This window comes from Peribacillus sp. P4_D6, from assembly GCF_056401795.1.
On record NZ_JBFUIQ010000029.1, the window covers coordinates 1 to 50,417 of the forward strand.

Genomic DNA, 50,417 nt, shown 5'->3' on the forward strand with positions numbered 1-50,417 from the left:
GCGTCTGATTTTCCTTTTGGATCGAAGTCAGATCCKCCTTTCCCGCCGCCGATAGGTTGTCCTGTAAGAGAGTTYTTAAAGATTTGCTCGAAACCAAGGAACTTGATGATGCTAGCATTAACTGTCGGGTGGAAACGTAAACCACCTTTGTATGGTCCAATAGCGCTGTTGAACTGCACGCGGAAACCACGATTCACGTGTATATTCCCAAGGTCATCGATCCAAGGGACACGGAAGGTAATCATTCTTTCCGGTTCCACGAGTCTTTCTAATATCCCATTTTTCATATAGGTTGGATGTTTTGCAAATACTGGAACTAATGAACGGAAAATTTCCTTTACCGCTTGATGGAATTCACTTTCATGAGGATTACGCTCTTTTACTTGTGCGTACACTTTACTTACAAATTCTTTAGCCACTTGTAGATCATCTTTTCGGACTTCTGGTGATGTTATCAATTCTTTTTCACTCCTCTTTTTGTTATATAGGCAGGAAAATCCCCTTGTATTTATATAGACTTGTAAATGATAGTTTCATATAATTTAAAGCCGAAAGAAACAATCTGAATATTAAATAAACATCACATTGAAAAGAAGGCGCTTACATCAGATTCAAGAAAATGAATATTCATTGAAGTTGCATAGCCTAAACATATGACGGAAGCGTGCTCAAGTCTTAAGAGCTTCTTATTTTCTCTTGTTCAGCAACTTCGAATTCTTTTTTGTGAAACATTCCCTCCGATTTGGCTATAACTACTGTAGCCAATGCATTCCCTACCACATTAGTCGCAGTTCGTGCCATATCCATTATGAAATCAACGGCCATAAGTAATGCAATACCTTCCATTGGCAACCCTATCACAACAGAAACACTTGTCAACACAACAATTACTCCTGAAGGAACGGAAGCAACACCCTTTGTGAGTAGCATAAGTAAAAGGATAATGTGAACCTGATCTAATAGCGAGAGTTGAATTTCATAGGCATTAGCTAAAAACAAAATAGCAGGAGCCATGTAGACCATTCCACCATCGAGATTAAATGAATAGCCAAGAGGCAATACAAAAGATACTACTGAATTTTTGACACCGTATCCTTCTAAACGTGCTGTAAGAGGGGCAAATACAGACTCGGAGCTCCGTGTTGTAAAAGCAATTAATAATAAATCTTTTATTTCATTAATTAACTCCCAATACCGAATATTATAGATACGAGCAATTATGGGAAAAATGATTAACAAAACTATAGCTAACCCAGCATAGGTTACTAAAATTAAATCAAGCAAGGTACTTAACTTTTCGAAACCGTAAGTAGCCATACTATAAGCAATAGATCCAAAAACACCAAGTGGAGAGAATTTAATGACATAATCTAAAACTTTAAACATTACTTTAGAAAGGGCCTCAAGAACATCCTCTATAGGTTTGGCTTTTCCCTTTAGGGAACGTAAAGCCAAGCCAAAGAAAACACCAAAGTAGACAATGGCTAATATATTCCCTTCTGAAAAGGCTACAAATATATTAGAAGGTATTATATGAAGAATAAACTCTCTAAAGTCAATTTTATTGGCCTCAAGTCCCTCTAGAGCTTTCATATTTCCCCCTGATAAATCAGCTCCAACTCCAAGGTCCACCATATTAGCAAGCAGTAAGGACATAACGATGATTAAAGTTGTAACAATTTCAAAATAGATAATGGCTTTAAGAGAAAGCCTACCTAGTGATCCGGTTGATTTTATTTGAGCAATCCCTAATATAATTAGGGGGAAAATCAATGGTACAATTGTCATCTTAATCATATGAATAAAAGCATCACCTAAAATTTTTGCTTCTATCCCTATGGTTTTACTTATCGATCCTAAACATAAACCTAATACAAGAGCAATGGAAATCTGGAGCCATAAAGGAATCCTTCTAAGAGCTTGCATTACCTATCCCCTTTCAATAGTAAGGTGTGGTGTGKTTTGACTTACACCACCTTAGTAAGTGCCTTTTCTATGCGTCTTAATGCTTCCTCAAGTTCCCCTTCGGACATAGCACATGAAATTCGAATGTTATGCATATAGCTAGAGCCAAATGCTATTCCTGGAGTAACTGCTACATTAGCTTCATCCAGAAGATAATTGGCAAGTTCAATTGAATTGAAGTTGCGAAATTTGATTTCTGGAAAAACATAAAAAGCGCCTTCAGGATGGGGACATATAACACCCGGAATTTGATTAAGATAAGTCACTACTTGATTAATACGTTTATCATATATCCTGCGCATGTGTTCTACTTCTTCTTTCGCTTCCTTAAGAGCTACGACTCCTGCTTTTTGGATAAATGCTGGAGTGCATGTTGCGAGATGCCCTTGTATATTAGAAGCAGCAGGTACAAGTTCATTTGGCAATGCTAAATAACCTAATCTCCATCCAGTCATGGCATGCCCCTTGGAGAAGCTTTGTACTGTAATAGTACGATTTTCAAGTCTAGGTATACTCGCAAGCGAAGTAAATTGATGTGTTCCATAAACCAACTTTTCATAAACTTCATCAGCAATAATAATTAGGTCTTTCTCTATCACAACATCCCTAAGATTATGAAATTCCTCATTAGTTAATACTCTACCAGTTGGGTTATTTGGGTTATTTACAATAATAGCCTTTGTCCGCTCAGTACAAGCAGCATCCAGTAAATCTTTTGTAAGTTTAAAATGATCATTAGGATTTAAATCTACTGAAACTGCATGTCCACCAACCATAGTTATTAACGGTTCAAAGCTTACCCATGCTGGATTGATAACTAATACTTCGTCACCAGGATTTATTATGCTTTTTAACGCAACATATAACGCCGGTTTCCCCCCAGCCGTTACAATAATTTGGGAAGGGTCATAATTGACTCCATTTTCAGTCTTTAACTTATGAGCGATCTCATTACGTAACTCTGGAATTCCATTACTACTTACATAGTGTGTCATCCCTAATTTCATGGCATTTTCTGCTTCTTCAATAATCATATTTGGCGTATTAAAGTCTGGATCTCCTCCAGCCAAATTAATAATATCGTGACCTTCTTGTTTAAGAAGCGTAACTTTATTTAAAATTGAAAGAGTTTTTGACTCAGGCAATGCTTGTAGCATAGTAGCACTTTGCAAATTCATACATCTCCTCATATTTATCAGGATAAATTTTTATGTGGTATTATCGGTATTGACCTTAATATCACTGCTTTTTAATCTAACTTCTGGCTGACATTCTATTTCAACCTAAGTATGGTTTCGTTTATAAGCATTGCATCCTAATGATCTACTATGAAAATGAAAAATCCTTTGTTATTCTTAGATGGACTTTAACATACCCCCATCAACTAAGAAGGAACTTCCTGTCATATATGTGCTTGCATCTGATACCAAGAATGTCACCACATTGGCAAACTCTTCTGGAGTTCCATAACGCTTCAGCAGGATCGTTTCTTGTGATGCTTTTGCCACTTCTTCACGTGTAGTCCCAAGCTTATCTGCTTTGATTTGATCCAGGAATGCTACTCTGTCTGTTGCAATTCTACCCGGTGCAACCGTGTTAATCAGTATATTAAATGGAGCTAATTCCTCAGCTAGAGTTTTAGTTAATCCTACAATTCCTAACCGAAAGGTATTAGATAGTATAAGTCCCGGTATAGGTTGCCTAATTGATGAAGAAGCTAGGTTGATAATGCGTCCTCCTTGTTTCTTGAGATGAGGTAAAGCTTCACGAATTAAACGGATATAGCTTAACAAATTTAGTTCAAATGCCTTTTCCCAATCTTCATCGGAGAATTGTTCAAACTTACCACTAGGAGGTCCTCCTGCGTTATTAATTAAAATATCGATTCCATCAAATGTCTCTGCCGTTTTCCTAACTAACAATCGGATATCATCTACATTTGTAATATCAGCCTGACAATATTCAACCCTTCCTTTACCCAAAGAGTGAAGTTCACGCTGTAATTCTTTCAATTTTACGCTGTCCCTGCTTGTTAGCATGACATTTACGCCTTCCTTGACTAGTTGTGTTGCAATAGCCTTTCCGAGTCCTTGGCTTGATGCAACAACAAGGGCAACTTTATTTGTAAGATTCAATTCCATGCGTAGTTACCTCCCCTTTAAGTTTTAAATCTTTTACATGATTAACCAGTTTTTCAAACCCATCAATATGACATTCTACGATGTCCCCGTCACGTATTACGACAGCTCCTGGAGTACCAGTAGAGATGATATCACCAGGTAATAATTTCATAACCTTAGAGTGGAAAGATATTAAATGCCAAGGAAGAAAAGACATGTTAGAAACAATGTTTTTCCGGTGAACCTCTCCGTTAATAACGGTAGAAACATTTAAATTTACTACTTCTTCAACTTCTTCAGGTGTAACCAGGTGAGGACCAAAACTAAAAAATGTATCGAAACTTTTCGATCGAGTCAAATATCTAGGATTTCTCTGTAAAATATCTTCTGCTGTCATATCAATTATGGTAGTAAAACCAGCAATTACATTAGGGGCATCTTCTTCAGACACATCCTTACATTCCTTTCCAATAACAATTCCAAGCTCTGCTTCTGCTGTTGTTCTCTCAGATTGCAAAGGAATTTTGATCGTATCATTGGGACCAATAATGGTAGTATCCGGTTTTAGAAAGCTTGCAGGTTCTGTATTCGGTGCATTTTCGTTTAAATCAGCTGCATGCTCTACATAATTCAAACCAATTCCCCAAATTTTTCTTGGATGACGATATAGAGGTGCATACTCTACTTCTTGAAAAGGAATTAGAATGTCTCCTAGTTCTGCAACTTTTTCTTTACCTTCTGAGTAATACCATTGTTTCATCCCATCTAATTGGTTAGAAGTAATCATTTCAAATAAGTCTGTTGACCATTCCTGATTAAATTTAGTATTTAAATCTTCTATCAACAAAATTCCATCATGAACTACAAGCCCCGCCATTTCTTCTCCGTTACGCTGAATTGTTGCTAATTTCATAGAATATTCCTCCTACTTATTTTTGGATAAGTCAGTATAAATTAATATGGTCTGACCATATTAGTTTATCTATTTTCATAATATAAAGACAATTTGAATTTGTAAAGTATTTTATTTTTTATAAATTTCGTAAATCAACGATTATTATTGATAAATTAGAGATTAATTATATATAGCAAGGGCTTTTCTTTCTAAAATGTAGAAGAAAATATTACTTAAAGTAATTTAAAAGACATAAAAAGCAGCCAAGCAGTTTGTTTGCCTTGGCTGATTTTAAAAATAATTTCAATTATGGTGACATACTAAAAAACGTTATAGAACTTCTTGTAAAACAAAACAAGTCTGATGCTTGTTTCTATACGAAATGAAAAATCAAATAATATTTTGTGAAAAAAAGAAAATATAGTGGTCTTACCTTTTTTTTAAGTAAAACCATCGCAAATAATACCTTCTAATATCAATTCAAAAACTTAAAGCTCTTAAAGCTCATTGTTCCAAATTTTAATTTCGTTTTTTTCGAGATGATCAAGCATAGCTAATCGAGCTTCTACTGCATCCCTTTTCTTCAAGGCGTTAAGAATCCGTTCATGTTCTTGGTGTGCCTCTTCTAAATATGATTTTGATAATCGCTTAGATTGATTCTTACTGACTTTTAATGCTTCTAAAAATGTTGGAGAAATCATATCAAATATGGTTTCATAAATAGAGTTTCCAGAGGAAATAATAATTAAAGAATGAAAGCGATAATCTTCTTCTATCCCAATTCCTCCATTACAATTCACTTCAATTAATTCTAAGTGGGCATTTTCAATTGCTTCTAGTTGCTCTCTAGTAGCTCTTTGGGCTGCTAGGGCAGCAGACTCTACTTCAACTCCCCTACGGAACTCAAGAATTTCTTTTAGCGTTTGTTCTTCCATCATAAGCTTCTGGGTGATGGGTTCAACAAAGGTACTACCATTTATCCCTTTCAATATACTGCCAACACCTGAACGCTTTTCTATAATCCCTTTAGCTACAAGAACACTAAGCGCCTCTCTAATAGCTGTTTTACTTACCTGAAATATTTCTACAAATTCATTTTCAGTAGGGAGCTTATCACCCGGTTTCAAATTTTCTTCATGAATATATTGAATAATTTCAGAGATAATCTCTTCATATAAATTTTTTTTCTTAATATTTTTAAGTACCAACCTTGTCACCTCTTTATACCTTCTAAAGTTAATAAGCTTAAACCATTTTAAAGTATCATTTATAACTAATAATTATTATACTATATAATCATATATAATTTACATAACAGCCAAAGAGAAATGGTATATGTAGGGATTTGTTATCAAATAAGGTTTATATAGAACCAACATAAAAACACTCTGTATTTCACCCTATTCAATTGATTACACCTAAACATGTTTAGTCAGCGATTAATGTTTAATATTCATTTTATTGTTAATTATCTACTATCCAGGAGGTTCATTAAGTGAAAAAAGATAGAAACTATAAAGTTCAACAGCCCCCCAAAATGTATCAACAGGTTATAACTCAACTTGTTGAATATATTGAATACGAGCAACTAACTGAGGGGTCCAAAATTCCTACCGAAAGAAATCTAAGTGAATTATTAGGGGTCAGTCGTTCATCAATCAGGGAAGGTATTAGAAGTCTTGAACTTTTAGGATACCTCGATTCAAGACAGGGAGAGGGAACTTTTGTATCTAATCCACCTCCATTTTTGATTCCACCTCAATTATTAAAACAACAGCTAGACCACATATATCTCCAAAATTACTATGAGGTATTTATTATGTGTTCCAAGCAGATTGTCTCACTATCCCTTTCTCTTGATTTATCAAATAAGGAGCTAACATCAATCCTTAAATTCACAGGTGATTTCTGGTCTGATTTTCCAAAATGGATAGAATACATAGCTACCGGTTTGCAAAATCCATTTTTCTTTTCCTTATGGTTAAATAATTATAACGTATTAGAAGAAAATGATTATTTTTGTACCCTTAATTTAAACATACAATTTAATGTCTTTTTAGACTGTTATTTAGAAAGAAATGAGACAAGATTAGAGGAATTATTTCATGAAATATCCAAGTTGAATAAAACGAACCCAATCTAATATCAAGGAAATAAGATTAACCTGTATTTAAGCCAAACAAGGGATCATAAGTCTATAATGCACTTTTCCAAAAAGAAAAGTAACGTACTTTACGAAACGGATCTAGCTAAAATCAAGTGAATTTTATTTATAATTTATTTGGAATGGTTACATATGAACAGATTTCATGAGGAACCTATGTCCCATTTTCAGGTGGATGCAATCTTTACATCAGAACCATTTTATTGGTTATTGGCTATAGAAGACAATCATCTGATATCATACCCCCTCTTCTCATTCTGAAGAAGGGGTATTGCTTCCCTTTAGTTCCATAAAAAAAAAGGCTCCTCAGCAACCTTCCTTATTGAAGGAAAGCACGTGTTAGTTCAAGAAGAAAAGGAACCTTATTAAAAAATCGCTTGTGGAAGATATACTTCCTAAATATATAATATTATTCTTATTATTTATTTAACTTTTTTAATTCTTTATTAATCTTTTTTAACTCATCAGGCAATTGTTGCAGCTTATAATTGGTTTTTATTGTTGGATCATTATCTACAAAAGAAGCACCTTGATTTTCAATGTTAAATAAAAATTTGTCTTTATATTTTTTATCATTGATATCTCTATAAATAATTACACCTTGGCAAGTATAGTTAGAGCTTAACTCATTATACTGATTTATATTCATTAAAGGAAAGTTTACTGAATCTCCGGGTGGAAGTGCAATTCCCTTTATTTCTTCAAAAAAATTTTCCTTGTTAAACAATATAATTTCCTTACTGTAACTTACATCATCTATTACTGCTACTTCGGTTCCAACATTTTCAACTGTTATCTGAATAAAACCGTATTTTTTATAGTTTGGTCTTATTAAAATGTAAGGTCTCTCTTTATCTTTGTTTGCTTTAAGTACCATAGTTGCTACAAGTCCTGAAATTGTTGCTGATAAAACCGAAAAGGCAGAAATAGATAATGTATATTCTTTTATTATTAATGCATATATTCCAAAAGTTATGCTTAATACAATCAATAGTATATTGATTGTAACTAATAAAATAAACAAAAATTAATCCTCCTTGTATTGAATTCTCAAAGTACTGAAAACGCTTATTAGTTTAAATTTCCTAATGTAGTTATTTCATTATTTTAAACTAAATAATATAAACTACCCACTATCAAAAACAGTCTAAATGTAGATGGAAATCTCTTCTTTGAAAATTTTTTGCTTAGTTTTCTTTTTGAAAAAACCTTCGCTTCAACTATGAGTACGTTTTACTTTTATCGTAATATCACCTTGCTTAAATCTGCCAGAAAAAAAATCAACATTCAAATTCCTCTCCCGTATCCCATCTGGCACCACATTTTGTACATTGTTCCCACCATGTTAATCCGAACATAGATCTACCATAGTATCCAGTTAATTGAGCTTCGGGATCCTTACAAAATGGGCATTTTGAAATAACAGTCTCTTCTACTTTCTGAACTACTTCCGATTGAATTTTTGTCAGTCCATCTGTTGTTCCAACTTCCTCAATAACCTTATTTATAAATTCAGCAATGTTAATTGAGTATTTCATTGAAACTTCTTGAGCCTTAACTAGCAGGTTTTCGTGTAATTCACGTTTGTTTCCAGACTTACAAAAATCGTCAGCATTTTCAGTAAGAAAGTAATTTTCTTTATACTGACTATCTTTAAGATAGCTAGTAATACTCAGAAAAATGATTGCATCCCCCATACTTAGCTTATTTACGTCTTTATTATTTTTTTTACCTTTATCACCAAAGAATGGGGCGATTTTCTCTAATGCCATATTAGCTGCTTTAACTTTTGCTCCGTCTGTTGTTTTAATGATGTCTGCTCTGTAATTAAATAAAAATTCTAAGCAGGTTACTTTTCTATATAGATTTCTTAAAAATATCTTTTCTTCTTGATTAATCATCAAATCCAATTCTGCTGAAAAATGCTCTCCTTTATCTTGGGAAAGTGGAGACAAATAATCCTTTAATTGCATTGCTTCCTTGATTTTCACCCGAATATTTTCTTTTTTCCTTTCAATAACTTTTTCGAGGTTATTATAGAATTCGTTAATTACCTGTTCTGGAAGTACCAGTGCTAAATGATTATTACAGATTAGAAGCTCTAACTTTACGAGAAATTCAAAATAATCATCCTTACTCACTAAATACAAAAGTATATTAGTATCTGGGATTAAAGCCCAAACTTTATCTCGAAAAATTCTTCTTTTTGCAAATCCCTTTTTTATCGAAATAACATTTCCATATTGCATTTCAATTTCCCCTTTTATAATTTTTTTCTATTTAGTAAAGCCCAGGCAATAGACATATCTCATCAAAAACGATCGTAAAGTGTTTTATAATTTAAACGAACGTTAATTGATCATTTTATAGAATAAATATCCGTTCGTAAAAGTTGTACATTTAAAATTTTATATGGGAGGAATCGACTTTTTTCCTTCTTCTTATGCAACTTACGCACCCTTTACTTTAAGTGCAATTTTGCCATGAGAATCAAAAAAGTTGCGAATACATCCTAATTAGAAGAGAAAAAACTTAGATAAACTTTAAATTTTAAAGTTAATACTTAATGTTATCCCTAACTCTTAATATCCTTTTAAAATTTAAAAATCGTAATAATGTGTATAATTAAGAAGCTAAGTTTATTGGAACAGCAATCTTTGAATAGCTCTTCGGAGCAACATGGACATTTTTCATCTAGTGGAAGGGAATAGTTTTGTGAGAAACTCTCTTTAAAATATAAATCATATTTGGAACGTCTGTCTGATTCTTCATTTAAATGTATTAAATTTTCTTTAGACATAACATGACGAACTTTTATAAAATTATTAATAGATTTAAAGAGTTCCTCTTCAATTTTTTTATCATCAGAGTACTTTTTACGTAATTCAGAATATATTCGATCTATAGAGATATTATCAAATAGCGAGATATCTAAATATGATATTGGTATCTCATTGGAAGGCGTCTCAATAAAAAAAGAAATAATTTTGTTCTTTAATTCATCTGGTAATCTATATATACCAGTAACGGAAAGCCCTCTTTGCCAATCAATAAAGTCAGTAGGTTGGTATTCCGCGACTGAAAATTCAAAAAAATCTAAATCTACAATTGGAGAAGCTTCAAATTTTAGAGGTTTTTTATATGAAATTTCTCTTCCTAAAGGATTTTGAATATATACTGCAAATATTGCAGGATTAACGTAATCAAAAGAATCATGAACACCTTTTTTTCCGTAATCAACCATCTCCCCATATTGGAGATTTCTAAAAAACTGATGGATATGTCTAATCAGAATGACTCCATCAACATTCTCAAATCTAGAATCTTGATAAAAAGAGTTATCAGTTAATAAGCCACAATTAGGATTAGCTAATGCGCTAAGTGGTTCGTTTATGTAATCATCCCAAATAATAAATAACAAGCGAAAGTCATCTTTAAAATCGATGTTTTGTTTGTATTGTTCAAATTTCTCTTCAGCACTAACTAAATAATCTTTTACTTTCAAGGATCGAGAATTAACTATTTTTCCAGTTTGGCTTAAAAGCTTATAATCTACTTTATTAAGTTGGGAAGTAATTTGTAATCCTGACTGCCGTTCAGTAGTGAAATCAAATGTGCTTGCTGTTTTAACTTCTATAGCAAAAAAAGTATCATCAACTAATGCTCTAAATTCGGGATTTTTCCCATTGTTTGTTGCTGAAGGTTCTAGTGTAATCGATTTTGGAACAGCAATAGAAACTAATTTTCTTAAAACTATAATTTCTCCAAAAATCTGTATAACCTGTTCAAAATGAGTTTTCTCTATAGAAGCAATCCAATTTATAGTCTTTCTAGCGTAGCCAGGAACAGCGTGTTCTATTTCACTTAAAGCGTTCACAAGATTTTCTATAAATGGGTGTAATCGACCTTTTTGGAGAAATGGAAAAACGTGTACAGAAAATTGAAGTACATGTTTATTTATGTTTGTTTCACACGAATAGTCAGGAATTTTAAGTTTCAAATAAATTATTATGTCATTTCTATTCATTTTTCTTCCTCCTATTTGATAAAATTTGATTATACAGGTTCGAATAATTAATTATAGTATTAATTAAAAAGTAAATATTCCAATCAATACCTCAAGGATTCCAATCACAAGCCATTCCATCATTATCACGATCTAAATCATGAGGGTCTTCCACTGGTCCCCCATTTGCCTCGTAAAACAATTGAGCATCTTCTTGTGTATCAAAATAATCACAGTCTTGATCAATAGAAGTATAGGAATAAGGATTATCAGACACTTCTGAATTCACAGGTTCTGAACCACCAATATTGCCAATTAAAAAGAAACCAACAATCGAAGTTATTATAAAACCACTGATTATCCAACTTATTTTCCCTTCGCTTGGCTTTTTTACCTCATCTGAAGAATTATCAGCTTGTTTATTCCGTCTTCTTTTTAAAATGAACCATATCAGACCCGAAAAAATCACCGTTCCTATTAAAATCGTAGCAGGGAGGTACTTTTGAAATGAATAATAGTAAATGTTTTCACCAAAGGTTCCCCCTCCACCCTCAATATAACCAGCAAAATACCCCTTCTTATATCCTTCCAATTCTTTTTCAATTACATCACTGTTGAAATCATTGTAAAGATAATCTTCTTCTGCTGCTATAAACCCCTCATCATAACCATCATCATATAGCGACTCTTGGTCTATATCAGGTAGTTCTTCCTCTGATTCTGCATCTTCACTTGAATCCATAGAAGAGTCATCTGATGACTCATTAGATACTGCTTCCACTTCCTCACTATCAACTTCACTTTCCGCCTGTGCCCATCCATCCACATATCCTTTTTCATATGAAGTAGAGTCATATAGTTCATCCGTTTCAGCATTATATTCATAATCATCTATGTAGTCTGAATATCCTTGATCATAACCTGCTTGATGGCTGTCTTCATAGCAAACCAATAAGCCCTCTTGGTGCCCATCATCTATCCCTTGCTCGTATCCATCTCCAAACTCTTGCGGTCCTTCCCACCATCGCTCATATTCTTCTTCACACTGGGAAGTGGAACTATATGCTAGTTCGTAACCTCGGTCATATCCATCTTCATAATCACTCACAGAAGATGCGGGAGTCGAATCATGATAATGATACTCTCCGTAATTTAATCCCCAATCTTCACAATTGGTTCGACACGTATGCCCCCCGCTCGAATCCRTATTCCCTGGATGGGCAAAAGTAGTATTAGCCGACACCATCCAAAGAATCATAAATATGTAGAATATTCTTTTACTCATTACAGTCGCCCCTATTGTTTGAGTTAATAGTTCTATTTTATCATTGAGGGCCTCTTACCGATAGGGAAAATTTACTAAAAATTTCCGTCTGTTTATTGATAACTTTTTATGTAATTGTTTTTTCGTCAATCAAATTATCACCCGTCATTAGTTTATCTTACTAAATACAATTAGTATTAAAATTGTACTCGTTCTTCAACTATCTTGCCCCGATAGTTGAAGAAAAAAAAGCTGCCTTAAAGGCAGCTTTGATCGTCAGCTAGTCAATTGATCTTAAGCTCTAAATTCTCACTCAAATCGTTCATCCACTTATCACCCAAAACTTAAATTTCGCTTAGACTTTTCTCTTTAAAAAGTCAATCATTTATATAGTCTCCAATCCCTTACTAAATAAGGAATTCAAGCTCTTTTTTAAAGTTAAGATTTTGTTTGACCATCATTATCCACATAAAATGATTAGCTTCATGATCATCTTCACCTAATCCGTTACAAAATATCTTTCCCCTATCATTATACCTTAATTATCACAATCGGCTAGATATGACTTCGTTTTTACCGTATCGATAGTAGAAAGCATGAAATGATTGCTTTACTTTGGTGTAGAGTGAGGTTTTCTGGGAGATAAAAAATTCACCTAAATATTAGCAGTCCTTTAGGTGAAAACTTCACATTTGGGTGAATCGGAGTATATACAAATAGTACAATATTAAATGTGTGGTTCAATACTTTTCACTGTTTAGATGTAGAATTTAAAATTTTTGATATTAATAAAAGAAGCTAATAAATTGAATCTACATTAACCAAATATTTGAAAAGAAACAACAATAACCTTAGTTGGATTGAAACACAGTTAATTATGGACCACAATCCATTTTGAAAAGAGAGTGATCAAAAAGGGTTTCAGTATAAAATTTTCATAAAATAGTTTGATTATTTTTTTATTGATCATTATAGATCTAAATCACCCGTTTTCATTAAGAAAAGCGATTCTTATCAAAGAATCGCACCCGATTATTGAATACGGACTACACCCTTTAAAATAAATTAATTAATAAATTCCTCCTTTTTGGAAGGAAGGATTTTAATAATAGAACTGAAGCGAAAAGCGCAATAACACCATTAAAATAAAAAGATGCTTCAGCACCAAATGACTCCCATAGCCACCCTGTAAGCAAGGAAGCCGGAAATAGCCCAATCCCTGTAACCATCGAATAGAAACCGAGTGCTGTTCCTTTAGCTCCAGAAGTTGCAAGGTCAGCTACTAATGCTTTTTCTACACCTTTCGTTAATGCCGAATAAAGACCGTAAAAGATAAATAGTAACACAAGGCTGGTAGTTGAATTTACTGCCCCAAATCCCAGGTAGACTAATCCATAAATGACGTAACCTGCTGTTAAAATTCCTCTTCGCCCAAACCGGTCAGAAAAGGAACCTGATGCATAAGATAAAAGTGAAGCCGTAAGATGAAAAAGCAAATATAATAAGAGAACATTAGCCGTGGAAACCCCTAATTCTGATGCCCTCAATAAAAGAAATGAATTAGATGAATTTATAATAGTAAAAAGAAAAACAACGATTAATAATTTTTTTACGGTCGGATTTAATAGTTTCCAGCTGAGTTTTGACTGAGAGGAATCCAGTTTTTTCTTTTTCGGTTGCGTTTCCTTTTTCTCCTTTACTGCAAAGAGAATTAACCAGCCAATAATGACAGGAATAAATGAATAAAGAAATACTTCACGTATACTATCTGTTCCATTGAATTGAATTATTAAATAGGCAGCACCAATTCCAAGTGCAGCTCCCATCATATCCATCATTGAATGCAATCCGAATGTTCTACCTTGTCTATTTTTTCCACCTGATTCTGAAATGATTGCATCTCTAGGAGCTGTGCGGATGCCTTTACCTGTTCTATCAATTAACTTCCATATAAAAACTCCTACCCAACTGGTTGCAAAAATCAGGAATATTCTTCCTAATCCTGATAATCCATAACCAGTTATCGCTATTCTTTTTCTCTTTTTGATTCGATCTGAATACCTGCCTGAAGAGAATTTCAGTAAGCTAGCTAAACTTTCAGATAATCCATCAATGATTCCGATGATCATAGGTCCCGATGATGCTAGAATAATAGGAATTAAAGGAGTAACCATATATGTACCCATATCCGTAAAAAAGCTGACCAAACTCATTAACCAAACATTACTCATTCAACGATCACCCTTAATATTTAATCTTTTTCACAAATAATATTATAACTTCCGTTTCTATAAATGCAACAGGTGTTACATTTATACTTTGTGATATAATAAATCCATAAAGTGAAATAAAGGAGAACTGACCCAATGCAAGTAATAGGCTGGATGATTTTTTCGTTTAAAATTCCATCGGAACCTTCTTCTATAAGAGTCCGAGTTTGGAGAAACCTTAAAACAATGGGTGTTCACTATTTACAACAGTCTGTTTGTATTTTTCCAACGAATGAAGAACTGATTAATAGGGTTAAAAAATTACAATTGCATATTCAAGAAAATGGTGGTGAAACCTCTTTACTTAAAATAGATAAATTATCATCTTCTTCGGAAAATGAAGTTATTCAATCACTTAATCAAGAACGCATAGAAGAATATAAGGAGTTTCTTAAAGAATCGAAAAAATTTTTAATGGAAATTGATGAGGAAACTAAAGAGGAGAATTTTTCATTTGGAGAAATTGAGGAAAATGAAGCTGCATTAGAACGATTACAAAAATGGGTATTGAAAATACAAAAACGAGATTTTTTCCAATGTGAATTACAACAACAAGCAGTAACCCGAATAGAAGAATGTAAAAGTTCATTAGATAAATTCATGGAAAAAGTATATATGCTTGAAGGGTTAACAAACAAAAAATAGGTACTCTCAATAAAAACCTGACTTTATTACTCTTTACCTGCCCTTTTAGTTCCATTAGATCAGACGGAAAATTCACAATGAACATTAGAGGGACAAGGAAAAATAAATAAGAACTAAGATAAATGTCTTTTTGCATAGTAAGCCCCTTAAAGAAGTTACGTACATTCTTTGGGATCACTCCCTTCACAAAATAATAAGAACATCAGTATACTTATTAAAGGATATTTCCTCTAAATTTAGTGTAGTACCATAAATCGCTAATAGATATTAAGATCAAAGAACTTTGAGTTTCTTTTAGCCAATGCTACTGCTGAGTTACCATCATCGTGATAAAACAAAAATATTTTATATGTTCTTGTAGCTTAAAACACCGTTCAAATAAGTTTGAACGGTGAAGTTTCTATATGAATATTTCATTTCAAGTTCAAGATATATTTAAACAAATATTCAGCGTCTTCTCCAACTCCTTGAATAAGGGCAGAGCCCCTGCTATACTGCCAAGGTAATCCTAGAAAATATAAACCTTCCACTGGCGTAATACCTCTTTGGTACAATGGTTCTCCCTCTTCATCAAGGATTTCTTCTATATCTATCCAACTATAATCAGTTATGAATCCTGTTGACCATATCACATTGTTAACTTGCACTTTACTATTATTCTCAAAAGTAATAGTGTCATTGTTTATCGATATTGTTCTAGGCTTTAATATTACTTTTCCACTCTTTATTAAAGATTTAAGCTCAAATCCGAAAATTGGGTCATTTTGCTTTTTTATATATTGACCAATCTTAGTATTCGAACTTGCTTTATATAATCCTAACTTATCAAACCACCAAAAGATGTTTTTATTCATTACATCTTGAGGCAGAAATTTAATTTTATGACTAATTGATAAATATGTTTCTTTTTCTTTAGATAATTCAACTGCAATTTGTGCCCCAGAATTCCCTCCACCCACTACTATTACAGGTCCTTCTCTTAACTGTTCTGAATTTTTATATTGTGACGAATGAAGCTGTAAAACATTTTCGGAGAGTTTGTTTGAAAACTTTGGAACAACTGGGTTCTGAAATGGTCCTGTTGCTATCACTACACTTTTAGCTATAAATTGACCTTTATCAGTTAAGATTCGAAACCCACCAGAAGCTTTAAATAAACTTTAAACTTCAGTTTTTAGCTGGAAGGCTAAACATTTTAGCATAGGAAGATAAATAGTCGGCTATTTCATTTTTTGTGGGGTAAATGCTCAGATTACCCTCCAATGCTAGTCCTGGAAGAGAACTGTATGATCGTGGAGTGAATAACTTAAGAGAATCATATCTATTTTTCCAAACCTCGCCAATGCCTTTTCCTTTTTCAAGAATCAGGAAGGATACATTTGTTTTTTGTAAGAAATATCCCATTGAAAGTCCAGCTTGACCTGCACCGATAATTATTACGTCATACTTCATTAGTATCACATCCATTTTTGAATTTTAGCTTCGACATGTTAAGTGATCATAGATTATTAATTTCTAACACAATTGATAACCTAAAAGCTTTTGTGAATATTAAAAAAAGGGCAAGTCCATGAAAAATTGCCCTTTGTGTTATTTATTTTTTTTTACAAGAATCATACAAGTGATTATTAACGTAAACGCTATTAAAGCTAAAAATGGGATAGTCATAAAGCCAAGCCAATTTATATATTGGGCATTACAAGGTACACCATTCACACAAGGCTTTATTTCAGCAAAACCAGGAACTTTCTGTATTAAGTAATGGTAGAAAGAAATAAACCATCCAATAATAGCCATTGGCAATACAAATTTCTTAACAGAAAAGTCCTTTTGAAATGTACTAATGCCCAGTATTAGAGCAAGTGGATACATAAGAATCCGTTGGTACCAACATAGTTCACATGGAGTAAATCCCCGTATTTCACTGAAATAAAGACTACCAAGTGTAGCCACCATCGAGACAAGCCACGCTACATAGAAAAAAAGCGGTTTATTATAGCCGTTCACAACTTCTCTCATTATTGATTACCTTCTAACTCTTGTTCAATATGGGTTTTAATTTTTTCATAATCAAAGGGGTCTTCTAGCATAATGCCATTAATTATAATTGTTGGAGTCTGTTGAACTTTAAACTCTTCTACTAATTCTGTGTCTTTATTTACTGCTTCTAGAACTGATTGTTGTTCAATATCAGTTTTTAATTTATCTACATCGATACCAGGAACACCACTAGCTACTTCAAGAATTTTCTCTTGATTAATCCATAAAGCATCATGATTTTGGCTTGGCTGCTCTTTAAAAAGTCCTTTGTGAAAATCCCAATATGCATCAGGGAAATTTTTCAACACGGATTCTGCTGCTATTGACCCTAACTTTGATTCCTCTCCGTGAAATAATACATTTATATAGGAAAATTTCACCTTCCCAGTGTCAACATACTCCGAAACTAACCGAGGAAATATAGTTTCCCCCCACGCTTTACAAGAAGGACATTTAAAATCACCGAATTCTACAACAGTTACTGGAGCATTGGCTGCACCTAAAATTGGTTGACCTTCAGTAGGAAGCAGTTTTACTTCGCTTTCTACATTTTTTGATTCGGAGTTGATTACGACTAATGCAGTCAGGGCACCCAAAATTATAATTGTGAGTATAACTGCCATTTTCATTCCTGAATTCTTACTCTTCATCATATTTCACCTTGTATCATGTATTTAATAAAATTATATGTTATTGAATGCTTACCATTATTGATAAATAAAAAGCTACTACACATAATACACTCATTGTGAAACCTAAAAGGATAGGTGCTCTTTTTATGTATGACAATATTGTTAATCCCAAGAAGGATAAAGCTAACATTACTAACATTACACTGTTAAATTCAAAACGAAGAACTATTACTAAATCGCGTGTTATATTTCCTTGATATAATAGGTCAAATAATGCAGACGATCCTGTTGATGCTATTGTTGTTTCAATATCATGTGGTGGCTCTTGTTGCCCTAATACAGCAGTAGCAGAGAAAATTAGAAATACAATTAAACTTTCAGCTTTCGTCCAAGGCCTTGGATTAAAATTATCATTATTTTTTATATTTTTTCTTATCAAAATGCTATTAATAAAGACATAAGCCAATAAAGGAATTATGAGCAGATGTTTAATTAAAAGTGCTTGTCCATAAGGTAGAATCCAAGAATTTGCATAGTCTTTATAATCGATCACTACATTCATTAAAAAAAGTCCTGATATAACAGTCATAAAGAAACAAATTAATGCAACGGGCGTAAACCACCTTAAAAATCTAATCCAATTTAAGTGATTTTTTGAGGCCCAACTAACCACGAATAAAATACCTACCCAAATGGTTACAGCAAGAAAATGAATAGTGTGTACAACGAATCCTTTCCATTGCTCAATAGAACTAGCATGACTAGACCAACCTAGTGCAAGAATTAATATGAACGTAATGACAATACCAATGTATGCATATAGTGGATTCTTTCGATAATCAAACCAAACTATATAAATAAATAATAGATTTGAGAGTAAATATGTAAAAATCCAGGCTTTTCCCACTTCAAATGTAAAAAGTACCGATTTTAGTGTTTGCTCAAACCCAATGTCCTGATAAAGATATAAAATCACTTGTAAAACGGGTATAAATGAAAAGATTCCTATACCGGCTGTAGCTATCATTAAAACACCTTTAGGGACGTTAATATCTGGTCTATAGGTATTTGGTACAAGCTGTAGAATGAAACTACCAATTAATAGAGAAAAACAAAGATATAATAACGGCTCACTGATGATTCCGATCATAAACATTTTTTATTTCTTCCTCCTCCATAGCCATAGGAAACTCCCAGCAACTACGACAAATAAAACAACTGAAATGGAAGGGATTATATAAGAAGGCACGTTACTTTGTTGTACTTCCTGCTTTGGTTTTTTTATCTTGTTTTCTTGAATATCTTCTTGTTTTCGTTCTTCTTCTGTTTCACTCTTGCTTTCAACGGTGGCTTTATCATTAGGTACATCTACTGAAAAAGAAAACGTACCTTCTATCGGGTGTCCATCTGCACCAATGATCTCCCAGTCCACTTTATAATTTCCATTCTTTAAAGGTTGAAGGAAATTAGCCCACATCTCCTCCTCCTCGATCACAAAGTTTCCTAGTTTAACATGTTCACCRTTTGAGTTCGAAACACTAATTCTACTGTTCTGTTCAACTTTTGTCGCAAAAATTAAAGTTAACTCCTGAATGGGTTCTGTTATTACTTCACCATCTTTAGGTGTTGAGTCTTCCAGAGAAGTGTGTGCTAGTGCTTGCTTTGAAAATAAAATGAAAAGTAATAATAATAAAGGTACTTTTTTTGTCATTCCAGATACTCCTTTTACAAATTTTTTTCATCAAATTTGACACACATATTAGCCATTGCTAATATGATGATAACAAAACACATTAGTTCTGTCTAATATGTTAGGAGGTAAATATATGCAAAATACGGATATAGATATGAAGGTTAAACTAATTCATGGATTTTCTAATAAAACAAGGATACAAATCCTCGAAAGTATAAAAAGTCAGGAAAAAACTGTGTCTCAAATTGTAGAAGAAATTAAGGGGAACCAGTCTAATATTTCACAACACCTTGCTTGCTTAAAGGGCTGTGGAATTATTGTCGGAAGGAATGAAGGAAAATACTGCTATTACAGTTTACGGAATCAGCATATACGAGATTTATTAGCAATGTTCGATGTAGTACTGGAAGATGTCCAAAATGATGTTTCATGTTGCGAAAATCATATAGATTAGGAGTGCTTATGATGGCTGACAAATACAGTAATTCTAATAATGATGCTGAAGATACAGAGAATAGGACKGATAGTTGTTGCAGCTCCACCAAGTTAGAAATAAAACAAGAAAACACAAGTTGTTGTGCGAGTAACAAAGATTCAGTAAACAGCCTTAACTCAATACCTATTTTTATACAAACAGAAACTAGTTGTTGTAGCAGTAATACATCAAAGGAAACAGATAAAGAATTAGAGAAAATAAACTGTTGCAGCACTTCCCTTACAAGTGAAAAAAAGCAAGAAACCACTAATTGCTGTAGCAGTAATACAACAATTAAAGAAGATGAAACATTAGTGAAAACAAGCTGTTGTATTAGTAATGAACAACAGACAATCTCGAACTCTCTTCCTTCTGGGGAGAAAATGGCTTACAGAGTTCACGGAATGGATTGTCCGGCTTGTGCAAAAACCATTGAAAAAGGTTTAAGTATATTGAAGGATATCGCTGAGGTAAAGGTTAATTACAACACTGCGAAAATGCAAGTGGCTGCAAGCCACCTTGATGCTTTTATCCCGATTGAAAGTGAAATCAAAAAGCTTGGCTATTCTGTTGAGCCTTTAAACCAAAAAGGGAATATAAAAACGTTCGAAATTGCAGGAATGGACTGTGGTAGTTGTGCTAAGAGTATAGAAAACCATTTGAATACCCTCTCAACCGTTAAATATGTCAGTGTAAATTTCTCTACCGGGAAAATGAAAATTGAACATTCAGATAGTGTTGAAAATATTATTTCTGAGGTTTCTAAAATTGGCTTTAAAGCTTCATTACAGTCAAATAAGAAATCGATACAGACTAACAAAAGTAACGAAAATGGCTTAATAATCTTGTCTGGAATACTAATCGCTCTTGGGTTTATCGGCTCATTTAATGGAATTCCTCCATTGATGTCCACAATGCTATATGTAATTGCAATGGTGATAAGTGGTTATAAGCCCGTTAAGAGTGCATTCTACGCAATAAAAAGTCGTTCATTAGATATGAATGTTTTAATGTCTGCTGCAGCTATTGGAGCTGCGCTAATAGGTGAATGGCTTGAAGGTGCTACTGTTGTATGGTTATTTGCAATCGGTAACTTACTACAAACAAAATCAATTGAACGTACAAGGAATTCAATTCGTAACCTTATGGATTTAGCTCCTCCTGAAGCTTGGGTCAGCGTTGGTTCAGAGATAATTAAAAAACCAGTTGAAGAAATAACAGTTGGTGACATTATCATTGTAAAACCCGGCGATAAGATTCCATTAGACGGTGAAATTATTCAAGGAGAATCAAGCGTCAATCAGGCTCCAATCACCGGAGAGTCCATTCCTGTTGATAAGGAAATTGGTGACACAGTATACGCAGGAACTATAAATGAAAATGGTTCTCTTGAGATTAAGGTGACTAAGTTAGTTGAAGATACCACCATATCAAAAATTATTCACTTGGTTGAAGAAGCACAAGAACAAAAAGCACCAACAGAAGCATTTGTAGATAAATTCGCGAGTATTTATACACCTATTGTATTTATTTTAGCATTGGCAATTATGGTACTGCCTCCAATTCTTGGATTTGGCACTTGGGGAGACTGGTTTTATAAGGGACTCGAATTGCTAGTTGTAGCTTGCCCTTGTGCTTTAGTGATTTCGACTCCTGTTGCGATCGTATCAGCCATTGGGAACGCTGCGAAGAATGGTGTCTTAATTAAAGGTGGTACGTTCTTAGAAAAAGCTGGTGCCATTACTGCCATTGCATTTGATAAAACAGGGACTTTGACTGAAGGAAAGCCAAAAGTCACAGAAATCAAGACTTTACACGTAACAGAAGATGAATTACTTTCAATTGCCTTAACATTAGAAGATTATTCAACACATCCTATAGCCAAAGCAATTGTTGGATATGCCAACGAAAAAGGAATTCAGCCTAAAATTGGCGAGCTATTCAGAAATATCGTTGGAAAAGGTGTTCAAGCGACTATTGAAGGAAATATTTATTACGGTGGTAATTTAAAACTATTTGAAGAAATGAATGTTTCCTTAGATGATGTAAAAAATCATGTTCAAGAGATACAAAATAAAGGAAAAACTGTAGTTATAATCGGGACACAGCATCAAGTAATCGGGATAATTGCAGTTTCTGATACCATCCGTGAAACAACAGCTTCTACTTTAAAAGCATTAAAACAAAGTGGAGTTAACCAAACAGTAATGTTGACCGGGGATAATGAAGGATCTGCAAAAATGATTGCTTCAGAAGCTAATCTTACTCGTTATTTTGCAAATTTATTACCAGAGGATAAAGTAGATGCCATAAAGAAATTACAAAATGAAGGACATAAGGTAGCAATGGTTGGAGATGGTATTAATGATGCCCCAGCACTTGCAACAGCAGATTTAGGTATTGCTATGGGCGGTGCAGGGACTGACACCGCAATGGAGACAGCAGATATTGTTTTAATGGCTGATAACCTTGACAAACTTCCTCATACAATGAAGTTAAGCAGAAAAGCTTTAACTATTATAAAACAAAATATTTGGTTCTCCGTAATTATTAAAGTTATTGCATTAGTCTTAATCTTCCCTGGCTGGCTTACACTTTGGATGGCTGTATTAAGTGATACAGGTGCTGCATTAATTGTTATTTTAAATGCTTTAAGATTGTTAAAAATTAAATAATAGATGTTAATGAGATGTTTCTACAGTTGTAACATCTCATTTTTTTATAAAAAAATTTATTTAATAGCTTTGAAATAAAGATTGATAAAAATGTCTCCCGAACCCCCATATTACCCTTAATAAAAAAGAATCACTTTCTTCTGTTAAGTCTTTAATTTTGTTGTAAGCTTTTTCTGCTTTTGCTACAAAGGCACCGCCTTTGTTATAAAAAAACTGTTAATTACCGAGAGCTAACCAGTATTTTTGGTCTTTTTTTACCCCTTTTAAATAGCAGAATAAATCTTTTTTCAGCAGTCAGTTGCATAGGCTCTACAAATAAACCAAAAGCCTTAAGTGATATCAATTCTGGGCTTATTGCTTGCTGATATTCTGTAACACATCGTATGTGTTTAAGCTAAGAGTTAATTTTCAGCCACGAGCTCTTGTTTTCTTTCCTCTTCATACTTTTCAATATTTTCAATAAGACTTGAAACATCTTGTTTTGCTCTAAATTTATCTTTAATTGTCTGATCCAATATTTTTGTAAGGACGGTAATCTATAATCCTCGTCTTGTTCCCTTATTATAAATTGTAAATAATTTCCAATATGATACATGGAAATTTGATTGAGATGATCTAATAAGCAGCGACCTCCAGGATTAGAACGTAAATATTGAGTTGGATGGCAGGAACTAAACATTTTAAACATTGATTCACCCGTTCTCAGCTCGACATCTCCTAGTTAGGTCTTTTTAAATAGATTTATAAATCTTCTTAATCGATATTCAAAGGCCTGTTATCGTAAAAATCCGGTTGCTCTCCATTTATTACTTTCACTAATGTTTCAGCAAATATCAGCTACCACTAGTACATCTAAATACCTCGTCTCGCGAAGAAGACGTTCAACAATGGAGCCTTCTTTTACTTCTTTCCACCTCGACCTAGCTGAATGTCCTATAATTACTTGTGTTGCTTTTTTGTTTTTTAATTGCCCCGTTATTTCTTTTACTACTAAACGTCGATGTGTGGCATGGTATATTTCAAATATCCCTCCTAAACGTTCCGTTAGAACCATGACTCTTTTCAATATGACTTCCTCTTCATTAGACAAGTTTTGATGGTCTTTTACATAAACAACAAACCATTGGGCCTTCAAACGATACGCTATTCGAAATCCCCTTCGTATTAAACGTTCTGAATCTTGACGTAAATTTACACAAACAAAAATGACTTCCTCTTTTCGCCAAGGTCCTCTTACGCCATTTTTCCGTTCAAATGATTCCAACCGATCATCTACATCGTCTGCTAACTCACGTAATGCAAGCTCCCTGAGTGCAATTAGGTTTCCAGTTTTAAAGAAATTGCTTAACGACTGCTCTACTTTATCCATTGTATAAATGTTCCCTTCTCGCATACGTTGTCTTAATGTCTTAGGCGAAATATCTATTAATTCCAGCTCGTCTGCTAAATGTAGGATCCGGTCCGGTACGGTTTCCCTTACTCGGACTCCAGAAATTTGTTCGACACTGTCATTTAAACTCTCTAAATGTTGAATATTCATAGTGGAAATAACAGAAATTCCTGCATTTAGTATTTCTTCTAAATCCTCATACCGTTTAGCATTTTTACTACCCGGAATGTTCGTATGAGCTAACTCATCCACTAGTACTACTTCAGGATTACGCAGAATGATAGTATCAAGGTCCATTTCTTCCAAGGTTACATTTTTATATTGTACTTTTTTTCTAGGGATCATGTCTAAACACCCTATCTGATCCCCCGTACCCTTACGCCCGTGTGTTTCTAGTAAGCCAATGACTACGTCGATTCCATTTTTCTTTAATTGATTGGCTTCCCTTAACATGGTATATGTTTTTCCTACTCCAGGAGCAGCACCAATATATACTTTTAAGGTACCTCTTTTAACTTTTTGTATCTTCTCTTTTAATTCGGTTGAAGACAGCCTGCGATAGGGATTTTCTTTTTTCCTCTGTGTTTGAATAGCAGGTATGATCCGTTCTCCTTCCACTTCAGCTCGGTCTGCAACAACAAATACATCAATATTCTTTGTTATACGTAAAATCCGATTGACGATGGATCCATGAATAATCTCTTCCCAACGAGTTCTTTTAGACTGACCAAGTATAATTCGAGTGACATTATGTAATAAAGCATAGGCAACAATTTCTTCAGCAATGTTTTCCTTACTGATAGATATTTCTTCAAACGCCCCATCTAATTTTTTAATTAATTTCCTCATTGATCGTTTAAATGTGGCTTCTACTTTGGAAAGTGATTTATGATTAGGGGAAAAACAAGTAACTAATAAATCACTACCTAAACGCTTGGCAATTTGATCTCCCCTTCGGATTAAAATGGAACCATTCCAATGATATTGAGCACATACTAAGATTCGCTCTGAAGCACCGGAGGGACCAGATAACCCTTTACGCTCCCGGTATTCGTATAAATCATCCTCTACCTCCCCTGCCAGGAAGCGAAGGGACAATTCCCTAAGTACAGCTAAGTTATGTCTTTTAAAAAGGTGAGCTTGTCCTTTTACTTGCTCATGTTTTTCATCTAACTCTCCTTCCTGTAGACGTTTTAGGATAGCTTCGGGGGTTACGTCCAATAATTTCACTTCATCAGCGTGAGAAAGCGTATCCTCTGGCACAGTATTACTTACATGAATTGGGAGTCCCGTGAGTTGTTCTGCTACCTCTTTAACACCTGCAAGTTCATAAATATTTATGGTTGTAATGACACTGATTTTATTGTCAATTAACTCCTGTACATCTTCTAGTCTTGTAGCGTTTTTGGCGGAAGGTCTGTTTTTATGAGCAAGCAGGTCTACCAACACAACTTCAGGGTTTCTTGCGAATATTTCATCCAAGTCTAAATCATGCTTAGTCTCTCCTTTAACTTCCCATGCGATAGTTGGAATGATTTCAAGACCTCCCACTTGTTCCAAGGTTTTCGGACGATTCGATGCGCTAATAATACCGACAACGACATCAATACCTCGCTTTTTCAAATCGTTTCCTTCAAGAAGCATGTGATAGGTTTTGCCTGAACCACTGACTGCGCCAAGAATAATTTTCAGCCGGCCCTTTTTTATTTTTGATATGGAATTTAATATCTCATCTGGGGTTTTTCTTCGGAATTGTTCTAACATAATACTGACCTCCTAAATCCAGTTTAAGGTTAAAAGGAGAGTGAAAAACTCTCCTTTTCAAAAGTTATTTTAGTTGGTCTAATGCTATGTTTAATTTTAATACATTCACTCGGGGGTCTCCAAATACTCCTAATGACCGTCCTTCAGTATATTTATCAACAAGAGTATATATACTTTTTTCAGATACACCTCGCTCTTTTGCAATGCGTGAAACCTGAATTTTCGCCCCTTGGGGTGAAATATTTGGATCAAGGCCCGAACCAGAGTTTGTCAGTAAATCAGCAGGGATCTCCTCTTGTTTGACAGTAGGGTTCTCTATTAAAAATGTTGCCAAATCTTTTTTTGTGCGCTTGATCATGTCCTCATTGGATGGGGCATAATTGGGTGTACCTGAGCCTGCCGCATCATATTCTATAGAAGAAACACGACCATGAAAGTAACCCGGGTCTTTAAAAGATTGACCAATTAGTTCAGAACCTATGATTTTTCCTGATTCGTTTTTTATTAAACTGCCATCTGCTTTCGCAGGCATAATGACTTGTGCAACACCTGTTATTAGCAATGGATAGGCAATTCCACACATAACAAGTAGCACCAGAACTAAGCGTATATTTTTCAACATGGATTCTCACCTTTACTTTTGATTTTAAGCTAAATGAAACATGACTAGGATTACATCGATAAGTTTGATTCCTATGAAAGGAACGATCACACCACCTAATCCGTATATGAACAAATTCTTGGTTAATAATCTTGAAGCACTCATAGGAACGTATTTCACACCCTTCATTGCCAATGGTATGAGAAGGGGGATAATAACAGCATTAAAAATTAAAGCTGATAAAATGGCACTTTGTGGTGTAGCCAGATTCATAATATTTAGAGCCTTCATCTGCGGAATGGCCAACATAAACATGGCAGGAATGATGGCAAAGTATTTAGCCACATCATTCGCAATACTGAATGTAGTCAAGGCTCCCCTTGTCATGAGTAACTGTTTCCCGATTGCCACTACCTCGATTATTTTTGTAGGGTCAGAATCCAAATCCACCATATTCGCCGCTTCCTTCGCTGCGATGGTTCCTGTATTCATGGCCAATCCTACATCTGCCTGGGCCAATGCAGGGGCATCATTCGTTCCATCTCCCGTCATGGCCACAAGTTTGCCTTGTGCTTGCTCCTGTTTAATGACGGAAATTTTATCTTCGGGCTTTGCTTCAGCAATAAAATCATCTACTCCGGCTTCTTTTGCAATGGTATTAGCTGTCAATGGATTATCACCGGTACACATAACGGTTTTAATTCCCATTTTCCGCAATTCATCAAATCGTTCCCTCATGCCTGGTTTTACTGTATCCTTCAAGTAAATGACACCCAGCACACGGTTTCCTTCTGCAACAACAAGTGGAGTACCGCCTGCAATTGCGACTTCATTAGTAATGCTCTCTAAATCCCCAGGAACTTTTCCACCTTGTTGCTGTATATAGTGTCTTATTGAATCAGCAGCACCTTTTCTGATTTGTCTACCATCAGAAAAGTCTGTACCACTCATCCGGGTTTCAGCCGTGAACTCAATTCCTAGTGTACCGGTTTTATCTAATTCTTTATCAGATAATCCGGCTTTTTTAACAAGTTCGATGACAGATCGGCCTTCAGGCGTTTCATCGTGTAATGATGAATGAACCGCCACTTGATTTAACTCAGCTTGGCTTATCCCCTTAACTGGTAATAAAGCTGAAGCCATGCGGTTCCCATGGGTGATGGTTCCTGTTTTATCAAGGATGATGGTATTAATGTCACCTGCTGCTTCGACAGCCTTTCCCGACATGGCAATTACGTTAAATTGAGTAACCCTATCCATCCCCGCTATCCCAATTGCAGACAATAGGCCCCCAATGGTTGTTGGGATCAAACAGACCAGTAATGCAACTAAGGTCGCGATGGGTAATGTGACTTTAATATAAGAAGCAATTGGTACTAGTGTAGTGCAAACAAGTAAAAAGATAAGGGTCAAACTAATTAGCAGGGTGCTCAGTGCAATTTCGTTAGGTGTTTTTTGTCTTTTAGCTCCTTCTACGAGGTTAATCATTCGATCAAGGAATGATTCACCTGGATCTGAAGTGACGATAATTTTGATGAAGTCACTGTTGACTTTCGTTCCTCCAGTTACAGAACAGAAGTCCCCACCTGATTCTTTGATTACAGGAGCTGATTCACCAGTGATTGCGGACTCATCTACAGCCGCTACTCCTTCGATTACATCTCCATCAGTTGGGATTAAATCATTGGTTTCTACTAAGACAATATCGCCTTTTCGGAGTTCTGTAGCATCGACTATCTTTATGGAACCATCCTTTTGGAATAACTTTGCCTTAGTATCCTGTTTCGTCTTTTTCAGACTATCGGCTTGCGCTTTACCCCGCCCCTCTGCTAATGCTTCCGCAAAGTTAGCAAAGAGTATTGTAACCAGCAATATTACGCTCACGGCAATGTTATAACCTCTATCCGATGTTCCTCCAAAGAAGTTTGGGAATATGGATAGTAAAAGAGTGATAATAAATCCTATTTCAACTACAAACATGACAGGATTACGAGCCATTATTCTTGGATCTAACTTTTTAAAGGCATCTTTTATGGCTTGCCCGACAATTTCCTTATTGAGAGTCCTTATACGCGTTGTACTCATTGAGAATACTCCTTTTCTACATTTATCTAATTGTGAGCCATTCTGCTACTGGTCCGAGTGCAATTACTGGAAAGAATGTCAAAGCCCCAATAACTATTACCGTTGCTAAGAGAATGACCAGGAAAGTGCTATTATTTGTCTTAAACGTTCCAATCGTCTCGGGAACTCGTTTCTTTGTAAGTAAAGAACCTGCGACAGCGATTAGTGCAATCATAGAAAAGTAACGGCCAAATAGCATGACTAAGCCGGTGGATATATTCCAAAATGGAGTGTTATCCCCTAAACCTTCAAATCCGGAACCATTATTAGCTGCCGAAGAGGTAAACTCATAAACAACTTGCGAAATTCCATGAAAACCCGGATTAGAAATAGCTGAAGTGCCCATTTGTGTAGCTAAAGCAATAGCTGACGGAACTAATATGATTAATGGATGTAGAAGAATGGTAATGGCTATTAGTTTCATTTCCCTGCCTTCAATTTTCTTCCCTAAAAACTCCGGCGTTCGTCCAACCATCAACCCGGCAATGAATACTGCCATTATTGCGTACATAAGGATGTTAACCGTCCCTACTCCATCACCACCAAACACACAGTTCAACATCATTTCTGCCAATGGCACTAATCCGCCAAGTGGAGTAAGCGTATCATGCATATTATTAACTGTACCTGTAGTAGCTGCTGTCGTAACGGCTGTAAAAAGGGCACTCTGTGCAATTCCAAACCGCACCTCCTTGCCTTCCATACTTCCATTCTCTTGAGAAATCCCTATTCTCTCTAATGATGGATTTCCATTTTGTTCGCTGAAATACGTAACACCTAAGAAAACAAGGAACATTAATCCCATTGCTGAAAAAAGAATCCAACCTAGTTTCTTGTTTTTTGCCATATACCCAAACGTTAAAGGAAGAGCAGCAGGTATCAGAAACATTGATAAAATCTCTATTATATTGGTGAAACCATTAGGATTCTCAAAGGGATGGGCCGAGTTGACACCAAAAAATCCACCGCCATTTGTCCCTAAATGTTTAATAGACTCTAACGCAGCTACTGGCCCACGTGCAATATTCTGCTTCGCACCTTCCAATGTAGTTGCAATGGCCGTAGGATCAAGGGTTTGCGGAACCCCTTGAGATACTAGGACAAGACCGATTAAGATAGATAACGGCAGTAGTACCCGGGTGATGGAACGAATTAAATCCACATAAAAATTCCCCATACTGCGCTGGCCTGTCAGACCTCTGAAAAAAGCCATACATAACGAAAGACCAGTAGCCGGTGTCGTGAACATCAAAAATATGATGACGACCATTTGCGATAAATAAGAAAGTCCCGATTCCCCGCTGTAGTGCTGTAAATTAGTATTAGTAAGAAAGCTTGCAGCAGTATTGAATGCCAATAATGGATCCATGTTGTCTATCTTACTTGGGTTACCCGGTARAACTCCTTGAAATCGAATGATCATGTACGAAATAATAAACATGACTAAATTACTCAATAGTAGTGCCTTTACATATTGCTTCCAGTTCATATCACCGGTATTAATACCAGATAATTTATAAATGCCCCTTTCTAACCATCCAAACATCCGATCTTGTTTTGTTGTTTCAAGGGAATAAACATTAGCTAAATATTTCGCCAGTGGTATTGCCAGGATAATGACGAGTGCTAATACCAGACCGATTTGTAAAAAATCCATTTGCATTTCCTCCGTTTTGTAGCTATTAATATTTTTCCGGGTAAATTAAAGCATGAATTAAATACAACGAAAGTGCTCCAACAATAAATAATAAAAACATCGTTTCTACTCTCCTTTTTCTTCTATAACTTTGTTACAAAAATGGATAAATCCAAAAAATGATAAGAATGAAAAAGCTGTAAGTGAAACTGATATAAGATCCATTGACGTCTCTCCTTCCAAACTATAAAAATTTCAAACAATTAAAATGTGCTCACCCCCTATGAGTTTCTTAAAGAAACTAGGTTCCACTTGTTAGCAGCCAGTTATAGCTGTAACATTCTGGTTTACTGAAGATGACAAAATCAGCTCCCATTTTTTTATATAGACTAGAATATTGTTGATCATGAGTGACAACAAACAACCTCAAAGATTTGAACTCTGAAAATAATCTCACAAGATTAATTCCATCAAACAGAGAATTAGGGAATAGATAAACACAGTTATCCTGCTCTGAGTTTTGAACCATTATTCCATCACATTCCTTCTGGTTCCTTGTAGGCTTAAACCATTCTTCATCATAGTTTACAGTTTCTACGTTACTTGTATCCGTGTGGGTGGCCCCTATACTTTCCTTTACAGATTTGAATAATTTTCCTTTCCCAACAAGCAATACTTTTCCCATCCAATTCACCCCATTTGTACTTTCTCTTATTAATTTTTCAATCTGCATTCTTTCTGGGCAAGAAAATCCTGCCAGTGGAAAACATAAAAAATAGACCAATGCTTACTCTTTCCCCATGTATGCAGCCATGCAGTAGCTATCCATACTCCAGCGTTAATCAATACGATTCACACATTGGTTATTGGATGCATTGCAAAGCAAACATATAAAATTGGAGAAAAAGTACTCATTGGTCTACTTATCACCCAGCAAGCTTTACAGCGCTCTGTGCGATCTGTCTTCCAAGAAACCTTTTCATTTATAGGCATAATAAAAAGACCTACGGAAATGCCAGGTTGCTATCTTGCTACAAACATAACAAAAAAAGCCTCCTGAATTAAGGTGGTCTTATGACCTCCTTCGCTTTAGCCGACGAAGTTAGCTGACGGGTAGGATGGCGAAAGAGTATCTCATCCCTTCTGCAAATGCAGAATTAACCCCAAAAATAGTGGGTCCTCCGTTCTCAATTTCTTGAGATTTGGCCGATATCAAATTGTTATTTATGTGGATTATTCTACGCTCATCATTAAATGTTTGTAAACCTCATAAAATCACGATATTAATTCAAAATCGACCATATACAGTCATTTTAGTCCAAATTAGTCAGCAAAAACTAAATTTACTTAATAATTCTAGTGATTACAAATTTTTTTATAGGTTTGTAAACTTACATTGACAATAACTAAGGTTGGGTATTATGATAAATCCCATAAATTCCCGAGATAAAATGGAGGCATTATGTTAAATCCCAAAAAGAAACTTGAAGCAGAAATAAGTGCAGCATTTATTAAGTTCCAGCGTGATCTGATAGGCAGAGGACCACAGGAAGCAAAAACATATATAATTAATGACATGTTGATTACTCGTTTTAAAGGTGTCCTGACTGTGGAAGAAAAGCATCTTGTCAGTCACAATTCCGGCAAAAAACTTGTAAAAAAAATGCGCTCGCTTCTTCGTGAAATGTACACCAAGGATTACGAAAAAATAGTTGAAGATCAAACTGGATGTAAAGTTCTTTCCTCCCATAGTGATATTAGCACTAAAACAGGTGAAAGAATTGAAGTTTTTATAATGGATAAAGATTTAGAGAGGTACTTAGAAACCATCAAATAATACTGTTTAAGTTACATGAATTATCATTTTTTTGTTAAATTTATATATATTTTAGATTAATAGATTGTATACAAATTTTTCATTACATTGGGTTTTCCTTGTTAAACTAAACACCCCGTTAGCCACACATGCATCGCAAAATCGGTGCTGCACCACAGAGAATAACAATGTGGTTTCAAAGTACATAATATTTAATAGCTGGCGAAGAAGGTCTTTGAACTATGGTGCCTTTCAGCCCATACGTTAGTCTGACTTCGACACCCACGGTGTACCACCGACTGTCGCTCCCTTTATGGGTAGCCTCATGGGAGATTAATCTTTTTGGTCGTCTCGCTAGCCTCTACTTAATATGCTGGGATTGGAGGTTTTTGTTTAACGATTTACCAAACTCAATCAGATTACTCATAAGACTCAGCCTTTTTTTAAAAAGCGTTTTTACTGGGTCTATTTTTGTTGTGATTTTTTCTGGATTTTGAGCTTTTTTAATTTTCATGGGAGTTCATTAAGAAAGTTTTATTTGGAACTTTTGGGTCTATCCCGTAACAATCTTTTCTTGGCCATCCATCCTCCATTCCTGAGGTACTCGCATTTTATTAATACTTGGATGTTTCTTTTGGTAGTGGTAGGTGTGTGCATAATAATATTTGTTATCATTTATAAATTAAAGAATCCTAAAGAAAATGCCCCTGAAAAATAGTTTTTTAAAAAGTACCACCTAATTAAAATGCATTTATTCAGTTCAGGACGTGCACTTTTCCGAACACTTTATTTTTTATGTCCCTTATTAACAATTATCTAAACTTGATTTGTTTAAAACATAATAAAGAGGTAGGTTATACTACAAATCCTGAATAATGTAAATGATAGTAATAAATTGAAGTTATACTGCCGTTCATGAGTATAACATGCATTATTGAAAGGGAGAATAAGGATGATTACATACTGGATCATTTTACTAGCTATCGCGGTAGGGATTGTTTTTATAGCAGAAAAAATGAACCAACCGTATCCTACATTTCTTGTTATTGTTGGATTAATAATAGGGATTCTACCTATTCCCGGTTTGTCTGAGGTCAAGAGTTATGCTGCAACTGATACTGTTTTCCAGACAACAGTTATTGTAATCTTTTTATCAGCTCTATTAGGAGATGCAGCGCTTAAACTTCCAATTGATGAACTAAATCGGAGTAAGAAACCTATCCTATTATTATCATTTGTTGGAACATTTTTGACATTTTTAATCGTTTCTTTTCTAATGTACTTTCTACTAAACCTTTCTCTACAACAAGCACTAATCTTCGGAGCATTGATGGCTGCCACAGATCCTGTTTCAGTCCTTAGTATTTTCAAGGCTCTCGGCCTGAATAAACGGTTATCCATTATTGTCGAAGGAGAAAGTTTAGCGAATGACGGAGTAGCTGTTGTATTATTTAAAATTGCCCTTGTGACCACTTTTTTAAGTATTACAGGCACTTTTGAGGCTTCTATTGAGTTCGTAAAAGTAGTATGTGGAGGTATCCTTATCGGGGGAGTATGCGGATTTATTGCTTCCCGTATTACGTCCAAAATCGACAATTATTTGGTGGAGATCGGACTATCCATGGTTCTCTTTTATGGTGCTTTTGATCTCGGGGAACATTTTCATGTTTCAGGTGTGATCGCAGTGGTTACAGCTGGTTTAATCCTCGGGACATATGGGAAAAATATCGGGATGTCTGACCTGACACATGAAAAAATGGATTCCTTTTGGGAAATTGTTGCCTTCCTCTCGAATGCACTCATTTTCTTATTGGTAGGGTTAGAAGTCAGTAGTATTAATTTTTTAGATAAAGGATGGTTGATTATTGGGAGTATTCTAATCGTACTCTTGGCTCGGTTTGTTGCCGTTTATTTCAGTCTTGCTTTTGATAAAAACATTCCTACTTCCTGGAAGCATGTAATTGCCTGGGGAGGATTAAAAGGGTCTCTTTCTATTGCTCTTATATTAAGTGTTACACCGGAGTTTGAAGGGCGAGAGCTGCTATTAGCGATGACGTTCAGTAATGTTTTATTTTCTCTATTAGTTCAGGGAACGACACTCAAAAAAGTAGTCGCTTTAGTTGGCGTGAAATAAATATCTTTTTGGATAAAAAGATAATATATAATAAACGTTTAACTAAAGTAATTTGGAAGGAAATGGTCATGTTGTTTCGGGGGTCTATCAATTGGATTAACTCCAAAATTATCTTCTATTGAAATCGTTGACATGTCAAGATTTGTATTTGAAACTTTCTCTGCTTTTGGTACAGTTGGATTAAGCACTGGATTTACTGGGAAAATGATCCTGATCCTATTTTGATTACAATTATGATGTTGGTGGTTAGAAAAATATCTTAATTGGCTATATGTTAAGTCAAAAGAGCATATAATTATGCTCTCTTTCTTTGTAACTCTTCCACTAGCCTGCCCGTTGTTAAAAGTATCCAAGGAGCTGAAGATCAGCTCCTTGGATATACATCCACATGGGATCATTCCATTCGGGATCTGTCCTTTTCCCTAAGGGTTAAAAGATAGATCGCTACCGAAAAAATCATAATATTACTTTTAACAAAGTTCAAAAAGATTAGTTTCAAAGTGTAAAACCTTCTTAAGGTATCCTGCCATAAACAAACATTGGTATTCACGTATGATTGTTTAAAGACTGCGGAGAAATTGTTGTACAGTTCGTGGAAATCAAATTCCCATTCTGTGAAAGACCTTTGATTCAGGTGATGATATTTTGTTTTTAGAAAAACAATTTTAAAAATGGATTCTTTTTTTTATCCGTTATCTTTAACTCATTCATTATTATTTTATCCTCATTGTTTGCTATCCATTTCTTTAGCGCATGTTTATCCTCACATTGAGTTAAGTACGTTTGTCCACCCTTACCGACAGCGTTAATAACAAATCTATAAGATTTTTTCTCCATATTTCCCTGCCCTTTTTTATTTGATTTATTAAAACTCATTAATTAAGAATGTAAAGAAATACGGACCTTTTTTATAAGATAGTAATAATTAAAAACGTTCTTAAAAATTACGCTGAAATTTATCGAACCTATCATAAAGTCTTAACTAGTTTTAGTCAATATGATTTTAATAAGTTCACAAAACCTTAACAATAGTATGACTCGCTAAAAAATAAATTTTTAAAAAGCAAATAACTTCAGGTAATTTTTAGTGACATTGGGTTTACAACTAATACCTGAAGGAGTAAGATACTTTTCATAAACAATAAATCGGCCTAATTTCAAGTAATTGAATACGGAGGACCCAGTCATTTGGGGTTAATTCTGCTTTGATTTGCAGAAGGGATGAGAAAAAAGCTCTTTCGCCATCCTACCCGTCAGCTAACTTCGTCGGCTAAAGCGAAGGAGGTCATAAGACCACCTAAATTCAGTGGGCTTTTTTTGTGCTTTTTTGTGACAAAATAGCAACCTGATGTATACGTAGGTCTTTTTATTATGCGTATAAATATAAATCAATTTATGTAACCACGCGTGTTTCTACTACCAAGGAAAGGGGTAATACCGACTTGTTGTATACATAGGAAAAGTGTCTGCTTTTGTTTACAAGAGGTTAAGTAATGTTCTATTGAGTTATCTACAAGGTGAATGTGAATGAAACAAAGGTGAAATACTAACCAAATGTCAAAGAGTCTCTAGTAGTTTGTATTAGGGCATTTAAATGTAAATATGTTTGTTGTATTTCTTCGTACTTATAATAATTTATTTATAGTTAGGATGATGATTAATTTTGAAAAAAGTAAAAGAATTTTTAGATCCTCCAAAAATTCTTGTAATGGGCTTTGCCGCTTTGATACTTATTGGTTCATATTTGTTAACTCTCCCTATCTCCACTGAAGATGGGAATGGTCTTTCTTTTCTAAATGCTTTATTTACCTCTACCTCCGCTACATGTGTGACAGGGCTTGTCGTAGTTGATACGGAAACGACATTTACCAAGTTTGGAGAGTTAGTAATTTTATCACTCATTCAAGTGGGTGGCCTAGGCTTTATGACATTTGCAACATTTTTCTTCTTCTTATTAGGCAAAAGAATCTCATTAAAAAGCAGATTGTTGTTGCAAGAATCCTTAAATAACTTATCTATGGCAGGTGTAGTTAGGTTAGTAAAAAGGATTTTGATTTTCACTGCAGTCATTGAAATCCTAGGTTCCTTTATATTATCTATTCGTTTTTCTTTCGATATGCCAATTGGTAAAGCAATCTATTATGGCGTTTTTCATTCGATATCTAATTTCAATAATGCGGGTTTTGACTTGATGGGAGAGTTTAGGAGTMTGACACCATATGCAGCAGATCCTATCGTAACCCTTACTGTGGCTGCCCTAATAACATTAGGCGGAATTGGCTTTATCGTTATGAATGAACTATACGAATACCATGATACCCATCGCTTATCCGTTCATACAAAAATTGTATTGATAACTAGCTTAATCCTTACAATAGGAGGGGCCATTTTAATATTTATATTTGAATATGGAAATGACAAAACGTTACAGCCTTTATCCTACGCTGGAAAAGTATTGTCTTCATTGTTTCAATCTGTTACTCCGAGAACAGCAGGATCTAATACATTAAACATTCCGGACTTAACACAACCTACTTTGTTGCTTATCATCTTCTTAATGTTTGTTGGTGCTTCTCCTGGGTCGACTGGTGGCGGGATTAAAACCACTACATTAGCCACCCTAATAGGAACTGTTTGGTCTCAGATTAAAGGGAAAGAAGATGTAGTTTTATTTCGTCGCCGCATTGTTATTGAAACAATATTTAAAGCATTAACAGTTACTGTAATTGGGTTATCTTTAATATTAACGATTACCATGTTATTGACCATCACAGAAAGTGGAAGAGATTTCTTAATGATATTATTTGAAGCTACTTCGGCATTTGCTACCGTTGGCCTTTCAATGGGTTTAACCCCAGAATTATCTCCTATCGGCCGAATACTCATTATTTTCACAATGTTTGCAGGTAGATTGGGGCCTTTGACTATTGCTTTCGCTATTGCCATGAGGCGCAAACCAGATCCATTAAGGAATCCAAAAGGCAAAATCATGATTGGTTAATAATAAATGAAGGGGTGTAAATGAATGTCTAAACGACAATATGCTGTTATCGGTTTAGGAAGATTCGGAACGAGCGTAGCTCTTAGGTTACATACAGCAGGACAAGAGGTCTTGGGAATTGATATAAATGAGGAAAGAGTTGAGGATGCGGAATTGAGCGTTACCCATGCAGTCATAGCGGATACCACTGAAGAAGAGACATTGAAATCTATCGGAATCCGGAATTTCGATTGTGTCATCGTAGCCATCGGAAATGATATGCAATCAAGCATTTTAACTACATTGCTCTTAAAGGAATTAGGGATAAAAAAGGTTATTGCAAAAGCTCTTAATAAAAACCACGGACAAGTGTTAAATAAAGTAGGCGCTGATTGGGTTATCTATCCGGAAAGAGATATGGGTGAACGGGTGGCAAATCAACTCCTATCCCCTAAAATGCTGAATTATATAGAGCTCTCTAAAGAATACAATATAGAGGAAATCATGATCCCTTTGAGCATGACAGAAAAAAGTCTTAGGGAGCTTGATTTACGTGCAAAATATAATATTAGTGTTATTGCCATCGTTAGTAATGGTGAGATTATTATCTCTCCATCTCCTGATTATGTTATCCACGAAGGAGATATGCTACTGATGATTGGAAATAAAGAGGATTTAGCTCTGTTTGCAAATATAGATTAATACTAGTGGGGTCGAAACGTCCGTTTACGAATTTTATCCGAAACAACGGGTCCCTGCTATCCTGATTGTCTAAACACTTACTCAGAAAAGTTTCGGCTTAAGATAAGAAAAGAAAGAAGGATATAGTCTGGTTCGGGGCGATAGCTCCGTAAACCCATCGGCTTGCAACGGCCCGATGCCTTCAGCTGTATAGGATTATCCTTTGCAGTAGAAGCCAGTAAAGCCAGCAAATACATTATTTGTGAGAAATGATCTAATCTCGGTCATCCAATCAAAAAATAAGCCCCCCCCATAATAATTGTTAAATAACCACAAAATTGAGTTGTTTTGTGGTTATATTTTTTATCCATCCTGATTTCCCTATAAAAAATGACATTGTTAAGAACGGTATGGAAAACCCTGTAGACAAACCAAGGGTTACAATGGCCCCTAATATTGGTCTTTCAACTAGCAGCAATGGATTGATCATTTTTGTGTGCCTTATAGAACTAACGCACTGTTAGTTCTATATGGCACAGTTAACCTTTTTAAACAATCGTGCCCGTTTTTTGCATCGGCTTTTTATTTTTAATCATTTAAACCAACCCTTACGCCAAAACCAAAAMAACATTACAGAGCCAACTGATACCATAACTCCAAGCACTCCAAAATATCCCCATTGCCAAGTAAGTTCTGGCATATATTCAAAATTCATCCCATATATACTGGCAATAAACGTTAAGGGTATGAAAACTGATGTCATTACAGTTAGTGTCTTCATAATTCTGTTCATTCGGTTTGAATTTAGGGAAATATAGTTGTCTCGTATATCTGCCGTCATTTCTCGATTAGACTCAATCATTTCAGAAAGTCTCAATAAATGGTCGTATATATCCATAAAATAGACTCGATCATCTTTTGGGACTATCACTCTCTCCGAATTTAAAATTCTATACAGCAATTCTCTCATCGGAAAAATTGTGCGCCTTAACTTAAGTAACTGATTTCTTATTTCATAAACATTTTCAATTAAATCTTGATTTGTTCTATTCATTTCTATTTCATTCAATTCATCTTCACTTTTATAAATACTTGGAAAATACTCATCTACAATTTTATCCATTATTGAATAAAAAATGTGGAGAACCCCTTTATTAATAGTATTTTTATCCTCCATTGCTCTTTTTCGAACCATTCCTATTTCACTTGAAGGTGATGAATGGAAAGTAACTATAAAATTGTGTCCGACAAATATATCTAATTCTTCAGGTGCAAGGGAGAATTGGTTTAAAGTGTGTAGAACAAAAAAATTATACCCATCATAATAATCAAGTTTTGGACGCTGTAGAAAATGTAAGCAGTCTTCAATTGCAAGTGGATGGAAATCAAAATGAGTTTTTAAAAGCAGTGCTTCTTCATCATTAGGTGTATCGAAATCTACCCAAAACCATTTAATATCTGAATCATCTAAACGTTTTAATGGTATATCAGTTATTAGTTTTAAATCGTTTGTTACGGCAAAAGTATGAATCATATGTATCGCATCCTCTTTTATTTGTAAATTAAACACTACCTCTTTGTGTCAGATACAAATTATTAATAAGCTAAAGAATTAGTCTAATATATTATAACTCCTTATGGAACTATCCTGCTTTAGTTCCATAAGAAAACTTCTATGGCGGCGATCCTCGCCGCCACCATCTATCACGAAACCCTGCTCATTACCCCAAAATAAAGTCTAACCCATTAAACCGTTGACAATAATGGTCATAACAATACAACCAGGCTGATCCTTTTTTGGTGGACCTTAAGGAAGATACCCTGTATAAGAAACTAGTTGTGACAGTATGGAAGAACCATTTAGTGTACTGCTAGTACGTATACAAAAATTTTTGTAACAAATCTCCTGTCACATGTATTGTTTATCCTTTTATTAAGGTGATTCTCCTATGGAAGCAATGATTGAACGGTGTGCGCTGGACTAGATGTACACCAAGAAACAGTAGTAACCTGTGTATTATTGGGACCATTAGATAAAAAGCCAAAAACCTCTATTGAAACTTTTTCAACTACAACAACGGGGCTCTTAGCTTTAAGTGATTGGCTCGCTACCCTTCAGGTATCCGATGTTGTGATGGAAAGTACCGGAGTCTACTGGAAACCAATATGGCATATACTCGAAGGTTCTTTTCACCTTGTTCTTGCCAATGCCAGACATGTCAAAAATGTTCCAGGGCGTAARACTGATGTRAAAGATGCCGAATGGCTTGCCAAGCTTCTAAGATGCGGACTTATTGAAAGCAATTTTGTCCCACCAGAGGATATTCGTGATTTACGAGCCTTACTCGTTATCGAAAAAAATTGATTCATCATCGCACATCAGAGCAGAATCGCATTCACAAAATTCTTCAAGATGCTAATATCAAGCTAACATCCGTTCTATCAGACATTTTTGGTGTATCGGGACGCCGTATCCTTGAAGCGATTCTAAATGGTGAAAAAATAGAGACCGWTGGTCTTCGAAAAATGGTAGATTGGCGAACAAAAGCAAGTATTACTGACATTGCCAATGCAATTAATAGGCGTATTCGCCGTCATCAAGCGATATGTTGCGGTACCATTGGGAGCATATGGGTTATTTAGAASAAACCATAGAAGAATTAGAAAAACAAATCGATCAACTCCTGTCCCCCTATCGTAAGGAAGTAGAATTATTGGATRGTATACCTGGTGTGAACAAAGCTGCGGCAGCCACTTTTATTGCGGAGATGGGTGTTGATATGTCCGTATTTAAGTCAGCTAAACACCTTGCCTCTTGGGCTGGTGTGAGTCCTAGAAATTACGAAAGTGCCGGTAAAAAAAACGAGTAAAACCACACAAGGAAATAAAGCTTTAAAAACGATGGCMGTAGAATGTGTATTAGCGACATCAAGGCAAAATAATCGAATTGCTCCACATCGAAAAAGGATTACCAAACGGCAAGGAAAAATGAAGGGACGAATCGCTTCTGCCCATTTACTATTAACGATTGCTTACAACATCTTAAAAACAGGAGAACCTTATCAWGAACTAGGCTCAATTACCTTGAAGAAAAACAAAATAACAAAGAATTAAATATGATCGAATACCTAAAAAAAAGAAAGGCTATACAATCGCTCCATCTGAACAACAAACTGCATAACCAGTTAAATAACGACATAGTACATTTACCCCCATCAAAAAAAATGAGAATATGGAGGGTTTATTTTAGCATGGCTTTTTTACTATTGTGTTTTCATACAAAAAGGAGCTGCAAAAGCAACTCCTTTAGATGCGAGAAACATTTTTTAAAAATGTTACGAATTTATATGTTACTTCAGGCGAACAACTTATATGAATACGCGCCTTTTCCGTCTATGCTTGAATTAAAGCGTGACAATGATCGGTCCATTTTTAGTAAGGATAATCGTATGTTCCACTTGAGCTACAAAGCTTTTTTCAGTAGCATAGGTCCAACCGTCTTCTTTTTGGAATACTTCTTCTTCAARGGTTGAGAWGAATGGTTCGAATGCGATAACCATCCCTTCCTTTARTATTTCATTATCCCATGGATCATAATAATTACAAATATGGTCAGGTGCTTCGTGTATTCTACGTCCAACACCATGTCCTGTAAGGTTTTTGATAACCGTGAATCCATGCTGTCTCGCTGTTTCGAACACCGCTTTTCCGATTCTGCTTTTTTTGGAACCGGGTTTTGCTTTCTTAAGACCCGCTTCAAATGCCTTTTTGGCGACGTCGCATAATTTCGTTAATACTTCTTCTCCTTCGCCTACTACAAATGAGATTCCTGTATCTGCGAAATAACCGTTCTTTGAAGCAGATACACTTTTTTTAAACGATTGAGCAGGGTCTTCTTTAGTATTATCATTTTTCATTTTTAAAGAAACTTATTTTCATGGTAGTTCATTAAGAAAAGCGATTCTTATTAAAGAATCGCGCCCTTTAATTGAAGAATACTTTACTAATCCTAGTTAGTATTGCTGTTAACTAATTGCAAAAATATCAGGTGAAAACTCAATGGTATTGTTGCTTTAAATAAAGTTTCATCAAATTGATACTCATAACCTTGATAAACGAAGAAAAAGCGTGTTTTGAAAAAAGATTGATCAAAATACGCTTTTAATATAATAATGAATCATTCTTTTTAAAAAAACTTGCCGAAACTGGTTAATAAAAATTAGCATTACAGCTGCAATCGATTTTATAGATTGGGTTTTATACCCCCCCCCTTTATTCACGGAGACTGACATGATTGATAAAACTGGAATTTTGATAAATTTATTTTAATAATGATAATATCATCGCTACAGAATTTTCTACAAATGAACGCTCTGGACGAGATTTCATCAACACCGTAAGTCCGATTAATGAAACGACTAGTGTCTGTGCTAAAACTTTAGCATTAAGGCTGCTTTCGAGCTCACCTGAGCGAATACCCCGGACAATCGTTTCTTGAAATATGATCGAAAGATACATCTGATGCTCCCTTGTAAGGATTTCAAATTTTTCATCGTGAGGGGCAAGTTCCACCATTGTGTTAATGCAAAAACATCCCTTGTTCGGACTTTCTTTATATTCCTCTTCCACCAAATCTTCAAAAAATGTGTGAAATGCTTCCTTTACAGATAGATTGTTTTGAAGTTTTTTTCGAATATGGGAAGCATGTAGCTTTGTATATTTGCGTAATGCAGCCTCAAACAATTTCTCTTTGTCTCCAAAAGCTGAGTATAAGCTTGGTCGTTGTATCCCCATTTTGGCAGTCAAATCGCTTAGCGAAGTAGCCTTGTACCCCTTCTCCCAAAAAAGCAACATAGCATCATCCAACGCTTTTTCCTCATCAAATTCACGTTGTCGAACCATAATAAATCCCTCATTTCAAAAAAATTTCTTCACTAGATAATTAATCTTGTTCTTGATTCTTTTTTATTTGCTCAATGATTCCGAATCTGTCCACTTGAATCCAGTATTCCACTATTTTTCGATCCTCTAATCGGTATACGACATTACCTATTTCAATAACCTCTTTATTTGTAGGCAGATAACCCTCATACTCTCCAATATGCATTCCTGTCTGCTTCCATCTGACATGAACTTTTTGATTTTGAGAAATTAATTCTTGAATTTCAATTTTAAATTTCCCCCATGAATCTATCATTTCTCTTATATGATCAGCATAATTCTCAGGCGACCTTTTAATTGTCACCATGCTTTCTGAATTCACTTGATGTGCTCTTACCTCCTTCGCCATAAAAAACATAGCTTGTTCGGGATTGCAACCTGATCTGACAACTTCAAAGAAGCTTTTTATAATCTGTTCGTTTGTCTGCAGGAATTTTGGAGATGGTGAATCGCCCCCAGATAATTCAGTTAATTCGTTATTCCCCGGTATTTGATTCATGGATAATTAATCCCCCTTTTAATTACCAATCGGTATATTATGATTTTATTTAATTAAAGTCCTATTGTCAAATTGTGATCATTTTTTCAAGGACAGCATTCAAATAACTGCATAACTTACTTGACATCAAAACGTTTTGTTGGTTATCCTTATAAGGAATCATTTCATACCGAACGATATATTATACTGTTAAGTATAAAAAGGGGGGGTGTAAGTAATGGTAAAGGTGAAGGTTAAAGAAAAAACAACAATTAAAGTTGAAGATCATGATACGAAAACGGTTCAGTTACAAATAGTATCCGGATCAACCATGACTCGCTATATGGCACTATTGTTTGCAACAGCCTGTGGGATGGCTGTCGCCAACATTTACTATGCACAACCGTTGCTAGACTCTCTGGCGACCGAGTTCGGTATCGCCCATTCATCCATCGGCATTGTCATTACCATTACTCAGCTTTGTTACGCGCTAGGACTGCTACTGCTAGTACCGCTCGGTGATCTACTGAATCGACGTCGGCTAATCATCGGTCAGATGCTTTTATCCGTGTTGTCTCTGATTGTGGTTGGCATCGCCCCCATCATCACAGTGCTTTTCACGGGGTTAGCTGCGGTCGGACTGCTTGCTGTGGTGACTCAGGTGCTCGTAGCGTTCGCATCGACTTTGGCTGCCCCAGCCGAGCGTGGACGTATAGTCGGCTTGGTGCAAAGTGGAGTCGTGATCGGCATTTTGCTCGCACGAACATTCGCTGGTGTACTAACCGATTTCGCCGGTTGGCGTTCGGTCTATCTAGTTTCTGCCGCCATGATGCTCATCATGACTGGCGTGTTGTTCCGAGTACTCCCGCGTGATGAAAGCGAAAGAGAGTCACTATCCTATCCGCAGCTGCTTCGTTCGGTGCTCACATTGTTCATGCAAGAACGAATCCTACGCATCCGCGGAGTACTGGCTCTGCTGATTTTTACCGCGTTTAGTACATTGTGGACTTCGTTGGTGCTTCCTCTCAGTGCTCCACCATACTCTCTTTCACATACCGCTATTGGAGCGTTTGGTCTTGCTGGAGTTGCCGGAGCATTAGCTGCTGCTCGTGCTGGGGGTCTGGCTGATCGAGGTTTAGGGCAGCGAACAACCTGCATAGCCCTAGTTTTATTGCTAGCATCATGGTTCCTAATCAGCTTTACCGAACACTCACTGATCGCATTAGTTATTGGCGTTATCTTTCTTGACCTGGCTGTGCAAGCAGTACATGTCACCAATCAGAGTATGATTTTCACAGTGCGTCCTGAGGCGAGAAGCCGACTTACTGCTGCTTACATGATTTTTTATTCCATCGGCAGTGCCATGGGTTCAATTGTTTCAACCAATATATACGCAAACTACGGATGGATCGGAGTATGTCTATTTGGTGCCTCTGTCAGCGCTTTGGCCCTTTTGTATTGGGTAATAACCTACCGTCTAACGGAGCAGGTTAGAGAGAAATAATAACGATTTTTATGTTGGTTTGAAATTTTTCAAGTCTTAAAATCATACAAAGTTACAAAAAGGGGTGATACATATTAGTCATGTTTAATATGTATCACCCCTTTTACTTCTTGTTCAACAAACGCACGCTTATATACAGAGTTTTTTCAAAGCAGTGCAGCTTTATTTCAAATATACACTTATTCGATTAAATGGCCCAATTGTTGAACAAAGATCAAACAGTACTCTTAAACTAAATTGCCCCGATAATTCCATAAAGAAAAAGCTGCCTTAAAACAGCTATGATCTTCAGCTAACCCAGCTGTTAGCTCAATAATTATTCTTTATCTTGGTGCATCAAATTCAATTGGAAGAAAATAGCGCTTAATAAAGCTATGATCATTCCTAACATTGCAGCATAGCCAGAAAATACTTCATACCCTCGAAAACACTATTAAATAACTATTCCGCCAATTCACCGAATACTAATATTAATAATTTTTCTTCAAATACTTAGTTTTATTTAATTAGCTGCAATTGTAATACAATTTTTTTCACTGCAAAAATCTAAATTAGTCTCTCTAAACTCTTTTGGACTTTCAACGTAGGAATAGTGGATACTATCTAACACACTAACACACGAGCTTTTCAGATTTAGTCATGTGTTCATTAGTAGACTCTTATTTCCAAATAGAATTATCAACTGTGTTATATCGTTAGATTTTTTAGCATTTCAATATATGCCTTCAATTCTGAATCCGTCAATCCTGAAATACGTTCGAAAAAAATAGATCCTTTTTCTTTTAAAGCTTTTATTGTTTTGTCATGACCAAGCTCGGTTAAAGATAACATTACGCCTCGACGATCTTTAGGGTGGGGTTCACTCTTTACATATCCCAGACCTTTTAATTGCCCTATAAGTCTACTGATAGAGCTACGGTCCATTGCTGTTGATTCAGCTAAAGTCGATGCGTTAGTAGGACCATGTGAAAATAACCAGCGAACAATCAAAAAGGCTGCTGGCTGCAAAGTTGTATCAAATGTAGCTGCAGTTCTGACATTAAGTGCATGTGCCTCACTAATCAACGAATTGAGCTGTTCACCAAGAGCTAACTCCAGTTCTTCTCTCAAATCAGAATTATTAATATCCATAGTTCTCCCTTCTCAACGCAACTAAATGTATTTGACATATATCAAATACTTGAATATGATTGATATATGTCAAATATATTTAATTGTTAATACTATGTCAAGTTTATAGAAGGAGAATGTATAATGCCCGAGTATCCAATAATTGTAATGACTGGTGCTACCAGTGGTATTGGTCAGATTGCTGCAATTGAAATCGCAAAACGTGGTGCACATTTAGTGCTGACTGCTCGTAACAAAGAACGGGCTAAAGCAACTGAGAAATTAATTAGAGAAGCTTCACCAAATACGGAGGTTGATTTCTATTTTGGTGATTTATCGTTAATGCATGATGTTCGCCGTATAGGACTTGAGATAAAACAAAACTATTCAAAAATTGATGTACTCATCCACAATGCTGGGCTTCATGGGTTCGAGCAACGTGTTACCTCTGAAGGATTTGCCGAGATGATTGCGGTAAACTATCTAACGCCTTGGCTACTAACAAATCTGTTAAAGGACTCTTTGGTAAAAGCAAAAAATGCAAAAATTATTAATGTCGCTTCGGAAGCCTCACGAAATCATGGGGAACTAAAATTACCATATGATTTGACGGACACATCTCCATTTACATTGAGGGGTTCATCTAAAATTTATGGAAAAACAAAGCTTCTAAATATCATGTTTACTTGTGAGTTAGTGCGTCAGTTTTCAGGAACTTTGGTAAATGCCAACGCTCTAAATCCTGGTTTCAATAATACTGGCCTGGGAAGAGAACTTCGTATATCTTCTGTATTGGGAAAAGTCTTAGAATTCCTTAATATCGGAAATCCAAAAAGAGGGGCTGACATCATTGTTCGTTTAGCACTTGATTCCGAATATGAGAGAGTGACAGGAGGATACTTTAATGTTGGAACTGGAGATAAAATTGATCCGATATATCCAGGAAAAGATGTTTCTATGCAGCAAAGTTTGTGGAATGATACCAAAGAATTATTGTTAGAGTATATAAATTGATTTTCTATTCTTCAATGAACTTTTATTACGTTTGTTATTGAACTAACCTCCCTCAATAAACTAAACACAATCTCACGATCGCTCTAGAATTCTTAGGATTTCATAGTCATATCATTAACAGTTATTTATGTAAACTCGGCATCACTCCTCAAGGGTAGGGATTTATCGAAAAAAGTGTATGCTAAACTAGCCAATTATAGGAAAAAATCAGTTTAAGCAATGTTATGATCGCACTATAGGATATCAATGTTTCATGGAGGTCAACCCCTCCCATGTCTCACAGAATCGATGCTCCTACACTCCTTCGTTCAACCTTTCAATAAGGGGTTGCCGCAGCACCCCCTTATTCACTCCTGAAGCACCATTTGCTACTAGACAGAGCATGGCTGCCTGTAAAGGTTTGAATCCCAATGAAACTAATAGAACGGCACAGATTGCAATCGGTACACCAAAACCTGCTGCCCGTTCAAGAAAGGCATTAAAGCAAAACCCAATAAGTAAGAGCTGAAGACGTTGGTCTTGTGAAATACCCGCAATACTTCCGCGTAAAACATCAAATTTCCCTGATTTAACAGAGATTTTATATAACCAGACGGCCATCACAATGATATAACCAATCGACCATATCCCTTGTATCGTACCTTGTACAACACTCCCGATTGCTTTCCCAAAGCTAGCTTAAAGAGGAAAAGTACAATAAGAAGGGTTACAAATAAATTTAGAAGCGTTGCATAAATACCTCTCATTTTAAAGATCGTCAAACATAAGAGAAACAAAAGGATCGGTATAACTGCAACTAACGCTGAAATAGCAAGATTATTAAATGGATCGATAGTTTCTACTAACATAATAACAGCTCCCTTAAGTAAGAATTTCTTACTTAAGAAATTAAAATACTCCCAAAATAGAGATTGAATATCTTTAAGTATTTTAACAGAGTGTGCAAACTTTTCTTTTTCGCTCTCATTTAGTGAAAGCTCCACAATATTTTTTGCACCTGTACGATTAATTACAGTTGGAGTATCAACATGAACATTTCTTTGACCATATTGGCCTTCTAACAACGATCCAACTAGTAAGGATCTGGAATAAAAATGCCGATACACCTATGCTAATGATTAGTGTAAGAAGGGCTGTGATAATGCCCTTCATTTTAAATACAGTCAGACCCAATAGAAAGGAATATGACAGGAAAGGCAGCAACCAAGGCTGATAAGTACGTGTTATTCAATGGATTATAATCTTGAATCCACATGATGCTTCCTTCTTTCTATTTAATGTTATAATTTTAATTCTTCAAAATGAGGCGCCAAAATGTCTTTTAAGACATAAGCACTGTGTTGGAATTTCTGTTGTTCTTCTTCATTGAGTTCTAATTCGACAATTTCTCGGATTCCACTACGATTAATGATTGCTGGAACACCCATGTACACATGCTTTTCACCATACTGGCCATCCAGATGAGCAGAGACAGTTAACACGCTATTTTCATTGTGGAGAATGGCTTTTGTAATTCGCACAAGTCCCATAGCGATGCCATAGTAGGTAGCACCTTTTCCTTCAATGATTTTGTAGGCTGCATCACGTACATTAATAAAAATCTCATCTAAGTCTTCTTTTTTATAGTGTTCTTGGCGTTCAATCATTTTCAAAACGGGAATACCACCCACGTCTGCAGAACTATAAACAGGTAGCTCGCTGTCACCGTGTTCTCCGATGATATACGCATGCACATTTTTCGGTGCGACTTTAAAGTAATCACCTAGTAGGAAACGGAAACGAGCTGTATCAAGAATGGTACCAGATCCAATGACTCGTTCTTTAGGTAACCCACTATAATGCGATGTTGCGTATGTTAAGATGTCAACGGGATTGGTTGCAACAAGAAAGATGCCATCAAATCCACTAGCCATGACATTCTCGACTATTGTTTTAAAAATCTTCAGATTTTTATCCACAAGGTCAAGGCGTGTTTCTCCTGGTTTTTGGTTCGCTCCTGCACAAATTACAACTAAATCTACATCTGCACAATCTTCATACTCTCCAAAGCGAATATTTGTTGGATCTGGAGCGAAAACTTTCCCATGATTTAAATCCATCACATCACCAATTGCTTTTTCTTTATTTAAATCAATCATAATCAACTCATCTACAATTCCTTGGTTCATAAGAGCAAAGGCGTAGCTTGAGCCTACAAACCCTGTTCCAATTAATGCGACACGGCTTACTTTTTCTTTTGTCATAGGTTTTTCATCCTTTCATCTCATTAAGTTTTCAAAAGGATAATATTGTTTGTGAAACATTTCACAAATTAATGATACATCACTTTTTTCCAATTTACAATCCATTTTCAAAAAAAATTTGTTTTTAAAAAGGCTACTAAACTGCATAAATTTTTCTGTAAAGCTACTCAGTTTCTATCTTTAACGCTCTCCCTTTTTTAAAACGATTGAGCGGGGTCTTCTTAAGTATTGTCATTTTTCCATTCTTAAAAAACTTATTTTCATGGTAGTTGAATAAAGAAAAAGCTGCCTTAAAGGCAGCTCCAATCTTCAGCTAACGCACCTGTTAGCTTAATATTTTTCTATTCTTTATTTCTGTTCATTAAGTTTGAAAATAGAGGATAATGTTTCACCGTCTTTCCCTTCCAAAACGCCCCATACCTCCTTTTCATCCTGCACGTCTACGGATCCAGCTTCGTTGAACCACACCTTATATTTCTGCCCTTCCTTGTTTTCTTGGTCTATAAACCAAAATACAGAATCTTCTTTACTACTTTTATCAACTGATACTGTTTTATCCCATTTGACATTTGCTATAATGTCTTCAATCTTTTTGACATTATCTTTATCCAATACAGCTCGTTTATCACTTAATCCACCGTACTCTACTATTTGATAGCCAACGTCTTTTGCYTCAGGAGAACCCGAAGTTTTAGAGGAACTTGAACATCCCCCTAACACCACAATGATAACAAGCAAACTAAAACTCCATAATAATTTCCTCATACTAACACCTCTTTTTTCCAATTGTACCATTCATAAACAGTGATGATTGAGGAATTTCAGTCTTTTATCAACTCTATTTTACTACTTCTTGTTAAACTCCCTCAGTTTGATGCGAATATCTCTCGAATGCTCACTTATTCGCAGGATTTCATACCCCCTGTAATTAGACTTACGGGTAAATGAATTGAGTTCAGATAAGTTAGGATTCGTGAAGGCATAGTTAAATAAAGGAGTCAGCTACCACTCCACATTTTACCATATAATGTACATCTCCACGCCGCCCCTGGAGGCTTTCCCTCCCATGTCTCAACGGGTCAATTGCCCTCTCATTCCTTCGTCATGCCTATCCAAGGGGTGGAGGCCAGTTATGCTAACCTGATGGGTCACAGTGC

At 35.4% G+C, this 50,417-nt stretch carries 40 protein-coding genes, 4 pseudogenes and 2 riboswitches; of the genes and pseudogenes, 12 read left to right on the forward strand and 32 right to left on the reverse strand.

Annotated elements, in window-relative coordinates:
• The 6 genes from AC1DVB_RS11605 to AC1DVB_RS11630 all read right to left on the reverse strand — a co-directional run.
• On the reverse strand, positions 1–455 hold a 455-nt coding region (locus AC1DVB_RS11605; RefSeq protein ID WP_477589312.1), incomplete at its 3' end, for a Glu/Leu/Phe/Val dehydrogenase dimerization domain-containing protein.
• Positions 456–675: 220 nt separating this feature from the next.
• Entirely contained in the window at positions 676–1,926 is a 1,251-nt protein-coding gene (locus tag AC1DVB_RS11610) for a dicarboxylate/amino acid:cation symporter (RefSeq protein WP_477589314.1), read from the reverse strand.
• Between the two features lie 41 nt (positions 1,927–1,967).
• Positions 1,968–3,143, reverse strand: a complete 1,176-nt coding sequence (locus tag AC1DVB_RS11615) for a pyridoxal phosphate-dependent aminotransferase (protein ID WP_239858374.1) — start codon at positions 3,141–3,143, stop codon at positions 1,968–1,970.
• Between the two features lie 177 nt (positions 3,144–3,320).
• The gene (locus tag AC1DVB_RS11620) at positions 3,321–4,106 is read right to left on the reverse strand and encodes an SDR family oxidoreductase (protein WP_239858376.1); all 786 of its coding nucleotides are present in this window, start codon (positions 4,104–4,106) and stop codon (positions 3,321–3,323) included.
• Positions 4,084–4,998 carry a fumarylacetoacetate hydrolase family protein gene (locus AC1DVB_RS11625; protein ID WP_477589317.1) on the reverse strand — a complete coding sequence of 305 codons (915 nt, stop codon included), beginning with the start codon at positions 4,996–4,998 and terminating at the stop codon, positions 4,084–4,086. Before AC1DVB_RS11625 ends, AC1DVB_RS11620 begins: the two co-directional genes overlap by 23 nt.
• Positions 4,999–5,477: 479 nt before the next feature.
• Positions 5,478–6,197, reverse strand: a complete 720-nt coding sequence (locus tag AC1DVB_RS11630) for a FadR/GntR family transcriptional regulator (protein WP_477589319.1) — start codon at positions 6,195–6,197, stop codon at positions 5,478–5,480.
• A gap of 278 nt (positions 6,198–6,475) precedes the next feature.
• On the opposite strand from AC1DVB_RS11630, the gene AC1DVB_RS11635 reads away from it, so the two are divergent.
• Positions 6,476–7,123: a FadR/GntR family transcriptional regulator gene (locus AC1DVB_RS11635; protein WP_477589321.1), complete on the forward strand. Its 648-nt coding sequence runs from the start codon at positions 6,476–6,478 to the stop codon at positions 7,121–7,123.
• Between the two features lie 439 nt (positions 7,124–7,562).
• On the opposite strand, the gene AC1DVB_RS11640 is transcribed toward AC1DVB_RS11635, so the two are convergent.
• The 5 genes from AC1DVB_RS11640 to AC1DVB_RS11660 all read right to left on the reverse strand — a co-directional run bounded on the left by AC1DVB_RS11640 (position 7,563) and on the right by AC1DVB_RS11660 (position 14,645).
• The gene (locus AC1DVB_RS11640) at positions 7,563–8,168 is read right to left on the reverse strand and encodes a hypothetical protein (protein ID WP_477589323.1); all 606 of its coding nucleotides are present in this window, start codon (positions 8,166–8,168) and stop codon (positions 7,563–7,565) included.
• 256 nt (positions 8,169–8,424) lie between these two features.
• The gene (locus AC1DVB_RS11645) at positions 8,425–9,393 is read right to left on the reverse strand and encodes a PIN domain-containing protein (protein WP_477589325.1); all 969 of its coding nucleotides are present in this window, start codon (positions 9,391–9,393) and stop codon (positions 8,425–8,427) included.
• A 344-nt stretch (positions 9,394–9,737) separates the two neighbouring features.
• Entirely contained in the window at positions 9,738–11,171 is a 1,434-nt protein-coding gene (locus AC1DVB_RS11650) for a hypothetical protein (protein ID WP_477589327.1), read from the reverse strand.
• 91 nt (positions 11,172–11,262) lie between these two features.
• Positions 11,263–12,435 (reverse strand): YHYH domain-containing protein, encoded by a 1,173-nt coding sequence (locus AC1DVB_RS11655; protein WP_477589329.1) that lies wholly within the window; start codon positions 12,433–12,435, stop codon positions 11,263–11,265.
• Positions 12,436–13,469: 1,034 nt separating this feature from the next.
• Positions 13,470–14,645 carry an MFS transporter gene (locus tag AC1DVB_RS11660; protein WP_477589331.1) on the reverse strand — a complete coding sequence of 392 codons (1,176 nt, stop codon included), beginning with the start codon at positions 14,643–14,645 and terminating at the stop codon, positions 13,470–13,472.
• 135 nt (positions 14,646–14,780) lie between these two features.
• Here AC1DVB_RS11660 and AC1DVB_RS11665 point away from each other — a divergent pair, with 135 nt between their 5' ends.
• A complete protein-coding gene (locus AC1DVB_RS11665) occupies positions 14,781–15,329 on the forward strand; it encodes a Chromate resistance protein ChrB (RefSeq protein ID WP_477589333.1) in 549 nt (182 codons plus the stop codon).
• A gap of 413 nt (positions 15,330–15,742) precedes the next feature.
• Here the strand turns inward: AC1DVB_RS11665 and AC1DVB_RS11670 are convergent.
• From AC1DVB_RS11670 to AC1DVB_RS11690, 5 genes and pseudogenes are all read right to left on the reverse strand, one after another.
• Positions 15,743–16,781: pseudogene (locus AC1DVB_RS11670) on the reverse strand (flavin-containing monooxygenase).
• A gap of 138 nt (positions 16,782–16,919) precedes the next feature.
• The gene (locus AC1DVB_RS11675) at positions 16,920–17,348 is read right to left on the reverse strand and encodes a disulfide oxidoreductase (RefSeq protein ID WP_477589335.1); all 429 of its coding nucleotides are present in this window, start codon (positions 17,346–17,348) and stop codon (positions 16,920–16,922) included.
• Entirely contained in the window at positions 17,348–18,022 is a 675-nt protein-coding gene (locus AC1DVB_RS11680; RefSeq protein ID WP_477589337.1) for a DsbA family protein, read from the reverse strand. The genes AC1DVB_RS11675 and AC1DVB_RS11680 overlap by 1 nt, the downstream gene beginning before the upstream one ends.
• Positions 18,023–18,059: 37 nt before the next feature.
• Positions 18,060–19,157, reverse strand: a complete 1,098-nt coding sequence (locus AC1DVB_RS11685; RefSeq protein ID WP_477589339.1) for a copper resistance D family protein — start codon at positions 19,155–19,157, stop codon at positions 18,060–18,062.
• 3 nt (positions 19,158–19,160) lie between these two features.
• Positions 19,161–19,712: a copper resistance CopC family protein gene (locus AC1DVB_RS11690; protein WP_477589341.1), complete on the reverse strand. Its 552-nt coding sequence runs from the start codon at positions 19,710–19,712 to the stop codon at positions 19,161–19,163.
• Positions 19,713–19,827: 115 nt separating this feature from the next.
• On the opposite strand from AC1DVB_RS11690, the gene AC1DVB_RS11695 reads away from it, so the two are divergent.
• Both AC1DVB_RS11695 and AC1DVB_RS11700 read left to right on the forward strand, forming a co-directional pair.
• Positions 19,828–20,148, forward strand: a complete 321-nt coding sequence (locus AC1DVB_RS11695; RefSeq protein WP_191930836.1) for an ArsR/SmtB family transcription factor — start codon at positions 19,828–19,830, stop codon at positions 20,146–20,148.
• A gap of 11 nt (positions 20,149–20,159) precedes the next feature.
• On the forward strand, positions 20,160–22,844 hold the full coding sequence (locus AC1DVB_RS11700) for a heavy metal translocating P-type ATPase (RefSeq protein ID WP_477589344.1): 2,685 nt from the start codon (positions 20,160–20,162) through the stop codon (positions 22,842–22,844).
• Between the two features lie 823 nt (positions 22,845–23,667).
• On the opposite strand, the gene AC1DVB_RS11705 is transcribed toward AC1DVB_RS11700, so the two are convergent.
• From AC1DVB_RS11705 to AC1DVB_RS11730, 6 genes are all read right to left on the reverse strand, one after another.
• On the reverse strand, positions 23,668–25,998 hold the full coding sequence (locus AC1DVB_RS11705) for a histidine kinase (RefSeq protein ID WP_477589346.1): 2,331 nt from the start codon (positions 25,996–25,998) through the stop codon (positions 23,668–23,670).
• Positions 25,999–26,062: 64 nt separating this feature from the next.
• Positions 26,063–26,620: a potassium-transporting ATPase subunit KdpC gene (kdpC, locus tag AC1DVB_RS11710; RefSeq protein ID WP_057277298.1), complete on the reverse strand. Its 558-nt coding sequence runs from the start codon at positions 26,618–26,620 to the stop codon at positions 26,063–26,065.
• Positions 26,621–26,644: 24 nt separating this feature from the next.
• Complete coding sequence (kdpB, locus tag AC1DVB_RS11715; RefSeq protein ID WP_454861420.1) at positions 26,645–28,684, reverse strand: potassium-transporting ATPase subunit KdpB; 2,040 nt, start codon at positions 28,682–28,684, stop codon at positions 26,645–26,647.
• Between the two features lie 22 nt (positions 28,685–28,706).
• The gene (kdpA, locus tag AC1DVB_RS11720; protein WP_477589349.1) at positions 28,707–30,380 is read right to left on the reverse strand and encodes a potassium-transporting ATPase subunit KdpA; all 1,674 of its coding nucleotides are present in this window, start codon (positions 30,378–30,380) and stop codon (positions 28,707–28,709) included.
• Positions 30,381–30,405: 25 nt separating this feature from the next.
• On the reverse strand, positions 30,406–30,480 hold the full coding sequence (locus tag AC1DVB_RS11725) for a potassium-transporting ATPase subunit F (RefSeq protein ID WP_081109011.1): 75 nt from the start codon (positions 30,478–30,480) through the stop codon (positions 30,406–30,408).
• Positions 30,481–30,660: 180 nt separating this feature from the next.
• Entirely contained in the window at positions 30,661–31,044 is a 384-nt protein-coding gene (locus AC1DVB_RS11730; RefSeq protein ID WP_364284445.1) for a hypothetical protein, read from the reverse strand.
• 391 nt (positions 31,045–31,435) lie between these two features.
• Positions 31,436–31,577, reverse strand: a riboswitch (cyclic di-AMP (ydaO/yuaA leader).
• 244 nt (positions 31,578–31,821) lie between these two features.
• Here AC1DVB_RS11730 and AC1DVB_RS11735 point away from each other — a divergent pair.
• The gene (locus AC1DVB_RS11735; protein ID WP_194719526.1) at positions 31,822–32,196 is read left to right on the forward strand and encodes a Na-translocating system protein MpsC family protein; all 375 of its coding nucleotides are present in this window, start codon (positions 31,822–31,824) and stop codon (positions 32,194–32,196) included.
• Between the two features lie 931 nt (positions 32,197–33,127).
• Positions 33,128–34,309: a cation:proton antiporter gene (locus AC1DVB_RS11740; RefSeq protein WP_034307633.1), complete on the forward strand. Its 1,182-nt coding sequence runs from the start codon at positions 33,128–33,130 to the stop codon at positions 34,307–34,309.
• A 651-nt stretch (positions 34,310–34,960) separates the two neighbouring features.
• On the opposite strand, the gene AC1DVB_RS11745 is transcribed toward AC1DVB_RS11740, so the two are convergent.
• Positions 34,961–35,146 carry a hypothetical protein gene (locus AC1DVB_RS11745; RefSeq protein WP_057277293.1) on the reverse strand — a complete coding sequence of 62 codons (186 nt, stop codon included), beginning with the start codon at positions 35,144–35,146 and terminating at the stop codon, positions 34,961–34,963.
• A gap of 301 nt (positions 35,147–35,447) precedes the next feature.
• A riboswitch (cyclic di-AMP (ydaO/yuaA leader) is annotated at positions 35,448–35,596 on the forward strand.
• A gap of 421 nt (positions 35,597–36,017) precedes the next feature.
• Here AC1DVB_RS11745 and AC1DVB_RS11750 point away from each other — a divergent pair.
• On the forward strand, positions 36,018–37,310 hold the full coding sequence (locus AC1DVB_RS11750) for a TrkH family potassium uptake protein (protein ID WP_477589366.1): 1,293 nt from the start codon (positions 36,018–36,020) through the stop codon (positions 37,308–37,310).
• Positions 37,311–37,334: 24 nt separating this feature from the next.
• Positions 37,335–37,991, forward strand: coding sequence for a potassium channel family protein (locus AC1DVB_RS11755; RefSeq protein ID WP_057277292.1), 657 nt, complete (start codon positions 37,335–37,337; stop codon positions 37,989–37,991).
• A 571-nt stretch (positions 37,992–38,562) separates the two neighbouring features.
• Here AC1DVB_RS11755 and corA read toward each other — a convergent pair.
• Positions 38,563–39,504, reverse strand: coding sequence for a magnesium/cobalt transporter CorA (corA, locus tag AC1DVB_RS11760; protein WP_477589353.1), 942 nt, complete (start codon positions 39,502–39,504; stop codon positions 38,563–38,565).
• A gap of 435 nt (positions 39,505–39,939) precedes the next feature.
• On the opposite strand from corA, the gene AC1DVB_RS11765 reads away from it, so the two are divergent.
• Both AC1DVB_RS11765 and AC1DVB_RS11770 read left to right on the forward strand, forming a co-directional pair.
• Complete coding sequence (locus AC1DVB_RS11765) at positions 39,940–40,335, forward strand: IS110 family transposase (protein ID WP_200964085.1); 396 nt, start codon at positions 39,940–39,942, stop codon at positions 40,333–40,335.
• A 265-nt stretch (positions 40,336–40,600) separates the two neighbouring features.
• Positions 40,601–40,840 (forward strand): transposase, encoded by a 240-nt coding sequence (locus AC1DVB_RS11770; protein WP_477589355.1) that lies wholly within the window; start codon positions 40,601–40,603, stop codon positions 40,838–40,840.
• 534 nt (positions 40,841–41,374) lie between these two features.
• Here the strand turns inward: AC1DVB_RS11770 and AC1DVB_RS11775 are convergent.
• The 3 genes and pseudogenes from AC1DVB_RS11775 to AC1DVB_RS11785 all read right to left on the reverse strand — a co-directional run.
• A pseudogene (locus tag AC1DVB_RS11775) lies at positions 41,375–41,836 on the reverse strand (M24 family metallopeptidase); the annotation flags it as partial.
• Positions 41,837–42,290: 454 nt separating this feature from the next.
• A complete protein-coding gene (locus AC1DVB_RS11780) occupies positions 42,291–42,872 on the reverse strand; it encodes a TetR/AcrR family transcriptional regulator (protein WP_057276403.1) in 582 nt (193 codons plus the stop codon).
• 40 nt (positions 42,873–42,912) lie between these two features.
• On the reverse strand, positions 42,913–43,410 hold the full coding sequence (locus tag AC1DVB_RS11785; RefSeq protein WP_477589357.1) for an ester cyclase: 498 nt from the start codon (positions 43,408–43,410) through the stop codon (positions 42,913–42,915).
• Between the two features lie 310 nt (positions 43,411–43,720).
• Here AC1DVB_RS11785 and AC1DVB_RS11790 point away from each other — a divergent pair, with 310 nt between their 5' ends.
• Positions 43,721–44,893, forward strand: a complete 1,173-nt coding sequence (locus AC1DVB_RS11790; protein WP_255294648.1) for an MFS transporter — start codon at positions 43,721–43,723, stop codon at positions 44,891–44,893.
• A 687-nt stretch (positions 44,894–45,580) separates the two neighbouring features.
• Here AC1DVB_RS11790 and AC1DVB_RS11795 read toward each other — a convergent pair.
• On the reverse strand, positions 45,581–46,024 hold the full coding sequence (locus AC1DVB_RS11795; protein WP_477589359.1) for a MarR family winged helix-turn-helix transcriptional regulator: 444 nt from the start codon (positions 46,022–46,024) through the stop codon (positions 45,581–45,583).
• A 123-nt stretch (positions 46,025–46,147) separates the two neighbouring features.
• Here AC1DVB_RS11795 and AC1DVB_RS11800 point away from each other — a divergent pair, with 123 nt between their 5' ends.
• Positions 46,148–47,017, forward strand: coding sequence for an SDR family NAD(P)-dependent oxidoreductase (locus AC1DVB_RS11800; protein WP_477589361.1), 870 nt, complete (start codon positions 46,148–46,150; stop codon positions 47,015–47,017).
• A 351-nt stretch (positions 47,018–47,368) separates the two neighbouring features.
• Here AC1DVB_RS11800 and AC1DVB_RS11805 read toward each other — a convergent pair.
• The 4 genes and pseudogenes from AC1DVB_RS11805 to AC1DVB_RS11820 form a co-directional block, all read right to left on the reverse strand.
• Positions 47,369–47,865, reverse strand: a pseudogene (locus AC1DVB_RS11805) (L-lactate permease); the annotation flags it as partial.
• A gap of 78 nt (positions 47,866–47,943) precedes the next feature.
• Positions 47,944–48,123, reverse strand: a pseudogene (locus AC1DVB_RS11810) (L-lactate dehydrogenase); the annotation flags it as partial.
• Positions 48,124–48,297: 174 nt separating this feature from the next.
• Positions 48,298–49,260 (reverse strand): L-lactate dehydrogenase, encoded by a 963-nt coding sequence (locus tag AC1DVB_RS11815; RefSeq protein ID WP_098865043.1) that lies wholly within the window; start codon positions 49,258–49,260, stop codon positions 48,298–48,300.
• A 348-nt stretch (positions 49,261–49,608) separates the two neighbouring features.
• Complete coding sequence (locus AC1DVB_RS11820) at positions 49,609–50,025, reverse strand: hypothetical protein (protein WP_477589363.1); 417 nt, start codon at positions 50,023–50,025, stop codon at positions 49,609–49,611.
• Between the last annotated feature and the right edge of the window lie 392 nt (positions 50,026–50,417).

Excerpts from the sequence above, each read along its gene's own strand:
- AC1DVB_RS11695 (WP_191930836.1), top strand. The coding sequence starts at position 19,828 with ATGCAAAATACGGATATAGATATGAAGGTTAAACTAATTCATGGATTT.
- AC1DVB_RS11730 (WP_364284445.1), bottom strand. The coding sequence starts at position 31,044 with ATGGGAAAAGTATTGCTTGTTGGGAAAGGAAAATTATTCAAATCTGTA.
- AC1DVB_RS11610 (WP_477589314.1), bottom strand. The coding sequence starts at position 1,926 with ATGCAAGCTCTTAGAAGGATTCCTTTATGGCTCCAGATTTCCATTGCT.
- kdpB (WP_454861420.1), bottom strand. The coding sequence starts at position 28,684 with ATGAGTACAACGCGTATAAGGACTCTCAATAAGGAAATTGTCGGGCAA.
- AC1DVB_RS11815 (WP_098865043.1), bottom strand. The coding sequence starts at position 49,260 with ATGACAAAAGAAAAAGTAAGCCGTGTCGCATTAATTGGAACAGGGTTT.
- AC1DVB_RS11675 (WP_477589335.1), bottom strand. The coding sequence starts at position 17,348 with ATGAGAGAAGTTGTGAACGGCTATAATAAACCGCTTTTTTTCTATGTA.
- AC1DVB_RS11645 (WP_477589325.1), bottom strand. The coding sequence starts at position 9,393 with ATGCAATATGGAAATGTTATTTCGATAAAAAAGGGATTTGCAAAAAGA.
- AC1DVB_RS11615 (WP_239858374.1), bottom strand. The coding sequence starts at position 3,143 with ATGAATTTGCAAAGTGCTACTATGCTACAAGCATTGCCTGAGTCAAAA.
- AC1DVB_RS11740 (WP_034307633.1), top strand. The coding sequence starts at position 33,128 with ATGATTACATACTGGATCATTTTACTAGCTATCGCGGTAGGGATTGTT.
- AC1DVB_RS11680 (WP_477589337.1), bottom strand. The coding sequence starts at position 18,022 with ATGATGAAGAGTAAGAATTCAGGAATGAAAATGGCAGTTATACTCACA.
- AC1DVB_RS11745 (WP_057277293.1), bottom strand. The coding sequence starts at position 35,146 with ATGGAGAAAAAATCTTATAGATTTGTTATTAACGCTGTCGGTAAGGGT.
- AC1DVB_RS11665 (WP_477589333.1), top strand. The coding sequence starts at position 14,781 with ATGCAAGTAATAGGCTGGATGATTTTTTCGTTTAAAATTCCATCGGAA.
- AC1DVB_RS11790 (WP_255294648.1), top strand. The coding sequence starts at position 43,721 with ATGACTCGCTATATGGCACTATTGTTTGCAACAGCCTGTGGGATGGCT.
- kdpC (WP_057277298.1), bottom strand. The coding sequence starts at position 26,620 with ATGTTGAAAAATATACGCTTAGTTCTGGTGCTACTTGTTATGTGTGGA.
- AC1DVB_RS11650 (WP_477589327.1), bottom strand. The coding sequence starts at position 11,171 with ATGAATAGAAATGACATAATAATTTATTTGAAACTTAAAATTCCTGAC.
- AC1DVB_RS11795 (WP_477589359.1), bottom strand. The coding sequence starts at position 46,024 with ATGGATATTAATAATTCTGATTTGAGAGAAGAACTGGAGTTAGCTCTT.
- AC1DVB_RS11625 (WP_477589317.1), bottom strand. The coding sequence starts at position 4,998 with ATGAAATTAGCAACAATTCAGCGTAACGGAGAAGAAATGGCGGGGCTT.
- AC1DVB_RS11800 (WP_477589361.1), top strand. The coding sequence starts at position 46,148 with ATGCCCGAGTATCCAATAATTGTAATGACTGGTGCTACCAGTGGTATT.
- AC1DVB_RS11705 (WP_477589346.1), bottom strand. The coding sequence starts at position 25,998 with ATGTTAGAACAATTCCGAAGAAAAACCCCAGATGAGATATTAAATTCC.
- AC1DVB_RS11735 (WP_194719526.1), top strand. The coding sequence starts at position 31,822 with ATGTTAAATCCCAAAAAGAAACTTGAAGCAGAAATAAGTGCAGCATTT.
- AC1DVB_RS11685 (WP_477589339.1), bottom strand. The coding sequence starts at position 19,157 with ATGTTTATGATCGGAATCATCAGTGAGCCGTTATTATATCTTTGTTTT.
- AC1DVB_RS11755 (WP_057277292.1), top strand. The coding sequence starts at position 37,335 with ATGTCTAAACGACAATATGCTGTTATCGGTTTAGGAAGATTCGGAACG.
- AC1DVB_RS11660 (WP_477589331.1), bottom strand. The coding sequence starts at position 14,645 with ATGAGTAATGTTTGGTTAATGAGTTTGGTCAGCTTTTTTACGGATATG.
- AC1DVB_RS11780 (WP_057276403.1), bottom strand. The coding sequence starts at position 42,872 with ATGGTTCGACAACGTGAATTTGATGAGGAAAAAGCGTTGGATGATGCT.
- AC1DVB_RS11785 (WP_477589357.1), bottom strand. The coding sequence starts at position 43,410 with ATGAATCAAATACCGGGGAATAACGAATTAACTGAATTATCTGGGGGC.
- AC1DVB_RS11620 (WP_239858376.1), bottom strand. The coding sequence starts at position 4,106 with ATGGAATTGAATCTTACAAATAAAGTTGCCCTTGTTGTTGCATCAAGC.